General features: G+C 43.9%; 60 protein-coding genes, 1 tRNA gene, 1 other RNA gene and 4 pseudogenes (1 of these 66 running past the window's edge). 27 read left to right on the top strand and 39 right to left on the bottom strand.

Annotated features, from left to right (window positions below; translation table 11 throughout):
* A protein-coding gene (gene dnaK, locus MiAbW_RS13130) for a molecular chaperone DnaK (protein WP_151696469.1) crosses the window boundary here: on the bottom strand, positions 1–681 show its start. Its footprint begins 1329 nt before the window's first position; the window shows 681 of its 2010 coding nt (coding positions 1–681); the start codon lies at positions 679–681; its stop codon lies beyond the left edge, outside the window.
* A gap of 109 nt (positions 682–790) precedes the next feature.
* Positions 791–1267, bottom strand: a pseudogene (locus MiAbW_RS20135) (transposase); the annotation flags it as partial.
* Positions 1268–1425: 158 nt separating this feature from the next.
* Between MiAbW_RS20135 and ahr the strand changes: the two are divergent.
* On the top strand, positions 1426–2430 hold the full coding sequence (gene ahr / locus MiAbW_RS13125) for an NADPH-dependent aldehyde reductase Ahr (RefSeq protein WP_151696468.1): 1005 nt from the start codon (positions 1426–1428) through the stop codon (positions 2428–2430).
* Positions 2431–2458: 28 nt separating this feature from the next.
* Entirely contained in the window at positions 2459–3214 is a 756-nt protein-coding gene (locus MiAbW_RS13120; protein WP_151696467.1) for a Uma2 family endonuclease, read from the top strand.
* A 125-nt stretch (positions 3215–3339) separates the two neighbouring features.
* Here the strand turns inward: MiAbW_RS13120 and MiAbW_RS13115 are convergent, their stop codons facing one another.
* From MiAbW_RS13115 to clpS, 4 genes are all read right to left on the bottom strand, one after another.
* A complete protein-coding gene (locus MiAbW_RS13115) occupies positions 3340–3540 on the bottom strand; it encodes a hypothetical protein (RefSeq protein ID WP_151696466.1) in 201 nt (66 codons plus the stop codon).
* A gap of 210 nt (positions 3541–3750) precedes the next feature.
* Positions 3751–4338, bottom strand: a complete 588-nt coding sequence (locus MiAbW_RS13110; RefSeq protein ID WP_151696465.1) for a hypothetical protein — start codon at positions 4336–4338, stop codon at positions 3751–3753.
* A 176-nt stretch (positions 4339–4514) separates the two neighbouring features.
* On the bottom strand, positions 4515–5351 hold the full coding sequence (locus MiAbW_RS13105; RefSeq protein ID WP_151696464.1) for a CPBP family intramembrane glutamic endopeptidase: 837 nt from the start codon (positions 5349–5351) through the stop codon (positions 4515–4517).
* Positions 5344–5631 carry an ATP-dependent Clp protease adapter ClpS gene (gene clpS / locus MiAbW_RS13100; protein ID WP_002738526.1) on the bottom strand — a complete coding sequence of 96 codons (288 nt, stop codon included), beginning with the start codon at positions 5629–5631 and terminating at the stop codon, positions 5344–5346. Before clpS ends, MiAbW_RS13105 begins: the two co-directional genes overlap by 8 nt.
* Before the next feature lie 198 nt (positions 5632–5829).
* Between clpS and MiAbW_RS20130 the strand changes: the two genes are divergently transcribed.
* On the top strand, positions 5830–6249 hold the full coding sequence (locus MiAbW_RS20130) for a hypothetical protein (RefSeq protein ID WP_238707281.1): 420 nt from the start codon (positions 5830–5832) through the stop codon (positions 6247–6249).
* A gap of 571 nt (positions 6250–6820) precedes the next feature.
* Entirely contained in the window at positions 6821–7411 is a 591-nt protein-coding gene (locus tag MiAbW_RS13090) for a hypothetical protein (protein ID WP_151696463.1), read from the top strand.
* A gap of 171 nt (positions 7412–7582) precedes the next feature.
* Here MiAbW_RS13090 and rpmE read toward each other — a convergent pair whose 3' ends face one another.
* From rpmE to MiAbW_RS13035, 11 genes are all read right to left on the bottom strand, one after another.
* The gene (rpmE, locus tag MiAbW_RS13085) at positions 7583–7816 is read right to left on the bottom strand and encodes a 50S ribosomal protein L31 (RefSeq protein ID WP_151696462.1); all 234 of its coding nucleotides are present in this window, start codon (positions 7814–7816) and stop codon (positions 7583–7585) included.
* A gap of 19 nt (positions 7817–7835) precedes the next feature.
* A complete protein-coding gene (rpsI, locus tag MiAbW_RS13080) occupies positions 7836–8249 on the bottom strand; it encodes a 30S ribosomal protein S9 (protein ID WP_002737094.1) in 414 nt (137 codons plus the stop codon).
* Between the two features lie 4 nt (positions 8250–8253).
* Positions 8254–8709, bottom strand: coding sequence for a 50S ribosomal protein L13 (gene rplM, locus MiAbW_RS13075; protein ID WP_002735375.1), 456 nt, complete (start codon positions 8707–8709; stop codon positions 8254–8256).
* 132 nt (positions 8710–8841) lie between these two features.
* A complete protein-coding gene (truA, locus tag MiAbW_RS13070) occupies positions 8842–9657 on the bottom strand; it encodes a tRNA pseudouridine(38-40) synthase TruA (protein ID WP_151696461.1) in 816 nt (271 codons plus the stop codon).
* 2 nt (positions 9658–9659) lie between these two features.
* Positions 9660–10010 carry a 50S ribosomal protein L17 gene (rplQ, locus tag MiAbW_RS13065; RefSeq protein WP_150976241.1) on the bottom strand — a complete coding sequence of 117 codons (351 nt, stop codon included), beginning with the start codon at positions 10008–10010 and terminating at the stop codon, positions 9660–9662.
* 21 nt (positions 10011–10031) lie between these two features.
* Positions 10032–10973 carry a DNA-directed RNA polymerase subunit alpha gene (locus tag MiAbW_RS13060; RefSeq protein ID WP_151696460.1) on the bottom strand — a complete coding sequence of 314 codons (942 nt, stop codon included), beginning with the start codon at positions 10971–10973 and terminating at the stop codon, positions 10032–10034.
* 194 nt (positions 10974–11167) lie between these two features.
* Positions 11168–11560 carry a 30S ribosomal protein S11 gene (gene rpsK, locus MiAbW_RS13055; RefSeq protein ID WP_002735413.1) on the bottom strand — a complete coding sequence of 131 codons (393 nt, stop codon included), beginning with the start codon at positions 11558–11560 and terminating at the stop codon, positions 11168–11170.
* A 39-nt stretch (positions 11561–11599) separates the two neighbouring features.
* On the bottom strand, positions 11600–11983 hold the full coding sequence (rpsM, locus tag MiAbW_RS13050; RefSeq protein ID WP_002735415.1) for a 30S ribosomal protein S13: 384 nt from the start codon (positions 11981–11983) through the stop codon (positions 11600–11602).
* Between the two features lie 93 nt (positions 11984–12076).
* The gene (rpmJ, locus tag MiAbW_RS13045) at positions 12077–12190 is read right to left on the bottom strand and encodes a 50S ribosomal protein L36 (RefSeq protein ID WP_012593611.1); all 114 of its coding nucleotides are present in this window, start codon (positions 12188–12190) and stop codon (positions 12077–12079) included.
* A 127-nt stretch (positions 12191–12317) separates the two neighbouring features.
* On the bottom strand, positions 12318–12548 hold the full coding sequence (gene infA / locus MiAbW_RS13040; RefSeq protein ID WP_002737109.1) for a translation initiation factor IF-1: 231 nt from the start codon (positions 12546–12548) through the stop codon (positions 12318–12320).
* A gap of 251 nt (positions 12549–12799) precedes the next feature.
* Positions 12800–13066 carry a YciI family protein gene (locus tag MiAbW_RS13035; RefSeq protein WP_151696459.1) on the bottom strand — a complete coding sequence of 89 codons (267 nt, stop codon included), beginning with the start codon at positions 13064–13066 and terminating at the stop codon, positions 12800–12802.
* A gap of 161 nt (positions 13067–13227) precedes the next feature.
* On the opposite strand from MiAbW_RS13035, the gene MiAbW_RS13030 reads away from it, so the two are divergent.
* Together MiAbW_RS13030 and glcD are read left to right on the top strand one after the other, a co-directional pair.
* Complete coding sequence (locus MiAbW_RS13030) at positions 13228–13779, top strand: 2'-5' RNA ligase family protein (protein ID WP_151696458.1); 552 nt, start codon at positions 13228–13230, stop codon at positions 13777–13779.
* Positions 13780–13926: 147 nt separating this feature from the next.
* Complete coding sequence (gene glcD, locus MiAbW_RS13025; RefSeq protein ID WP_151696457.1) at positions 13927–15393, top strand: glycolate oxidase subunit GlcD; 1467 nt, start codon at positions 13927–13929, stop codon at positions 15391–15393.
* Between the two features lie 29 nt (positions 15394–15422).
* Here the strand turns inward: glcD and MiAbW_RS13020 are convergent, their stop codons facing one another.
* Positions 15423–16187: a hypothetical protein gene (locus MiAbW_RS13020; RefSeq protein WP_151696456.1), complete on the bottom strand. Its 765-nt coding sequence runs from the start codon at positions 16185–16187 to the stop codon at positions 15423–15425.
* A gap of 79 nt (positions 16188–16266) precedes the next feature.
* Positions 16267–17022, bottom strand: a complete 756-nt coding sequence (locus MiAbW_RS13015) for a creatininase family protein (protein ID WP_151696455.1) — start codon at positions 17020–17022, stop codon at positions 16267–16269.
* Between the two features lie 74 nt (positions 17023–17096).
* Here MiAbW_RS13015 and MiAbW_RS13010 point away from each other — a divergent pair, with 74 nt between their 5' ends.
* The 3 genes from MiAbW_RS13010 (at position 17097) to phoU (ending at position 19986) form a co-directional block, all read left to right on the top strand.
* Positions 17097–17849 carry a response regulator transcription factor gene (locus MiAbW_RS13010; RefSeq protein ID WP_151696454.1) on the top strand — a complete coding sequence of 251 codons (753 nt, stop codon included), beginning with the start codon at positions 17097–17099 and terminating at the stop codon, positions 17847–17849.
* Between the two features lie 47 nt (positions 17850–17896).
* Positions 17897–19189 carry a sensor histidine kinase gene (locus tag MiAbW_RS13005; RefSeq protein WP_151696453.1) on the top strand — a complete coding sequence of 431 codons (1293 nt, stop codon included), beginning with the start codon at positions 17897–17899 and terminating at the stop codon, positions 19187–19189.
* 128 nt (positions 19190–19317) lie between these two features.
* Positions 19318–19986: a phosphate signaling complex protein PhoU gene (gene phoU, locus MiAbW_RS13000; protein ID WP_012267636.1), complete on the top strand. Its 669-nt coding sequence runs from the start codon at positions 19318–19320 to the stop codon at positions 19984–19986.
* Positions 19987–20033: 47 nt separating this feature from the next.
* Here the strand turns inward: phoU and MiAbW_RS12995 are convergent, their stop codons facing one another.
* A complete protein-coding gene (locus MiAbW_RS12995) occupies positions 20034–20903 on the bottom strand; it encodes an ABC transporter permease (RefSeq protein ID WP_151696452.1) in 870 nt (289 codons plus the stop codon).
* Between the two features lie 314 nt (positions 20904–21217).
* Between MiAbW_RS12995 and MiAbW_RS12990 the strand changes: the two genes are divergently transcribed.
* The 6 genes and pseudogenes from MiAbW_RS12990 (at position 21218) to MiAbW_RS12970 (ending at position 27198) form a co-directional block, all read left to right on the top strand.
* On the top strand, positions 21218–21694 hold the full coding sequence (locus MiAbW_RS12990; protein WP_110578922.1) for an NAD(P)H-quinone oxidoreductase subunit N: 477 nt from the start codon (positions 21218–21220) through the stop codon (positions 21692–21694).
* 203 nt (positions 21695–21897) lie between these two features.
* Positions 21898–23340: a glutamate--tRNA ligase gene (gene gltX / locus MiAbW_RS12985; protein WP_151696451.1), complete on the top strand. Its 1443-nt coding sequence runs from the start codon at positions 21898–21900 to the stop codon at positions 23338–23340.
* 261 nt (positions 23341–23601) lie between these two features.
* Positions 23602–24684 (top strand): ATP-dependent 6-phosphofructokinase, encoded by a 1083-nt coding sequence (locus MiAbW_RS12980; protein WP_151696450.1) that lies wholly within the window; start codon positions 23602–23604, stop codon positions 24682–24684.
* A 130-nt stretch (positions 24685–24814) separates the two neighbouring features.
* Entirely contained in the window at positions 24815–25906 is a 1092-nt protein-coding gene (locus MiAbW_RS12975; protein ID WP_238707280.1) for a site-specific DNA-methyltransferase, read from the top strand.
* Between the two features lie 123 nt (positions 25907–26029).
* Positions 26030–26227, top strand: a complete 198-nt coding sequence (locus MiAbW_RS20125) for a hypothetical protein (RefSeq protein ID WP_238707279.1) — start codon at positions 26030–26032, stop codon at positions 26225–26227.
* Positions 26200–27198 (top strand): annotated as a pseudogene (locus MiAbW_RS12970) (AvaI/BsoBI family type II restriction endonuclease). The gene MiAbW_RS20125 and the pseudogene MiAbW_RS12970 overlap by 28 nt, the downstream one beginning before the upstream one ends.
* A gap of 20 nt (positions 27199–27218) precedes the next feature.
* On the opposite strand, the gene ruvB reads toward MiAbW_RS12970, so the two are convergent.
* The gene (ruvB, locus tag MiAbW_RS12965) at positions 27219–28295 is read right to left on the bottom strand and encodes a Holliday junction branch migration DNA helicase RuvB (protein WP_151696449.1); all 1077 of its coding nucleotides are present in this window, start codon (positions 28293–28295) and stop codon (positions 27219–27221) included.
* 23 nt (positions 28296–28318) lie between these two features.
* On the opposite strand from ruvB, the gene hisF reads away from it, so the two are divergent.
* From hisF to MiAbW_RS12945, 4 genes are all read left to right on the top strand, one after another.
* Positions 28319–29083: an imidazole glycerol phosphate synthase subunit HisF gene (hisF, locus tag MiAbW_RS12960; RefSeq protein WP_151696448.1), complete on the top strand. Its 765-nt coding sequence runs from the start codon at positions 28319–28321 to the stop codon at positions 29081–29083.
* Positions 29084–29329: 246 nt separating this feature from the next.
* The gene (locus MiAbW_RS12955; protein WP_151696447.1) at positions 29330–29530 is read left to right on the top strand and encodes a hypothetical protein; all 201 of its coding nucleotides are present in this window, start codon (positions 29330–29332) and stop codon (positions 29528–29530) included.
* Positions 29531–29649: 119 nt separating this feature from the next.
* Positions 29650–29722, top strand: a tRNA-Ala gene (locus tag MiAbW_RS12950).
* A gap of 131 nt (positions 29723–29853) precedes the next feature.
* Positions 29854–30951, top strand: coding sequence for an AI-2E family transporter (locus tag MiAbW_RS12945; protein ID WP_151696446.1), 1098 nt, complete (start codon positions 29854–29856; stop codon positions 30949–30951).
* Between the two features lie 116 nt (positions 30952–31067).
* On the opposite strand, the gene MiAbW_RS12940 is transcribed toward MiAbW_RS12945, so the two are convergent.
* Positions 31068–31907: an ACT domain-containing protein gene (locus tag MiAbW_RS12940; RefSeq protein WP_151696445.1), complete on the bottom strand. Its 840-nt coding sequence runs from the start codon at positions 31905–31907 to the stop codon at positions 31068–31070.
* Positions 31908–32127: 220 nt separating this feature from the next.
* Here MiAbW_RS12940 and MiAbW_RS12935 point away from each other — a divergent pair, with 220 nt between their 5' ends.
* From MiAbW_RS12935 to MiAbW_RS12925, 3 genes are all read left to right on the top strand, one after another.
* Positions 32128–32370, top strand: coding sequence for an Asr1405/Asl0597 family protein (locus tag MiAbW_RS12935; RefSeq protein ID WP_151696444.1), 243 nt, complete (start codon positions 32128–32130; stop codon positions 32368–32370).
* Positions 32371–32414: 44 nt separating this feature from the next.
* On the top strand, positions 32415–32990 hold the full coding sequence (locus MiAbW_RS12930) for a (2Fe-2S) ferredoxin domain-containing protein (protein WP_151696443.1): 576 nt from the start codon (positions 32415–32417) through the stop codon (positions 32988–32990).
* Positions 32991–33215: 225 nt separating this feature from the next.
* Positions 33216–33761, top strand: coding sequence for a DUF3782 domain-containing protein (locus MiAbW_RS12925; RefSeq protein ID WP_151696442.1), 546 nt, complete (start codon positions 33216–33218; stop codon positions 33759–33761).
* A gap of 36 nt (positions 33762–33797) precedes the next feature.
* Here MiAbW_RS12925 and MiAbW_RS12920 read toward each other — a convergent pair whose 3' ends face one another.
* The 16 genes and pseudogenes from MiAbW_RS12920 to MiAbW_RS12845 all read right to left on the bottom strand — a co-directional run bounded on the left by MiAbW_RS12920 (position 33798) and on the right by MiAbW_RS12845 (position 51075).
* Positions 33798–35069 carry an MFS transporter gene (locus tag MiAbW_RS12920; protein ID WP_151696441.1) on the bottom strand — a complete coding sequence of 424 codons (1272 nt, stop codon included), beginning with the start codon at positions 35067–35069 and terminating at the stop codon, positions 33798–33800.
* A gap of 9 nt (positions 35070–35078) precedes the next feature.
* Positions 35079–35175, bottom strand: an RNA gene (gene ffs, locus MiAbW_RS12915) — signal recognition particle sRNA small type.
* An 86-nt stretch (positions 35176–35261) separates the two neighbouring features.
* The gene (locus MiAbW_RS12910) at positions 35262–36398 is read right to left on the bottom strand and encodes a DUF58 domain-containing protein (RefSeq protein ID WP_151696440.1); all 1137 of its coding nucleotides are present in this window, start codon (positions 36396–36398) and stop codon (positions 35262–35264) included.
* 658 nt (positions 36399–37056) lie between these two features.
* Positions 37057–39102 carry a hypothetical protein gene (locus tag MiAbW_RS12905; RefSeq protein ID WP_151696439.1) on the bottom strand — a complete coding sequence of 682 codons (2046 nt, stop codon included), beginning with the start codon at positions 39100–39102 and terminating at the stop codon, positions 37057–37059.
* Positions 39103–39264: 162 nt separating this feature from the next.
* Complete coding sequence (locus tag MiAbW_RS12900) at positions 39265–39519, bottom strand: hypothetical protein (protein ID WP_151696438.1); 255 nt, start codon at positions 39517–39519, stop codon at positions 39265–39267.
* Between the two features lie 129 nt (positions 39520–39648).
* Positions 39649–40776, bottom strand: a complete 1128-nt coding sequence (locus MiAbW_RS12895) for a hypothetical protein (protein WP_151696437.1) — start codon at positions 40774–40776, stop codon at positions 39649–39651.
* 381 nt (positions 40777–41157) lie between these two features.
* Positions 41158–43590, bottom strand: a complete 2433-nt coding sequence (locus MiAbW_RS12890) for a glycosyltransferase (protein WP_202981356.1) — start codon at positions 43588–43590, stop codon at positions 41158–41160.
* Positions 43591–43707: 117 nt separating this feature from the next.
* Positions 43708–44748, bottom strand: coding sequence for an FkbM family methyltransferase (locus MiAbW_RS12885; protein ID WP_151696436.1), 1041 nt, complete (start codon positions 44746–44748; stop codon positions 43708–43710).
* Between the two features lie 189 nt (positions 44749–44937).
* Positions 44938–45355 (bottom strand): annotated as a pseudogene (locus tag MiAbW_RS12880) (ISKra4 family transposase); the annotation flags it as partial.
* 20 nt (positions 45356–45375) lie between these two features.
* Positions 45376–45705, bottom strand: coding sequence for a hypothetical protein (locus MiAbW_RS12875; protein ID WP_238707278.1), 330 nt, complete (start codon positions 45703–45705; stop codon positions 45376–45378).
* 427 nt (positions 45706–46132) lie between these two features.
* Positions 46133–47152, bottom strand: coding sequence for a long-chain acyl-[acyl-carrier-protein] reductase (locus MiAbW_RS12870; protein ID WP_151696435.1), 1020 nt, complete (start codon positions 47150–47152; stop codon positions 46133–46135).
* 146 nt (positions 47153–47298) lie between these two features.
* Entirely contained in the window at positions 47299–47994 is a 696-nt protein-coding gene (locus MiAbW_RS12865; protein ID WP_151696434.1) for an aldehyde oxygenase (deformylating), read from the bottom strand.
* A 410-nt stretch (positions 47995–48404) separates the two neighbouring features.
* A pseudogene (locus tag MiAbW_RS12860) lies at positions 48405–48710 on the bottom strand (LysR family transcriptional regulator); the annotation flags it as partial.
* Between the two features lie 32 nt (positions 48711–48742).
* Positions 48743–50506: a formylglycine-generating enzyme family protein gene (locus tag MiAbW_RS12855; protein ID WP_151696433.1), complete on the bottom strand. Its 1764-nt coding sequence runs from the start codon at positions 50504–50506 to the stop codon at positions 48743–48745.
* Between the two features lie 97 nt (positions 50507–50603).
* Complete coding sequence (locus MiAbW_RS12850) at positions 50604–50846, bottom strand: type II toxin-antitoxin system HicA family toxin (RefSeq protein WP_002735126.1); 243 nt, start codon at positions 50844–50846, stop codon at positions 50604–50606.
* The gene (locus tag MiAbW_RS12845) at positions 50839–51075 is read right to left on the bottom strand and encodes a type II toxin-antitoxin system HicB family antitoxin (RefSeq protein WP_002753114.1); all 237 of its coding nucleotides are present in this window, start codon (positions 51073–51075) and stop codon (positions 50839–50841) included. Before MiAbW_RS12845 ends, MiAbW_RS12850 begins: the two co-directional genes overlap by 8 nt.
* A 187-nt stretch (positions 51076–51262) precedes the next feature.
* On the opposite strand from MiAbW_RS12845, the gene MiAbW_RS12840 reads away from it, so the two are divergent.
* From MiAbW_RS12840 to MiAbW_RS12830, 3 genes are all read left to right on the top strand, one after another.
* Entirely contained in the window at positions 51263–51910 is a 648-nt protein-coding gene (locus tag MiAbW_RS12840) for a DUF3386 domain-containing protein (RefSeq protein WP_151696432.1), read from the top strand.
* 73 nt (positions 51911–51983) lie between these two features.
* Positions 51984–52220 (top strand): NifU family protein, encoded by a 237-nt coding sequence (locus MiAbW_RS12835; protein WP_002783516.1) that lies wholly within the window; start codon positions 51984–51986, stop codon positions 52218–52220.
* Between the two features lie 202 nt (positions 52221–52422).
* Positions 52423–53511 carry an isocitrate/isopropylmalate family dehydrogenase gene (locus MiAbW_RS12830; RefSeq protein ID WP_151696431.1) on the top strand — a complete coding sequence of 363 codons (1089 nt, stop codon included), beginning with the start codon at positions 52423–52425 and terminating at the stop codon, positions 53509–53511.
* A 123-nt stretch (positions 53512–53634) separates the two neighbouring features.
* On the opposite strand, the gene MiAbW_RS12825 is transcribed toward MiAbW_RS12830, so the two are convergent.
* A complete protein-coding gene (locus MiAbW_RS12825; RefSeq protein WP_151696430.1) occupies positions 53635–54138 on the bottom strand; it encodes a hypothetical protein in 504 nt (167 codons plus the stop codon).
* 269 nt (positions 54139–54407) lie between these two features.
* Here MiAbW_RS12825 and MiAbW_RS12820 point away from each other — a divergent pair, with 269 nt between their 5' ends.
* The gene (locus MiAbW_RS12820; protein WP_151696429.1) at positions 54408–54722 is read left to right on the top strand and encodes a hypothetical protein; all 315 of its coding nucleotides are present in this window, start codon (positions 54408–54410) and stop codon (positions 54720–54722) included.
* 272 nt (positions 54723–54994) lie between these two features.
* Positions 54995–55390 (top strand): hypothetical protein, encoded by a 396-nt coding sequence (locus MiAbW_RS12815; protein WP_151696428.1) that lies wholly within the window; start codon positions 54995–54997, stop codon positions 55388–55390.
* Positions 55391–56003: the final 613 nt, after the last annotated feature.

Genomic DNA, 56003 nt, shown 5'->3' with positions numbered 1-56003 from the left:
GTTATCAAAATCGTCCCCCCCAAGATGGTTATTGCCAGCCGTGGCTTTCACTTCAAAGACTCCATTCCCCAGTTGCAGGATGGAAACGTCGAAGGTTCCTCCCCCTAGGTCAAAAACGAGGATATGTTGATCTTCGTTTTGTTTATCTAAACCGTAGGCCAGGGCGGCGGCCGTCGGTTCGTTAATAATTCTTAATACTTCTAGCCCTGCGATCGCCCCTGCGTCTTTAGTGGCTTGACGTTGGGCATCGGTAAAATAGGCGGGAACTGTAATCACAGCTTCTTTGATCGTTTCTCCCAGATAGTCCTCGGCATCGGCCTTTAATTTTTGCAGAATCATCGCCGAGATTTCTTGGGGGGTAAATTCCCGATCGCGAATTTTAATATTGACGGTATCATCGCGACCGCGTTGGCAGTGATAAGCAACTCGCCCCCTTTCCGCCTCGGTCTCTTGCCAACGTCTACCGATAAAGCGTTTGATGCTATAGACGGTATTCTCGGCATTAGTTACCCCTTGACGTTTGGCCAGTTGTCCCACTAGGCGCTGGCTTTTGCCGAATCCCACAATACTAGGAGTTGTCCTTCCCCCTTCCGAGTTGGGGACTATAATCGGCTGACCCCCTTCGAGTGCAGCAACACAACTGTTGGTTGTCCCTAAGTCGATGCCGATGACTTTTCCCATGACAATCTGGTAATAATGGTAGTTAATAGAATAGGATTGCCGACAAGAATTATCTCAAAGTTGGGCATGGGCTTTTCGCCTTGTTTGACTTCTCCGCACCATGGCTAATTCAAGTCTTAATTGCATCACTACCTGAATCTACTTTCATAGAATACCTCATTTGGGGTCTGATAGTCAAGACATTTTCGCAGCCGATTGTTAATTAAGTTTACGGATCTTTTCACCTTCTCCAGTTTGACAATTTGAAAATTCGTTCCCTCAGCCAAAAATTGTTCTAATAGTCCATTTTGCCGGTTTAATCCCCTTTACCACCAATGATTCAATAATCAGTAAACAGTAAACAGGCAGGTTCGAGTTTGTCGCTTGATATTATTGACTGAAAACTGATTTTTCGGAGGGCATCTCCCGAAAAAGTTCTTCGGTGACTCGATTGATTTGCCTAGCGGTTTTTTTTCCGCCAATCCTGCCACTAGCAATTTCGAGGCTTTGTTTATTTACATGAGTGATGATTTCCTCCAATCATCCTGTCACTTTCCCAGTCACCCCTCTCGATTTTTTCGTCGGCGATTACTGGTCGCTTCTCGATGCCTGCGGACTTTACCGACAAGTTTTGTTAGGAGCAGATGAAAATTACCAGTGGAATTAATTATCCGCTATTAGGGAACAGGCAATAGACCATAGTCAGCCATACTCAGATCAATCTAGAATAAAATAACCAATAAACCCATTCTAGAGAACTTAATCATGATTAGAGCCTATGCTGCCCAAGAAAAAGGGGGGAAACTAGAGCCTTTTGACTACGATCCGGGTATATTAGCGGATGAAGATGTAGAAATCGAGGTGGAATATTGCGGCATCTGCCACAGTGATCTAAGTATGCTCGATAACGATTGGGGACTGACCACCTATCCCTTTGTCCCCGGTCATGAAGTAGTCGGTACGATCGCCGCTCTCGGTGCTAAAGTCAAAGAGTTAAAATTAGGGCAAAGAGTCGGTCTTGGTTGGTTTTCCCGTTCCTGTTTGACCTGTGAAACTTGTATGTCAGGGGATCAAAACCTTTGTGCCACTGCCGAAGGAACTATCGTCGGTCGCCATGGCGGTTTTGCCGAAAGAGTCCGGGCCCATCATAGTTGGTTAGTTCCCTTGCCGGACCAGTTAGATGCTGCCAAAGCTGGCCCGCTTTTTTGTGGTGGTATAACCGTCTTTAATCCGATTGTCCAATTTGATATTAAACCCACGGCCCGAGTTGGTGTCATTGGTATTGGTGGATTGGGCCATATAGCCTTAAAATTCCTCAAAGCTTGGGGCTGCGAAGTAACCGCTTTTTCTAGTAGTCCCGACAAAGAAACAGAAGCAAAAGAACTAGGCGCGACTCATTTTATCAATTCCAGAGACCCCGAAGCCTTGCAATCAGTACAAAATTACTTTGATTTCATCATCTCTACCGTTAACGTTAATCTCGATTGGGGTCTTTATATCGCCTGTTTACGTCCCAAAGGTCGTCTGCATATTGTTGGGGCTGTTCTTGAACCCATGGCTACCTACGCTTTTCCCTTGATTATGGGTCAAAAATCGATTTCCGGCAGTCCTTTGGGTAGTCCCAGTACCATCAGTAAAATGATTGAATTTGCCTCTCGTCATGGCATTGAACCCGTTACAGAAACCTATCCTATCTCCCGGGTGAATGAAGCTATGGAAAAATTGAGAACTGGACAACCTAAATATCGCCTTGTCTTGCAAATAAAATAAAACCATCTCTATCCCGGACGTAACCCCGATGACTCAACCCCTCACTCCTCCAGTTATCGATTGGGAAGAACCCCCGATTCCCCCAGAAGACTTGATTTTTGATGATGGAGAACCTTTGGAAACGCACCGTCACCGCAAGGCTATGAATGTCTTAATCGATTCTATCGAACAAGCCTATCAGGATCGAGAGGACTTTTTTGTTGGCGGTAATATGTTTATTTACTTTAGCCGTGAGCGGGTTTTTAATAAAGATTTTCGTGGCCCCGATTTTTTCGTTGTCCTCGATATCGATGGTAGTTATAAACGACAAGGATGGGTGGTTTGGGACGAAAAAGGACGTTATCCCGATGTGATCGTGGAATTAATGTCAGAAAGCACCGCAAAAATCGATTTAACTACCAAAAAAGACCTCTATGAGCGGACTTTTCGCTGTTCCCAATACTTCGTTTATAATCCCTTTGATGCCACTTCCCTGCAAGGTTGGGCTTTAGACCCAAATCAATGCTATCAAGAAATTATTCCCGACCACCGCGGTTGGTTATGGTGTCAACGTTTGGGATTATGGTTAGGAGTCTGGAGGGGAAGCATTCAGCGAGAAGAAGCCCCTTGGCTGCGTTTTTATGACCTAGACGGCAATTTAATCCTTCTACCTGCGGAATTAGCCGAAATCGAACGTCAACGCACCCAGGCAGCCTATCAACAGGCCGAAAGCGAACGTCAACGGGCGGAACGTTTAGCGGCGCAATTACGGCAATTAGGCATAAATCCCGATGAAACCCCGTAATCGGCCCAGGACTGACCCCTATCTCTAAAAACCGAAAACCCACACCTACCAATCTCGGTTTGTGTGGGCCGATTGTTCACTTAATTCTAAGATCGAAAGCTGATACTTTGGCGAAATCTAAGAGCCTAACTCAGAGTAGCACCAGAGCGATCATAAGTTTGTGAAGAAAAGTCGGCCGAGAAGCGACGTTGAACGGTTTCTCCGGAGCCATTGTCATTGTCAATACCGATTTCAGAAGCACTTCTGTCTAACATCGATTGTTGACGATTTTTGACGGCGTGGTGGTGACGCATCATTAAGGCGCGAGCTTGTTGTTCTGTGGACATAATCATTTCCTCCGAGCTGCAAATCGTGTTTTGAACTTTTTTAATCACCCACTAATATATATAACATACAATTCTGTATCTATTTTTACAAAATGCCCTAATCCCAGAAAAATTAACAAAACTTTACAATAGGAGACAGGGGGCAGCTTTTATTTATTATCCCCACTTCCCCACTTCCCCACACTCCACACCCCAAGACATCAATCGTCCTCATACCTTAATCGAACTAGGTTCATCGACGGCGGCGATAATGCGATGACAACCGGAAAAGGGTTGCGCCCATTGATACTGGTGTTCTAAAGGATTACCCCAACAGAGACCGAGATATAATTCCGTGCGCGCCACATCTAATTCCGCCCATTCGGAATGGGCGACTAATTCGGCTAGAGAATCGGCAGAAATGGGACGACGGGAGTTAAGCGCCCACCAGAAATTCATATTAGGGGTGATACTGTTCCAAAAATCTAAAACCGAGGCTTTGGCAGCCATGAGAATTTCCTTGTCACCCGCGACGGCAACTAATTGATTATGAATTTCGGGATAACGGAGAGTGCGATCGTCCCATTGACAAACACGCCAGATAATACCCGAAACCTGATATTTTTGTTGATAATCGTGAACTTGGCGGCGAAAATCTTGATAGGCGAAGACTTTGCCCACCTTTTCTAGATTGATCGCCTTGGCAATCACCGGATTATCAATGCGCTCCGCCGGAGAGAGTAACAGACGTTCCCCTTTGCAAGTGGCGTGCATTTCTCGCTCGAGAATTTCAATTAACTGCTGTGTCGAGTAAGCCATACTACCGCTCTTACCTGAGAGAGGATTTCTCTTTATGATAAACTCGAATTTCGGTAGTGGAAAGGCTCGATCGCTAGAAAATTGTCATTCATCGGAAATATCGGCAGCATAAACCTTGAATACTTATGGGCGAAAAACCCCTCAAAAGACCGAAATTGACAGCGAGAGAAAACAGTCTAACTGTCCAGTTTTACATCGGTTACTTTTTTTCTTGTCCAGATAGCGAGAATTGTCAGAAAAAGTAAACCCATCACTCCCGCTAAAGGATTTTTATCGATTCCAGTTAGCCAATCGGGAACAGTACCAGTGTATTTAATTAACTGACCCACATTTAACATATAGTATGCCCAGACTAAACCTGCGTGCAGACCGATACTTTTACCCAAACTACCACCACAGGCGCGTTTTGCCCAACCGAGAATTAATCCTAGCAAGACTAAAGCAGGAAATTGGGGAAAAGTGCGGATAATTTCGGCTAAAGGTTTAATAAAGTGGGCAAGAGCGAAAATGAAGGCACTAATCACTAGAGCGATAGCGGGACGATAATCCTTTTCTAATTCTCCCAGTAACCAGCCCCGAAATAGTAATTCTTCGGCAAAACCCACCGCTAAAGCTACTAAAAACCCCTCCAGGATGATTTTGCTGATTTGGGGATTTGCGGGTAAGAAATTTAACCAACCTAGGAACGCTTGGGATAGAAAAAGCGAGAAAGTGAAAAATAAACCAATCGCCAAGCCGTTAATTAACTCGATCAGCGTTTTTATTCGCCAAATCAACCCATAATCAGCTAATCCCTCATCGCCATAAATTGTCCGTCCCCACCAATGGGATAACCCCAAAAATTCCAGATAGAGAACAGAAAGGGTCAAAATTGAAACCAGATTAGCATTAGTGGCAAAAAAGTGATAGAGGGGAAGTGCGATCGGCAACCAGAGAAAAAGTAGGAGCAAAATAAAAATCCCCAGTCGCAGGGGGACTGGGTAAGTGACAATTACCTGTAATCTTTTATTCATCGGGTTCGATGCTGCTGGTTAAACCTTTATTTTTCAAGGTTTCACAGTAAAATTCCGCGTGTTCTTGGATGCAGGTAATCACCAAGGCTGTACCATTAGTGTGTGCTTCCATCATGATATCGACTGCTTGGGGTTGCGTCATACCGGCGATCGTTTGCATTAAACTCTGAACCACATACTCCATCGAATTAAAGTCGTCATTGTGGAGTAAAACGCGATAACGCGGTGCTGGTTTACGGATTGTCGCTGTGGAACGCTTTTCGATCACTTCTGTGGACACCGTGTCTCTCCTTTGAATCTATATCACAAATACAGGTCAATCACTTAATGATCATAATCAAAATTTTCAGATTGAGCTAGGCTTTTTCAGTGATCCGTGAGGGGTTGGGTGTTGGGGTTTTGGTGTTGGGGAGTGTGGGCAGCTAAAGGAATGACATATCATAATTGAATTAATTGGCTAATTTAAGCTTATTTTCCCGTGGCTACTGACGAATTACAAAACCTCGAACACAATATTCAACGCTTAAAACAACAATTAGCGGGAAAGCGAAACACTTTAGTGACAATTGCACCGGAAGAACAAGTGAGGATCAAGCAGCAAATCGAAGATTTACGCCGACAAATTTGGGATTTTGAACGAGAAAAATGGGATTTAATCGCCAGCGACAGTCAAGAAGCGTCTTTTTCTGATGCCGAGGTAATGGTACTGGAAGCGGAACCCCTTGCGATCGCCAATGAAAGTGCAGGGGTTTTGAGTCCCTATTTCGATTTCTCAACGTTTGTTTCTTGCACTTTTTTGGCAAAAAAAGCCCCAAAACTGTTTTATAGCAAGGCTTCCAGTAATATTCAGCAAACCCTATATGGATTTGCTATTTTGGAACGTGATCTCGGTCACTGAATATTTATATATAGTGAATATCAGGGTGAGAGCATCTCAAAGGCTATTGACAATTGGCCAATTTTGTGATCCGCATGGGCATTTCAGGTGATACCAGTCAATCAGAATAGTTGCGAAATCTTAATATTTGGTCGATTTTTGCTTAACAATTGAGACGGCAAATTCTCCTCAAATATGCCTAAATCGCTCTCTGAGTAAGCAACTCACACAAAGTTAATTTTGTCAAGAATTGTTAAGATGCGCTTACCCTGTAGTGAATATGATTATCATAGAAATAATTAAATTCTATTATTCCTATTTGCATTTGCTTGTTAACTATGAGTACAAAGTTTACGGTTGAAAAAATAGTTCAATCTTTCGCTATTTTTTTTCTCACCTCTTGTTCCTTTGAATCATCTAGTAATAGTAATACCCAAGCGACACCTTCCTTTGTGGGGGTACAGAATCAAGTAAATACTAACTCTAAAAACTCGAATAATCTTCCTTCAAAAACACTACCTTTAAAAACGCATTCAGTTGTTAACTATAAATCTGTGTTCGACGACGCAATGACGCAATAATGAAAGCTAACATGGCATCAACATTAGATGCCAAGCACGAAAATGATAGAAAATTAATTATAGATTTGTACAAGGAATCTATAAATTCTCTAAAAAAAATCCCTTCAGAAGACCAGTTCTATAAAATCGCTCAAACTAAAATTGAAGAGTATCAAAGAAAAAAGGAGAACGCTCTAAAAAATAAGGTTGTAAAGAATAGTATTGTACAATCAAAACCTAAAGTGATAGTCTCAAAGGCTCCTCCAGAAGAGCATCAACTGAATATGCAACAGAAACTCACGAATTTTTTAAAAGATACTTTGGATACAATAGTAAATAAAAACCATAGCTTTGAACTATACTGGTGTGACCAAACGAAAGATCTAGCTAGTACCCTTTTTAACCCTTTCCGCTATGAAATTCTGGACTTAATGGCTTATCCTCCTCCTTATAACGATAAACAGATGGTTGGTTCAGCTAGGGTGCGTATTCAATCGACTAATAGAGGCAGTCAGGCAATTATCAACGTTTGGCGTATAACCCTAGGTAGAGAAAAACGAAATACTGATATACGGAAAAAAGGAGACTACTGTATTGTCAATTTATATGATGGTTCACCTTAAAAACTAGAAGAGCCGGCGAATTACTTCGCCCCTTCAAAAGCCCCGTGCCATCAGTAAAACAATCATGGTATTCACCCAGACATTTTTACATAATGACCCTACCAGCCTAAAAATAGCAAAAAACCCGGCGGGAAAATCTCCCCACCGGGTCAAAAAGGCAAAAGTAAAGAATTATTTCTGATCGGCCTTTTTGCTTGACTTATCGCCCATTTTGTACTTACGCAAGAAGCGATCAACCCGGCCTTCCGTATCGATCATCTTCTGGGTTCCCGTATAAAAAGGATGATTACCCGACCAAACCTCCACATGAATTTCCGGTTTTGTCGAACCCACCGTCATTACCACTTCACCATTACAGATCACCTTAGCGTCCGGATACCAAGTAGGATGAATTTTTTTCGGCATAATAAACCTCTCTATTAACCTAACGTTTCGAGTATTGAGGCGCTTTACGCGCTTTGTGAAGACCGTATTTTTTCCGTTCCTTCGCCCGGGGATCCCGAGTCAGATAACCTTCACTCTTGAGGGGAGGACGATTTTCTGGGGCCAATTGACATAAAGCTCTAGCAACACCCAATTTCACCGCGTCCGCTTGACCGGTCAAACCACCGCCCTCGGCCTTAACGATGATATCATACTCGTTTTCCAGTCCCAAAGTCTCCAGAGGAGCTTTAATCGTCTGGATATAGGTGGGAATGCGGTTAAAATGGGTTTCCCCATCGCGACCGTTAACGGTAATTGCCCCCGTCCCCGGCACCAGACGCACGGAAGCGACCGCCGATTTGCGTCGTCCTGTTCCCCAATAAACTACCTTATTTTTACTGTCTGTGGCTTGCATTGACTTAATTTCCTCCTGCGGGAATCGTATTAATCGCTAAAACTTCCGGTTGTTGTGCCTGATGGGGATGTTCCGCACCGGCATAAACTTTCAGTTTCGTGAACAATTTCCGACCTAAGCTATTTTTCGGGAGCATTCCCTTAACAGCGTGTTCGATAATCCGTTCGGGAATGCGTTTTTGCAGTTTATCGAAGCTTTCTACCTTCATACCACCCGGTCTGCCGGAGTCGCGGCGATAAACTTTCTGTTGGCGTTTTTTGCCCGTCACCGTCACTTTTTCGGCGTTAATAACAATGACAAAATCCCCCGTATCCAGATGGGGGGTGAAGGTGGCTTTATTTTTGCCCCGTAGAATCATAGCGATTTCGGTAGCCAGACGACCTAGACGCTGATCGGCCGCATCGATGACGTACCATTTCTGCTCTAGAGTCTCTAAATTTGGTAGAGGTGTTTTGTTCATGGTGAGTTTGCCTTGGTTTACAAAAATTAATTTTTTTTATTGCCCACCTGGGTGTTGGGGGGTTAGGGTTTTAGGGTTTTAGTTGAAATTCCCCTATTTCCCTATTTCCCTATCTCCCTATTCCCCTATCCCCTATGCTCGGAAATAATAAAGAGGCTGAGTCTCGCACCAGACGCTATCGGCAAAGGGAAAATCGGCGTAACCCACCCGCAGTAAACATAGTCCTTTAGCTGGTGCGGCGTATTTGACCAATTCTCGGCGCTGATTGACCCAGATGTCGGTAAAGTTTTCTAGCGATCGCTCACCGGTTCCCACCTCCACCAACATTCCCACCAATAGCCGCACCATCCCGTACAAAAAGCCATTAGCTTGAATTTCCATCTGTATAAACGGCCCTTGACGGTAGCATTCCACCCCCTGCACTTCTACCCAGGAATGGTCACGACTAGAGTTGGCACGGTGAAAGGCGGCCAGATGGTGCTTACCCAATAAGGGAGCGAGTGCCCATGCCATCAAATCGGCATCGAGGGGACGATGGTAGTAGTGCCAACTAAAGGGGCTAACAAAGAGATTGGGGATGGGGTCGGTATAGAGGGTGTAACGATAACGTCGCCAGAGGGCCGAGAAACGGGCGTGCCAGTGATCGGGAACTTGGGCTGAAGCCCGAATGACGATATCGTCATCTAGCCGAGCATTGAGAACCTTGGCCCAATGGGCAGGTGGAATCGGACTCTGCTGCTGGAAATGGGCAACTTGGGCGGCGGCGTGAACACCGCTATCGGTACGTCCGGCCCCGTGCAGAGTGACGGCATGACCGAGAATATCGGCCAGAGCCTTCTCGATTTCTTCCTGCACGCTCCTGTGATGGGGTTGCCGTTGCCAGCCGTGGAAATTAGTTCCCACATACTGGATAACTAGGGCGATCCGCGACTGGGGGCAAGCTGTCATCGTTACATCAGTTCGATAATCGCCATGGGGGCATTATCCCCGCGACGGCGCAGGGTACGCACGACCCTGGTATAACCGCCGTTACGGTTGCCATAACGGGACTGGGCGCCTTCAAAGAGGGCGTGAACCAGTTGTTTATCGTAGATGTAGCCCATAGCTTGGCGACGAGCGCTCAGGGAACCGTCTTTAGCTAGGGTGATAATGTGGTCTACCTCTGCTCGCACCGCTTTCGCTTTCGCTAGGGTGGTGGTGATCTGACCGTGGCGAATTAGCTGGGTAGCCAAGCTGCGCAGCAGTGCCTTTCTTTGGTCAGCCGGCAGACCCAATTGAGGCACTTTACACCGATGTCTCATGGTATTTTCCTGGAATTGGGTTTACTTGCTTTTTTCTTGGGGTAGGGTGATTCCTAACCGTTTTTGTAGGGCTTCAATGACTTCTTCGGCCGATTTCTGCCCAAAGTTTTTGATTTCTAAGAGATCTTCTTGGCTGTAATCGAGGAGGTCGGCTACGGTGTTGATCTGCGCTCGCTTCAGGCAATTGTAGGCGCGCACGGATAATTGTAGTTCCTCGATCGGAATTTGGTTTTCTTGGTTGATCTCTTGGTCGTCAAAGTTACCAGAGGCTTCGAGGGCGTTGAGGTCCTTGAGCGGGTTAAAGAGATTGACCAGCATATCGGCCGCTTGGGAAAGGGCTTCTTTGGGGTTAATGCTCCCGTTTGTCCAAATTTCCAAGAGCAGACGATCTCTAGCTTGACCGCTTTCGGAACGGATATCTTCGACGCTGTAGTTGACTTTGGTTACGGGCATAAAAATCGAGTCGATTTGCAGAAAGTCTAGCGAAGTAGCTTCGTCTTTACTGCGATCAATTGCCCGATAGCCTTTGCCTTTTTCCACGCGAAATTCCATCTCTAGCTTGGCCCCTTCGGCCAGGGTAGCGACGTACTGATTGCGATCGACTATCTCTACTTCTGAGGGTAAATCAAATTGTGCCGCCACTACCGTCGCCGGTCCAGTTGCCACTAAACGCCCGATCTGGGTTTGATTGGTGTAGCTTTTGAGGGTGATTTCTTTCATGTTGAGCATGAGTTCCATCACGTCCTCGCGTACTCCCTCGACGGTGGCAAACTCGTGATTGACCCCCGCGATCCGCAGGGCCGTCACGGCCGCCCCTTCCAGATTGGAAATGAGAATCCGTCTCAGGGCATTACCTACGGTTGTACCCTGGCCTCTTTCTAGAGGCTCTAGTACAAACTTACTGTACTGACTCTGATTCTTGTAAGTTTTTGCTTCTACACACTCGATTTGAAATTGCGCCACCGATTGACCTCCCTTGTTGCTGTTATCAGTTTTCAGTTATCAGTTATCAGTTTTCTTTAGCGTTGGGCCTTTAGCGTTCGGCGTTCGGCTTTTTGAACAGATGGTCTTTGACGACCCGATTCTGCTGCTGATGCGCTCAAAGCTAACGGCTGCTGGCCACAAGATCCCTGTCACCTGAAAAAGCTGTTCACTGTTTACACTCTCCGGCGTTTGGGAGGACGACAACCATTGTGGGGGATGGGAGTCACGTCCCGGATCAGGGTGATTTCTAATCCTGCTCCTTGCAGGGCCCGGATTGCGGTTTCCCGTCCTGCCCCAGGGCCACTAACCATCACTTCTAGTTGACGCATTCCCTGTTCGATCGCTCGGCGGGCGGCGTTATCGGCGGCGGTTTGGGCTGCGAAGGGGGTTCCTTTTTTGGCTCCTTTAAAACCACTCGATCCCGCCGATGCCCAAGAGATCACATCGCCTTTGGTATCGGCGATCGTGACAATGGTATTGTTGAAGGTCGATTGAATGTGAGCGACTCCGGTAGGAATATTTTTCTTCTGTTTTTTCGGTCCGGTTTTTTTGGTTGGTCGCGCCATAGTTTTTCTTGATTGGGGGATATCGCAATGAATAAAAAATTATTTCTTGGAGGGGGCTTTTTTCTTCCCTGCCACTGTCACCCGACGACCGCGACGTGTCCGCGCATTGGTTCGCGTCCGTTGCCCGCGCACGGGTAATCCTAGCCGATGACGACGACCTCGATAGGTGCCGATATCGGCGAGGCGTTTGATGTTCATCGCCTCCCAGCGTCTCAAATCCCCCTCGATTTGATAATTTGTTTCGATATAAGTCCGTAGCGCCGCCACGTCTTCATCGCTGAGATCCTTGACCCGAGTGTCAGGGTTAACACCCGTCGCAGATAAGACTTCTTGGGAACGCGATAGACCCACTCCGTAGAGGTAGGTCAGGGCGATTTCCACACGCTTATCGCGAGGTAGGTCTACACCAGCTATCCTTGCCACGCTTTTTCTTTCTCCCTATGAACGATTTTTTTTCCAAAAACGACTACAATTAACGGTAACGATTCTCTGCCCCAAGACAGTGACTTTGGTGGATTAACCTTGTCTCTGCTTGTGTTTGGGGTTAGAACAAATTACCATGACTCGACCGCGCCGACGGATGACGCGGCACTTTTCGCACATTTTTTTGACAGACGCTCTAACTTTCATGCCTAAGTATTCTGGCAACACTGCAAGCTTATTATTATATCAGATTTCTTTTACCTGTGTCACCTATTTTTTTTAAATAAATTTGGCTGCTTATTAGGCTTTTTGGCTTCTCTGCCCGTCTTTATCGCTATTTTTTCTGATTTTTCAGGCGATAGGTAATTCTTCCTTTTGTTAGGTCGTAGGGGGTGAGTTCTACTTTGACTCGATCGCCGGGGAGGATTTTGATATAATTACGGCGGATTTTGCCGGATATATGGGCTAAGACGTTGAAACCGTTATCTAAATCCACCCTAAACATGGCGTTAGGCAAAGATTCGGTGACGGTTCCTTCCATTTCGATGAGATCTTGTTTAGACAAAGTTAATTCCTCAATTTCACTGGGGACAATTTAATGAGCGGCAGCAGCAACCGTGCTGTTAGCACAATTCCCCCAGTATAGCTTATCAGTGATCAGTGCTCAGCGATCAGTTCGCAGTAAAAAAGCTCCCTTCTCTGGTTCCCCCCACTCCCAAGCAGTATTAACGAGTAATATTTAGATAATCAACAGCTTAACCTTGCTGTCTTTTCACTGATGACTGATTACTGTTCACTGTTCCCTGAAAAGCTAGATTATTCTACGACAATTCGCCATTCATGGAGTTCATATTCCACACAACCATTCTCGATTAAAGGATCGCAAACTATAATTGCTTGGGCTTCCTCAAGAGAATCGGCCTTAAATAATAACATTCCGCCGCCTCTTTCTGCCCAATAACCGGTTTTTGCTTCTCGTCCTTGGCTAATTAAATCACGCACATAGTCCTTATGGGCGCTGACATAGCGATCAAAGATATCTTTATCAACAATGCCTTTTTCTATCTTGACAAACCAGGGCATAAATTCTCAGGAGGCTAGGACTGATCAACAATCCTATAATTATACCGATTAATCTTGGCCGTCGAGGGTGCAATGTAACAGAGATATACAATTAGCTTAGAGTTGTGGAAGACTGCTAGAATCGATGTGACAGCTTCATTTCTGTAGCTTTGCTTGTTTCCATGAATCAACTCCAGGGATCTCTATTTTTTATTGCACTTTTGCCGCCGCCAGAAGTACAGGAAATTGCCACAAAAATCAAGTTAGAGTTTGCAGAAATTTACAATAGTCGCGCTGCCCTGAAATCGCCTCCCCACGTCACTCTCCAACCTCCTTTCTGGTGGAATTTAGGACAATTACCGGATTTAAAAAGATGTTTAGAGGAATTTGCCTGCTTGCACTCTCCTATTCCCCTGATTCTCCAGAATTTTGCCGCCTTTAAACCGCGAGTCATTTATATTAATGTCCAGAAAACCCCAGAATTATTAACCCTACAAAAACGGCTTTTACAGCAGCTAGAATCTTCCTTGAATATCAGCGATAATGCCTCAAAAAGCCGAGCTTTTGCGCCTCATTTAACCGTTGGCTTCCGAGATTTAACTAAAGATAATTTCTGGAAAGCTTGGTCAAAATATGCTAATCAAGAGCTATTTTTTGAGGTGATGATCGATCAAATTACCCTCCTAATTCATAACGGTAAGCGATGGGAAATTTATCGGCAATTTCCTCTATAATCCTGACCCTTGCAGGTTTCTATCTACAGAGGAAGGGGTTATAGTGCTAAAATAGGAGAGAGCAGTTTTTAAAGCTTCATTTCTGGCTTTTTGGCGATATTTTAACCTATAGAGCGATTTTATGGCCACTCCGCCGCCCTGAAACCTATGTTACTCAAAAATCCCCCGAAAATCTCCCCCAATCTGATCAAACAGCTAGAAGCGATCCTTGGCAAAGATGGAGTCATCCGTCGTAAGGATGAATTATTAACCTATGAGTGCGATGGTATCACGGGATACAGACAAAGACCCGCTCTTGTGGTACTGCCTCGCAGCACAGCAGAAATTGCGGCGGTGGTGAAACTCTGTCACGATAACGAGATTGCCTGGGTAGCGAGGGGGGCAGGAACAGGCTTATCGGGGGGGGCGTTACCCTTAGAAGAGGGGATTCTCATCGTTACGGCGCGGATGAATCAGATTCTCAGCGTTGATTTAGATAATCAAAGGGTAGTGGTACAGCCCGGGGTGATTAACAATTGGGTGACGCAAGCAGTAAGCGGGGCGGGATTTTATTATGCACCGGATCCCTCTAGTCAAATTATCTGCTCGATCGGTGGTAATGTGGCGGAAAATTCCGGCGGGGTTCACTGTTTAAAATACGGTGTCACTACCAATCACGTTATGGGCTTAAAAATCGTCCTTCCCGATGGTTCAATTATCGATGTGGGGGGGGCAGTACCAGAACAACCGGGCTACGATTTAACTGGTTTATTTGTGGGTTCCGAGGGAACTTTAGGCATTGCCACGGAAATCACCTTAAGAATCCTGAAAACTCCGGAATCTATCTGTGTTTTACTGGCTGATTTTACCAGTATCGAGGCGGCGGGCCGAGCGGTGGCGGATATTATTAAATCGGGAATGATTCCGGCGGGGATGGAGATTATGGATAATCTCAGTATTAACGCCGTGGAAGACGTGGTGGCTACGGGCTGTTATCCCCGGGATGCCGAGTCAGTTTTATTAGTGGAATTGGATGGTTTAGGGGTAGAAGTCGCCAGTAATAAACATCGGGTTGCCGAGATTTGCCGTCAAAATGGGGCGAGAAATATCACCACGGCTAATGATGCCGAAACCCGCTTGAAACTATGGAAGGGCAGAAAAGCGGCTTTTGCGGCGGCGGGGAAAATTAGCCCTAATTATTTTGTGCAAGATGGGGTGATACCGCGCACTCAATTGGTGTCTGTTCTTCAGGAAATTAAGGCTTTAAGTGAAAAATACGGTTATAAAATCGCCAATGTTTTTCACGCCGGGGATGGCAATTTACACCCGTTGATTCTCTACGATAACAAGGTAGAGGGGGCTTGGGCAGAAGTGGAGGAATTAGGCGGTGAAATTCTCCAGCTTTGTGTGCGGGTTGGGGGCAGTTTATCGGGGGAACATGGTATCGGCATCGATAAAAATTGTTATATGCCCGCTATGTTCAACGAGATTGACTTAGAAACTATGGGCTATGTGCGGGATTGCTTTAATCCCAAAGGTTTAGCTAACCCGGGGAAATTATTCCCCACCCCGCGCAGCTGTGGGGAAGCCGCTAATGCCAAAATACAAGGGTTTGCGGGGGTGGATGTGTTTTAGGTTATCGGCAAGTATTGACTGATGACTGATTACAGTCCATCTTGGGGTCCTAGGGGTAGATTGATATTAGAGGGGAAAATTGGGACTTGTCTTTCCAGAAAGCGTTGAGTGATTAATTCTCGGAAAATCTCTAGGTCTTTTTGCCATTGTCCCAGATATTGTTTGAGCAGATTTAATCGATCGCTGCCCTCGGCCAGATTATAGTTAAAGTTGCCGGCAAATAATAGCGCCCCTAAAATTTTGCCATCGGGTAATTGCAATTTTGCCTCGTTAATCGCCACGGATAGCTGAGAGGTTTCTAACTGATAAAGTAGATTGATGCCCGCTTGTAGGGGGGCTGTACCGAAATTGTGCCAGGAACCAGGGGCGAGAAGAGTTTCGGTGATATATTTTTTAGCGGCATCGGGGCTACTAGGGAGAGGAACAATGCTTTTCGGGGCGATACTCAGGGCTTGATATTCGGCTAAAGGGAGTTTATCTAGATATAAACCAACAATTTCTGGCAGTTTCAGGTTCAGGCTATCGGGAGAGTTAATTATCTCCACAAAGGTAATTTTCCGGGGTTGGGCGACGATGCTGATGCCATTTTGAAAATTAACTTGAGCGTAATTAGGATTGAGTACCGGCTGGCCATTTAATTCCCAGTCGGGAGGAACTATTCCCGAATATTTGAGGAAATCAACCGTTAGCATGGCGGGATTGAGGCTTTTGGCTGTAATTGCGATGGCGATCTCTTGTATTTCCCGCAAACTAGCCAGAGCTTGATTGGAGTTATTGTCAGTGGTGGTAATCATCAATTTTCTACTTGGATATTTAAGTTTTGTCTCTAGGGTTACAGTTAAATTATTCCTGGTCTTGGTGGCCTGGTCACTATCACTCCGACACAGTGCAAGAGAGCCATTCCAGATAAGTATTACTCAATTCTTTCACGGCTAATTCATAGAACCTCTGACCGTGTTCGGGAGTCGCTAAAGCAGGATTGGAACCCATACGACCATCGGGGTAATTTTGGCGAAAATTAGCCGCACCGTAAATACCATGACCAGAAGCCACTTTTTCTGATAAAAAGGCATTTTTAAGACTCTCAGGGTAAAGATATTGAGTTAACGCCACTTCGCTCGGTGTAGCGTGGGAACCCTCCTGATCTCCATACAATTCTTTGGCTAAAAGATAAACTTCTCGCACCATAAACCAATTGGCCACTTGACATTTAACCTCATTTGTGTTAGGCAAATTGAGGGAATCCAAATGATAATAGGTTTCCGCAAAAGCGGCCTTTAGGGTGGCAATATTGCCCCCGTGACCATTAATAAAGAAAAATTGACGAAAACCGGCTCTAGCTAAACAAGTCACATAGTCGAGGATGACTTGAATCAAAGTGCTAGGACGAAGACTAATTGTACCGGGGAAAGCCGTGTGATGTAGGGCCATACCGACATTTAAGGTCGGCGCTACCATTGCTCGTACCTGTGTCCCTACTCCTTTAGCGATCGCCTCCGCACACAGAGCATCTGTACCAATTAGTCCCGTTGGCCCGTGTTGTTCCGTGGAACCGATAGGAATAATAATTCCCTGAGATTGTTCTAGATAGGATTCCACCTCTAACCAGGTAGATAACTGTAATAACATTCGGCTCTAGCCTTCCAAAACGAATGCGGGTTGACAAATTGAGATAAAATTAGGACGAATAATCAAGTATTTTTATGTTAACCCTTGACAACCCCCCCTTGTCGGCGAGTACGAATTTCGTTCCCAATCATCGGATTTTAATCGTTGAAGACGAAGAAGTGATTCGGGATATGATTATTTTAGCTTTGGAAGAAGAAGGTTACGAGGCACTCGGTGTGAGTGATGGTCGCGCTGCTCTAGAATTACTGCAAAGTCAAGAATCTCATCACGGTGAGTCTCGGTTTGATTTGGTCGTTTTGGATTTAATGCTACCCCAAATCAACGGTCTTGATATCTGCCGTCTGTTGCGCTATCACGGCAATATTATCCCGATTTTAATCTTAAGTGCTAAGGCTGGCGAAACCGATCGAGTTTTGGGTTTAGAAGTGGGTGCTGATGATTATCTGACTAAACCTTTTAGTATGCGCGAATTAGTCGCTCGTTGTCGCGCTCTGATTCGTCGTCAAGGATTTACTTCCCTAGCTGCCGCTCCCGTGCGAAAATTCCGGGATGTTTTTCTCTATACCCAGGAATGTCGGGTGACAGTGCGAGATGAAGAAATTAACCTTTCTCCTAAAGAATTCCGTCTCCTCGACCTGTTTATGAGTTATCCGCGCCGAGTTTGGTCAAGAGAGCAGTTAATTGAACAAATTTGGGGACCAGATTTTTTAGGAGACACCAAAACCGTCGATGTTCACATTCGCTGGTTACGGGAAAAACTGGAAATCGATCCCAGTCAACCGGAATACCTGATTACTGTACGCGGTTTCGGTTATCGTTTTGGCTAGGTGAGCGATTATATTTTCAAATTTAGCGATCGCCGCTTTCTGGGATAATGACTATTTTCGCTTTTATTTTCGGGGTAGTTTTAGGTTTGAGTATTTGTTATTGGCAAGTCTCACGCTTAAACAGAGAGTTAAAGCGAACCCTGAGCGCTCTCTCGGATTCGGCGGATTTGTCGGCTTCTTTTCCCGTTACCTCCCTAGTGCGTCGAGAATTACAGTTTCTCTCCCAAAGTCTGCAAGAGCGAGAAAAGAGCTTAGAAATTCAGAAATCCTTGCTAGAACTAGCCCCGATCGCCTATCTTCATATAGATGCCGATAATCAACTACTCTGGTGTAATCAACAGGCAATAACCCTCTTAAAACTCGATCGCTGGCAGCCAGATCAGGTGCGTCTGCTGCTGGAATTGGTGCGCTCCTACGAATTAGATCAATTAATTCAAGAAACTCGCCAAAAACAGAGTCCACAGGTGCAAACTTGGACTTTTTACCCGACTAATTATCCTGTCAACCCTGTCAGCGATCGCCAAGTAATTGCTCCTAAATCGATTGCCTTGAAGGGTTACGGTTATCCCTTGCCAGAAGGTGAAATCGCTGTATTTATCGAAAATAGACAGCCTTTAGTGGAATTATCGCAAAATCGCGAGCGAGCTTTCTCTGACTTAACTCACGAGTTACGCACTCCCTTAACCTCCATCTCTCTGCTTACCGAAGCTTTACAAAAACGCCTCCAAGAGCCAGAAAGACGCTGGTTAGAACAAATGGCTAAAGAAGTGGAGCGTTTGAGCCAATTAGTGCGCGATTGGCTAGAAATCAGTGAATTACAAGCGGATGCGGGGCGATCTTTACAATACCAGATGATTAATCTAGAGGACTTAATCACCGCTGCTTGGCAGACTGTCACCCCAATAGCCGCCCAAAAACAGATTAGCTTAGATTATTCCTCTCCGGTGGATTGGACGGTAGAAGTGGATCACTCTCGTCTGCTGCAGGTTTTCCTGAATCTCTTTGATAATGCCATTAAGTATAGTCCTGAACGAGGGAAAATACGCCTAGAAATTCGAGAAATATCCGACACTATCGGGGAAAAATGGCTGATAATTGAAGTTATCGACAACGGCAAAGGATTTAACGAAGCGGATCTACCCTACGTTTTTGATCGCCTCTTTCGCGGTGATCCTTCCCGCACCCGTCAAAAACAAGGCACAAAGGATTATAGTACCGGTTTAGGTTTATCGATTACCAAAGAGATTATTCAAGCCCATGGCGGTTCGATCGTCGCTCAAAATGATCCTAACACCGGGGGCGCTCGCCTACAAGTCACTCTCCCCCGTCAAAAAAATTAGGTGGGGTGATGGGTGTGGGGTGTGGGGAGAAAAAAATCTGTCAAGTTCTCTAGACAACTGTACAAAATCGAAAATTTTCTTGTTATGACTGTAGAGAAAGAGTAGTTTTATGTTAAGCGAATCTGACCGTGAGCCTATCCAAAGAAACCAATCATCCCGATCGCACCTATTTCGCTCGTTCTCTCCAGCGATTGGAACAGGATGTGCTGAGAATGGGAACCTTGGTCGAAGAATCCTTTCGTCTTAGCCATCAATCCCTCTTTGCTAGGGATTTGGAAATGGCGAAAAAAATCGCCCCCCTTGACAAGGAAATCGATCGCTACTACCGTCAAATCGAGTTAGATTGTGCCACTCTCATGACTCTACAGGCTCCCGTAGCCCAAGATTTGCGGCTTTTAAGTGCTTTTATGCAATTAGTGCGCGATTTGGAACGTATCGGCGATTATGCCAAGGATTTGGCCGAAATAGCTCTCAAATTATTCGCCTATACTCCCCACGATTGTATGAGTGAGATCGAGGCTATGTCCCACCATGCTCAGTATATGTTAGCCACGAGCCTTGTTGCCTTGGCTGACCTCGATCAAGAAGCAGGTCCAAAGGTCAAAGAACTAGATAATACGGTCGATCAAGCCTATGATTATCTCTATCACACTCTCGCCCATCAAAGAGATATCAAGGGTGTGGTGGAACCAATCCTGCTGATGGCTTTACTAATCCGTCATCTGGAACGCATGGCCGATCACGCCACCAATATCGCCCAAAGGGTATCTTACATTGTTACTGGACAGAGAGGCTGAGGGTGCGGGGTCCTGAGTTGATTTCCCCCGAACTCTAGCCCGCACTTTTAGCGTTTACGACTCAGGGGGTTTACAATTTCACTTAACCCCTCTCCCAAGAGGGATAAACCCACCACCATCGTGGTCATTGCTAATCCGGGGAATAAAGTAGTCCACCAGATACCTGTAGATAAATCCGCCAAAGCTTCCTTGAGATCATGACCCCATTCCGGCACTTCTTCTGGTAATCCTAAGCCTAAAAAGCCTAAACCGCCTAAAACCAGAATCGCATCTGCTGCGTTGAGGGTAAACAGAACTGGGACACTCTGGACGACATTAAAGAAAAGATATTTTGATAATATACGACCCGGTGTAGCCCCGATCGCTCGGGCCGCTTCGATAAATAACTCATTTTTTACGCTGGCGGTTTGATTTCTGACCACGCGAAAATATTGGGGAATATAGGCAATGCTAACAGCGATCGCTACATTGAGGATACCACGACCCAAAACGAAGGCCAGAGCCACCGATAATAATAACCCCGGCAAGGTGTAGAGGGTATCCATGAGAAAGAGGAGAACTCGATCGATTTTACCTCCCAAATAACCGCTAATTAGTCCTAAAGGAACCCCGATGACTAAAGATAATCCTGTGGCCAAAAATACCACGGACAAGGCCGCTCGCGCCCCGAATAGGGTGCGGGAAAAGACATCATAACCGCGCACATTTGTCCCGAACCAATGCCTGGAACTGGGGGCTTGTAGGGGATAATTGCTTAAAATGTCGGTTGGATCCTGAATCAGTCCGATCGCTTGCAGAAGGGGCGAAAACAGGGCAATCAGGATAAAAATAATTGTCAACACCAACCCAACCCCTAGTAGCTTAGTGGTTAGGTTGGGTTTCAGAAAAGGATTGATCGGCAATCTAACAGGAGTCATCGACAAAATTTAGCCATTGCATAGAACGCTAATTGTAGAAGACAAGGCTAACCTGCGACAAGAGCAGTGTTTTTTTCAGACAGCCGGGGCCGAAACGACCATAAACCAGAGCAAGACTGCTAAAGCTAAAATAGTTAGTTTAATCAGGATGTAAAGCAGTCCGTTGGGATAAAGGAGATCGTGAAACATATTGCCTCCTCGGGAGAGAGTAGCGATTGTCCCTCTCTATCTTTGATCCTAAGTCTTTTTCTGTTCACCTGACGCACAACTTAACAAAACGTGCGATTATAGGGAAAAAGATTTTTTTACTAGCTATGGCACTACTGACCACAGGAAAACCATTTATTCGCGATCTGGAACAATACGGTGCTTTAGGTGTTTACGCACCCTTAGAAGGAGGTTACGAGGGACGCTATCAAAGACGTTTGCGGGCTACTGGTTACAATGTCCTGCATATCACCGCTAGAGGTCTAGGCGATTTAAGTGCCTATCTTACCGGCATTCATGGAGTCCGCCCCCCCCATTTGGGTAAAAAAAATATCGGTCGGGAAGCAGCCGTTGGACCGGTTTATTTTATTCCTCCCATTGCTACCTATCAATTGGAAAATTTACCTCCCAAATCTAAAGGTTTAGTGATTTGGATTATTGAAAGTTTTGTTTTATCCTCGCAAGAAAAACAATACTTAATTAATCTTAGTCAACAGGAACCCCGGTTAAAATTTGTCCTCGAATTGGGTGGGGAAAGATATTTCCGTTGGCAACCTTTGAGCAAATCTTTAATCGCTGCCTAGAATTATCGAAATAACAGGGTTATTGAAATATCTCTGCCTCAAACCCTCTCCCCAGAGAGGGAAACTTCAATTCTTGAGAGTTTGTTGTTCCTTTCTCACCTTTTGGTAGCTATCCATTTAATTTTCTTAATTTCGCGAGTTTGCCTAGGTGAATTTGCCATAATATGGGATATCGTTGCCGCAAAAAACCTAGGAGTTAAATCGTGACAGTTAGAGTTCGTATTGCCCCCAGTCCCACGGGAAATTTACACATTGGAACCGCACGCACAGCCGTGTTTAACTGGCTTTTTGCCCATCATCACCGGGGTAAATTTATCTTGCGCGTGGAAGATACAGATTTAGAACGTTCTCGACCAGAATATACGGAAAATATTCAAGCGGGCTTACAATGGTTAGGACTGAATTGGGATGAAGGTCCTTTTTTTCAAACTCAACGCCTTAATTATTATCGTCAGGCTATTCAAACCCTGCTCGATCGAGGTTTAGCCTATCGTTGTTATTGTACCCCAGAAGAATTGGAAAAAATGCGGGAAGAACAAAAAGCCCGCAATCTTGCCCCCCGTTACGATAATCGTCATCGTTATCTCACCCCCGAACAACAAGCGCAATTCGAGCAAGGGGGGAGAAAAGCAGTAATTCGTTTTATTATTGATGACGATCAAGAAATTATTTGGCAGGATTTAATCCGGGAAAAAGTTATCTGGAAAGGTAGTGATTTAGGGGGGGATATGGTGATCGCTCGTACCTCGGAAAATGCCGAGGAAAACTTCGGTCAGCCTCTCTATAATTTAGCGGTAGTTGTTGATGATATTGATATGGAAATTACCCATGTTATTCGTGGGGAAGATCACATCGCTAATACTGCTAAACAAATTCTTTTATACGAAGCTTTGGGGGCAAAAGTGCCAGAGTTTGCCCACACTCCTTTGATCTTAAATCAAGAGGGTCGTAAGTTATCTAAACGGGATGGAGTCACTTCGATCGATGATTTCCGAAAACTGGGTTTTTTGCCGCAAGCTTTGGTTAATTACATGACTCTCCTCGGTTGGACTCCTCCCGATTCCACTGAAGAAATTTTTACCCTTGAAGCGGCCGCAGAAGTGTTTAGTTTAGAACGGGTAAATAAAGCGGGGGCAAAATTTGACTGGACGAAATTGGATTGGATTAATAGTCAATATCTCCATCGTTTAACCGGTGAGGAATTAGTGCCTTTACTTCTCCCCTACTGGCAAGAAGCGGGGTATAATTTTGATGCTGAAACCGATCGAGCTTGGTTGCTCGGTTTGGCTACTCTCATCGGTCCGAGTTTAACTCGTTTAAGCGATGCTGTCGCCGAAAGTCGCTTACTTTTAACCCCTCTGGCTAATTATAATCAGGAGGCTTTGAGTCAATTACAATTAGAGGGAGTTAAGGATATTATCAAGGATATTCTCGCCGCTATTAGTCCCGATTTGACTGGAGAAGTGGCTAAGGGAATTGTGGAGACAACAACTAAAGCCCATGGAGTGAAAAAAGGTCTGGTGATGAAGTCTCTCCGGGCCGCTTTGATGGGGGAGTTACACGGTCCGGATTTAATGCAGTCTTGGCTACTTCTCAATCAAAAAGGTTGGGATATATCCCGTCTTCAGCAAGCAGTAAATAGTTAAATTGACTGGCTATCAGTTATCAGAAAATTTCTCGCATATTAGGGTTGACAAATGCCCTAATATTGCTATATAATTTCTAGTATAATGGGAATCCGTGTCGCCCTGCATACCCTGCTCGTGATCGATTACTGAGGGGACGAGGGCGGATGTTTCGGTTTTTTCCCCTAACTGTCAGGGACGATCTAGAAACTTTCTTAATTTTTAGGCATTATCCGCAACTTTTCCCTAAATATAGATTTGTTAATCTCCTGACAAAAAGCTATGGGTGAAAAAAAACGAATTGGAATTCTCACCAGTGGTGGCGACTGTGCGGGTTTAAATGCCGCCATTCGTGCCGTTGTCCACCATGCCAGTGGCAATTATGGCTGGGAAGTGGTGGGTATTCGAGAAGCAACGAACGGATTAGTTAGCCGTCCCCCCAAAACCACGATCTTTGATATTGAAGGAGTCGACCGCCTGTTAGTGATGGGGGGAACGATTCTCGGTACTACCAATAAGGGGGATCCCTTCGCTTTCCCGATGCCGGATGGAACCCTGATCGATCGCTCTCAGGACATCATCGACGGCTATCATAGTCTGGGACTGGATGCCCTGATTGGCATCGGTGGCGATGGTAGTCTGGCGATTTTGCGCCGTATTGCCCAACAGGGAGGCATTAATCTGATTGGTATCCCCAAAACCATCGATAATGATGTGGGAGCTACAGAAGTCTCCATCGGCTTCGATACAGCTACTAATATCGCCACAGAAGCCCTCGATCGCCTCCATTTTACCGCCGCTAGTCATAACCGGGTGATGATTCTAGAAGTTATGGGTAGAGATGCCGGCCATATCGCCCTGGCTGCCGGTATTGCGGGGGGGGCCGATATCATTCTCATTCCCGAAATTCCCTACCGATTAGAGAAGGTCTGCGAGAAGATCCGGCAACGGCAGCGTATGGATAAACAGTTTTCTCTGATTATTGTCTCCGAGGCTGTGCGTACCGAAACTGGCAATCGCCTAGTGCAGAAGGAAGCCCTAGGGGAAGATCGTCTCGGGGGTATCGGTCGCTATTTAGCCGAAGAAGTTGCCAGGGAAACCGGGGCCGAAACGAGAGTGACTTTCCTGGGCCACATTCAACGGGGGGGCATTCCTTCTCCGATGGATCGCTTACTGGGGGCGGCTTTTGGTGTGGCGGCCGTAGATTTGATCGCCAGGAGGGAATTCGATCGTATGGTGGCTTGGCAAAATCGGCAAGTGGTCAGTGTTCCCATTGAGGAGGCGATTAAAACCTATCGCGTTGTCGATCCCGAAGAAACTTTAGTCAAAACCGCCAGGGGTTTGGGGATTTGTCTAGGGGATTGAGATTAAATCTAGGGGAATCGGTGCGAGAATTAACCCTTAAGTATCGCCCCTTCCCCACCGATTAAAATTACCAATCAAATAAAGATAAACTCTGATAATTATTTTTCGGCAATTTCGCCAGTAAACCTAAATGATTAATAGTTCAGTTAATGTAGCAGCAAGATTGTTAGAAATCAACAATCTCGATCGAGAATTATTTAATTATTTTCAAGACAAATTACTTGATTCTGAGCAATTATCTCGTACCCTAGTGAGTTTTCAAGGTAATAAGAACCAACCGGTTTATCGCTGGTATAAATATAAAGAGGGTTTTTCCGTTGATCTGATAGTTTATCTTCTAGAAAAATATGGTATCAAACAAGGAAAAATACTAGACCCTTTTGGTGGCAGCGGAACAACTTTGTTTGCGGCGGCAGCCAGGGGTTTATCAGCAGATGGAATAGAACTATTGCCGATTGGACAGGAATTAATTATGACTAGACAAATTTTAGAAAATGGCTTAAATAGTGATGATATACATCGTCTAGAGTACTGGTCTAACCATAGCCTTTGGCAACAGGTAGATGACAAAGTTAAGTTATTAGAATTACCAATTACTCAAGGAGCATATCCCCAAGAAAATCAGGCTTGTATAGAAAGTTACTTAGGGTTGATTGCCCAAGAGAATGAGCGAGTGCAAGCGATCTTAAAATTTGCCTTACTTTCTATTCTCGAATCAATTAGCTATACTAGAAAAGATGGTCAATACCTCCGTTGGGATTATCGTTCTGGTAAACAACAGGGCAAAAATATATTTGACAAAGGAAAAATTTTAGACTTTAAAATTGCCCTACATAGCAAGTTACGAGAAATTCTCGCAGATTTAGAGCCTAGTCAGCAACAATTGGAACTTTTTTCTAGAGATTATCCTCGGGGAAAAATTCAACTATATCAAGGTTCTTGTCTTGAGATTTTGCCAGAGATTTCGTCAGAAAAATACGATTCTATTATTACTTCTCCTCCTTATTGTAATCGCTATGATTATACTCGTATCTACGCTTTGGAATTGGCTCTGTTGGGAATAGATCAACTACAATTAAAACAATTACGTCAACAAATGCTTAGTTGCACTGTTGAAAATAAACCCAAAGAGTTACTAAAAATCAATGAACATTGGTCGCCAGCCATTGCCATAACTGATCGTCAAAAATTATTAGAGAGTATCCTGGATTATTTAGAGTAATTAAAATCAAGCAAGTCCTTAAATAACCATGGTATTCCTCGGATGATTAGGGGGTATTTTCTGGAAATGTCTTGTCTAATTTATGAATGCTTTCGGGTTATGAAATCCTCTGGTATTTTTTGTATGATTAATGATAACGTTCGTTATGCGGGAGCTAGTATTTCTGTAGATTTAATTTTGTCAAAAATTGCTGAAGAAATTGGATTTAAAGTAGAAAATATTTTAGTAGTTCCTCAGGGAAAAGGTAATAGTAGTCAGCAAATGGGATGTCATGGTAGAGAATCTTTAAGAAAATGTATTTATGTGTGGAGAAAGCCTTAATGGAAAAACCCTATCTCTTGCATTTAAACCAAAGTGGTGATTTGGAGACTACCTATGAAGCTATCCGTTCAGGATTTATTGCTCTAGCCTTAGAAAAAAATCAGAGAGCTACTCCTTTAATTGCAGAAGCAAGAACCTTAAAAATTATTGCCCAAACCGTAAACAATCCTAGAGATTTACTAAATATCCCAGATATTCAAGCGGCTTTATTAACTGCATCGGGAATTTCTGATAAGGCTAAAAATTATTTACATCCCCAAGACAAGGTAGAAGCAATTCAAGAATTAATTGTCAATTTTCTGGAACCTGCGGGGACTAATTTTGTCGAGGAGTTAGTCTATAGATTTCTATTGATTCGGGGTGACACTTTAGGAGGAATCATGAGAAACGCAGGTGGCTCCTTAGCTCAAAGTAAATTTACTCGTTCTCTATTAGCAACTTTAAGAGTAGGAGGAATTGCTTATGATTGGCTCAATTCTAGTAATAATCAATGGAGAGAAGCTGAAGAAATGACACCTAATCTAGAAATCTTGGTTAGAGGTGTTAGCTGGTTAAATAACAGCCAACCAAGAACAATAATTTATAATGTCAATGTTCCCATTGTTAATAACAACAATATTGATTTGTGCCTTTAAAAATGTGATTCGACGCAATTAGCTAATAAAAAAATCAAAAAACAAACCTTACAATCTGCTGATTTATACATTGCTTTGGGAGAATTGAAAGGTGGGATTGATCCCGCAGGAGCAGATGAACATTGGAAAACTGCTCGTACTGCTTTGCAGAGAATTGATAATGCTTTTAGAAAAATCTCTAAGCATCCTTATACTTTTTTTATCGGCGCTGCTATTGAAACAAAAATGGCCAGGGAAATTTATCAGCAATTAGAGACGAAAAAACTCACCAATGCCGCTAACTTAACCAATGATAATCAACTGGTTTCAATTATGCGTTGGCTATGCCATCTTTAACCTAGTTAACATCTAGAAAACTACAACTCAAACAAAGGCAAACTTTGATCATTATTTTTCGGCAATTTTGCCAGTAAACCTAAATGTTCGTAGGCGGCTGCCGTCACCATGCGACCCCGGGGAGTACGATTGAGATAACCTATTTGTAATAAATAAGGCTCATACACCTCCTCGATCGTCTTGGCATCTTCTCCCGTGGCTGCCGCTACTGCTTCCAATCCCACGGGTCTGCCTTGAAACTGTTCGATCATCGTTTTTAATACTAATCGATCGGTCCAATCTAAACCCATAGAATCCACATTTAATTGATTTAATCCCTCAGCGGCTAATTGGGGGGTGATAATAGCTTCTCCCTTCACCTGCACATAGTCGCGTACCCGTTTTAATAAACGATTGGCAATGCGTGGAGTTCCCCGACTGCGACGGGAAATTTCGATCGCACCCGCTTCGGTCATGGGAATATTAAAAATAGTGGCACTTCGGAGAAGAATTGTGGTCAATTCCTCAACTGTATAGAAACGCAGACGTTGAATCATGCCAAAACGATCGCGCAAAGGCGAAGTTAAAGAGCCAACTTTGGTAGTAGCACCGATTAAAGTAAACGGAGGTAAAGAAATACTGCGAATTTTCGCCGCTTGACCCTTGCCAATCGTCACATCCAGCCGATAATCCTCCATCGCGGGGTATAATAACTCCTCCGTCACCCGATTGAGTCGATGAATTTCGTCGATAAAAAGAATATCCCGGGGTTTAAGATTGATCAGGATGCCGGTAATGTCCCGGGGACGCTCTAAAGCGGGGGCGGCGGTAATGCGGCAATTTACTCCCATCTCGGCCGCTAAAATTAAAGCCATGGTGGTTTTTCCCAATCCTGGCGGCCCGTAGAAGAGCAAATGATCGATCGCTTCTTGTCTAGCTTTGGCCGCGGCGATGGTGACTTTTAGATTAGCCTTTAAGTCCTGTTGACCGATATAATCCTCTAGGGATTGGGGACGGATCTGCGCTTCTGCTTTTTCCGTTTCTTCTATAGTGGGATTGGGAGTGAGCAGATTTTCCTCGGCAGCCGGGGGGGAATTGTGCGATCGTTTGATGGCCATTGTTACAATCAAGAGTCTAGGATATGTTAGCGAAGCGGATTTTGCCTTGTTTGGATGTCAATAAAGGTCGGGTAGTTAAAGGGGTTAATTTTGTCAATCTTCAGGATGCTGGCGACCCCGTGGAGTTAGCTCGCTTGTATAATCAGGCAGGGGCCGATGAGTTGGTTTTTCTTGATATTACTGCTACCCATGAAGATCGCGACACGATTATTGATGTAGTCTATCGCACGGCGGAACAGGTTTTTATTCCTCTGACTGTGGGGGGTGGCATCCAATCCTTAGAAAATATTAAAAATTTGTTAAGAGCCGGGGCCGATAAAGTCAGCATTAACTCGGCTGCCGTGCGCGATCCAGAATTGCTCGATCGAGCCAGCGATCGCTTTGGTAAACAGTGTATTGTGGTGGCGATCGATGCTAGACGACGTAAGGATGAGCATAACCCTGGTTGGGAGGTTTATGTTCGGGGTGGACGCGAAAATACGGGTATTGATGCTTTATTATGGGCGCAAGAAGTGGAAAAACGCGGGGCGGGTGAGTTGTTAGTTACCAGTATGGATGCCGACGGCACGCAAGCGGGTTACGATCTGGCATTGACAAAAGCGATCGCAGAAAGGGTGGAGATTCCTGTGATTGCCTCTGGAGGAGCGGGTAATTGTCAGCATATTTACGAAGCATTGACGGAAGGGCGGGCAGAAGCGGCTTTATTGGCTTCTTTGCTCCATTATGGTCAATTAACCATCGCTGAGGTCAAAAATTATCTGCAAAATCAACAAGTACCCGTGCGTTAGCTGGGGAAAATGAGAGCAAGATTTGCAGAACTTAATCTAGTGATTGAGTCGGTTTTTAGGGAAAAGGATTTCTTCAGGCTGCAACCCCAGAAGAGCAAGCTTTACACCTATTACTGAAAGCCAATGGCTGACGGCTGACAACCTCGATCGAGCAACCGGCAAAAAATCCCTGTTTTTAACTTCCGTCCGATTATCCCTCGGGAAAATTATGTATTAGAATAGAGGAAAGTTAACAAAATTTAAAATATGTTAGTTCCGATTCTCATCTTTGACCTCGGTCTTGTGGCTTGGTCATTGCATCTGATGCAGCAAGCGTTCAACAAGCAAGAGTTTTCCTTGATGCTGGCAGGAACCTTAGTGGCAGCAGCGGCAGCGGCTATGTTAGTAGTTTATTTCCTCATGGGTCACTGTTTAACCTATTTAACCCAAATTCCGGCTCCCGTCTAAATGGGGGCGATTGTTCTACCCTTGTCTTATGAGCGATCGCCTTGGGACTGACAAATTTTTTTCTCGTCACCCCTTGACAAAATGATTCTATTTAAGCTATATTCAAAAATGGTCTTCAAGGGGTTATAGCTCAGTTGGTAGAGCACCTCAATGGCATTGAGGGGGTCAGCGGTTCGAATCCGCTTAGCTCCATACAGTTAGGATAAGAGTTTCAGGTTTACTGGAGACTAGAAAAGTAGCGAGGAGATGGTAGATTAAAAGAGGATTTCTGGTTAGAAAAGTCTCTTTTTACCTCGATACTCTCTCAGGACAAAATTAGTTATATGATAGAGCTTTTTAAGCAACTACCTCGTTGGTTGCGGCTAAGTCTAGTTTTTCCGCTCTTATTTCTCAATGGCTGGTTATTATTCCAATTATTTAGCTACCTAGAACCCTTAGTCAGTATTTTTGTCACTGCCAGTTTACTAGCTTTTGTCTTAGATGTTCCCATCAAACTGCTGCAAAGACGCGGGGTTAATCGTAGTAGTTCGATCGCTATTGTATTTTTAATTGCCCTATTAATTTTTATTGTTTTAGGTTTAATTTTAATTCCGCAGATTATCGAACAATTAAGCAGTTTAATCAATAGTTTACCCCAGTGGATCGAGTCGGGAACCGAACAGATACAAAATTTAGAAAAGTGGGATAAAACTCAGAAATATGCGATTTATATCGAGCAATCAATCACCCAGTTATCGGAACGACTAACCAATGTTTTACAAACTCTTAGCACTCAATTACTTAGCTTTGTGCTGGGAACTATCAACAGTATCCTAAATATTCTATTTGTACTGGTTCTCACCGTCTTTCTTGTTCTCTATGGCGAACAAATTTGGGAGGGAATTTTAAGTTGGATTCCTGCTCCCTGGAATCTCAAATTAAGAACGATTATTCGCCAAACTTTTGAAACCTATTTTGCTGGTCAAACCATTTTAGCGGGAATTCTCAGCCTTGCTCAAATTTTTGTTTTTGTGATTCTCAAGGTTGATTATGCCCTATTATTCGGTGTGGCGATCGGTCTAACTACATTAATTCCTTTTGCCAGTGCCTTTACCATTATTGGCATTAGTACCCTACTGATGTTTCAAGATTTTTGGTTAGGATTAAAAGTTTTGACCCTGACCATTATTGTGGGTCAAATTAATGATAATGTCATCGCCCCTCGGTTAATGGGAGGTATGATCGGACTTAATCCCGTCTGGATTATTCTATCTCTTTTTATCGGGGGCAAAGTGGCAGGAATTCTCGGTTTATTGATAGCAGTTCCCATCGCTAGTGTGCTGAAAAGTACCATCGATATCATCCGCTCGCAGCAGCGGGAAAAAGAACCGGTAGTTTTCCTAGAAGAAACGGTGAAAAATTCCTCAGAGGAGACCAAATAATAATAAATCTTGTTTCAAGGGAGGTGGAAAGTGGGGAAGTGGGGAAGTGGGGGATGGGGAGAGGGGAGAAGGGAGAATAAATAAAAACAATCTCCTGACGACTGGCTCGGCTACTATTAGGAGCGGCTAATTTCTTCGAGAATAGCCATCGCTTCTGTCACCCTATCCCTAGGGATAAATAAATGATCGTGATAATAACCAGAAATGACATTGACGCTAATTGCCGCTTCGGCCAGTTTCTCACTAATCACCGCTAAAAATCCCACCGCCGCTAAACTAGAATGCACAGAAAGAGTAATTTGTCTATAAATATATTTGTACTGTAAACTCGCGCGATCAGCTTGCTGACGGGGAATAATCACCGTTAGGCCTTCCTCTTCCTGAAATTGGCAGATAGGGGTTAATTGCAGCTGTTCTACTCCTGTTGCTGTTAGGGAAGAGAAAACGAATTCTTCAGTATTTAGGATTGTTTTCAGGGATTGGAGCGGGATATCGAGATTAGTTTCACCTTCCTTCGGTTTTTCTGGGGATTTTTTCGCCGCATCCAGACAATGATTGGCAGCAGCGTCAGCCACACTATTTTTAGCTCGTTCAATCCAGCACCAGCTAATGCGATCGAATCGGGCGACTAATTGACAAGCACGCTGATAAAAGGGACGTAAACTATCGCTTTTTACCTTCCAGTCTCCCTTAACTTGATTGATGACTAATTGACTGTCTCCGCGAATTTCTAGGCTTTTTAAGCCTAATTCTTGGGCTTTTTCCAATCCAATAATCAATCCCGTGTATTCAGCTTCGTTATTAGTGGCTCTCTCCATATATCTAGTCGTGGTTAAGGAATTGCCCTCGGCTAAAACTATTACCGCTGCACCGGCTGCTCTTCCCGGATTGCCGCGAGAACCACCATCAAAATAGAGAATTGCTGAATTATCGGTTTTTTGAGCTTTTTTATCCATAATTTTCGTCAATAAATCTTTTTATCTCCATTTTTATCCCTTTGACAATTGTAGGCGGTAGCGATTCCTGTCGGCAAAGCGGACAAGCAAAATTTTAGCCGATCGCCGCTACCGGGTAACTTTTTTTTCTTCAAGTTATTGATAATTATTTGCAGTTGTCGGCTATACTGAGAACATCAGCCTAGAGTTATATTGCTAATAGTTCTCAATTAAAAGCCCCATGAGTATAGAGAAATGGCCATCGGAAAGTGAGAAAATCTTCAATCTTAGTGCTTGGGATCGCTGGCAGGTTTACCTCCAGCTGCAGGCCTTAGACATTGAATGTAAATCCTCGCTCCATAAGCCTTTGCAGGTTCGCATCGATGGACCGACTCAACTTGTACAGCTGTGGACTGTCCTGCGACAGGTAGAGGCTTCCCCAGGCTGTTTAATCGGTTGGCTGGAAACCTGTTGGCAGGTATAATCCTTAAGAAAAATTAGCAATCTGAGAGTAAAAAGTGAGAAAGTATGTCAAAATCTACAACTACGATGATTCCCTTCCAAGTGGTCGGTCAATTCCTCGGTTTTGTCCTCAAAGACGGATATAAGGTAAAATATCTGAGAATCAGTGTTGATAAACGGGAATATTGGTTTAAGCCCGAAAAAACACTGCGAGACCACATACCTCTCAATATTGCTCTCCACTCATGGCTAAAAGTGACGGGAGAAAGTAGTCTGTGTTCAAAAAAGGGAAAATTAAAACTGAGGGTACTAGGGATTGAGCATTTATCTGGCGAAAAAACCCCAGAAGTCGCCCCAACAAAAGCGAAAAAAGCCACCGTCTTAATCTGTCAGAAGTCCGATTGTTGGAAAAATGGCGGTGCGAGAGTTTGCCAAAGGTTAGAGAGTGGTTTAGAGGAAAAAGGACTGGGAGAAGCGGTGAATATTAAATTAACCGGCTGTTTGAAACAGTGCAAAAAAGGCCCGAATCTGGTGGTTATGCCCGATAAAAAGCATTATAATCAGGTGGTTCCCCAAGATGTCCCCTCCCTAATCGAGCGGCATTTTGCCACTTCTGAGCAAGGGAATAGCCTATCAGTTTAGCTGGACATTTAATCCGCGATCGCTATTGACAAGTGCTCTTTTTTGTGTATCAAAGAGACGAAGTGCCTAAAATTGTCATCAATTAGGGATAGAAAAGGTCAATTCTTGCTGCCGATAATTGATTATCAGGGTAAGCTCATCTAAAATCCTATGGTTAAAAATTAGGAAGTATCGGCGCGATTGGCTAAAATGGCAATAGACCAGAGCAGAAGGAAAAAATCATCTATGGCAACCACATCCGAAGATGTATGGCGACTCTTAGCCGAATTAACTGCCGCTCAAAAAGAAACTGACCGACAACTCAAGGAAACTGACAAACAACTCAAAGAACTGGGCAAACAAATTGGGGGACTCGCTGCCAAATTCGGCAGTTTTACCGAAGGACTTGCCCTTCCCTCAATGGAAACGATTCTCAGACAACAATTTGGTATGGAAGTTATCAGTCCTAGTGTGCGAGTCAGTAAAGAAGGACAACACATAGAAATTGATGTCCTTGCCTATAGTAATGGTGATCTAAATACTGCTTATATCGTCGAGGTTAAAAGTCATGCCAAAGAGGAGTCTATTACACAATTAAAAAATATTTTGCAACGGTTTCGCCGTTTTTTTCCTGAACACAAAGATAAAAAACTCTATGGCATATTAGCGGCCGTTGATTTATCCCCGGAATTACGGGAAAAAATTCTGCAAGAGGGGCTTTATGTGGCTCGGATTCATGACCAAGTATTTGAATTAGATATTCCCGATAATTTTCAACCTCAAACCTATTAAATAACCCTGTCCTGGGAAAAACTTTTTCAGTAAACCCTATTGTACTTGTCGGCGCAGAGCATAGAGATCTTTTTCTAAACCGAAAGCGAAGAGAAAAGAATGGCGTATGGTGGGGTTAGAGAGAGTAAAAAAGAGAAAGAGAGCAATAACAGCTAATCCTGAGGATAAACTAAACATAGTTTCGTAGGAAATTGCTAAAACCCCCAGAATTGGACCAGCTAAGGCTGTTCCCACAAAAAAACCGCCGATACAGATAGAATAGGCCCGGCCGCGTTCTTGGGGCCCAGAGCGATCGGAGATTAAAGCCAGTAACATAGGGAATAAAATCCCCCCTCCCGTACCTTCGAGGATAGCGGCTAAAATTAAATCGGAAGGAGATCGAGCAGAAGATAGAACCAACATGGATAAACCATAGCAAAGAACGCTAATAGTGATGAATAAACCCCGCCCATAGCGATCGCTGGCTCCTCCTGACAAAATCCGTCCGATTACGCCCGACACTGCCGCACAACTGTAGAATAGACCAGCACTGAAAGGGAGCTGATTTTCGAGGAGAAACAGGGGTAAAAAAGCGACTAAACCGCCGAATAAAGTACCAACCAGCAGAAAAACTAAGGTGGGAACTAAAAAAGCCCGTTCTTGACATAATTCCCAGAAACTGCGCTCAATTGTCGGATTTTCTGCCTTCATTTCGGCTAATTTTTTCTTGAAGTCTGGTTCTTGAATGGAGAAACCCAAGAGAAAGGCGATCGCTCCTGAAGTGGCGGAAACTAGAAATAAACCGTCATAACCGATCGATTCGTAGAGATAACTGCCTAAAGCTGGACCGATTCCCATGCCTATGGGTGCAGTTAAGCTCATATAACCAATTATCTCCCCCCGTTGACGAACGGGGGAAAAATCCACCACTAGGGTACTGTAACCGGTGGTAAAAGCGGCGATACTGAGACCATGGTAGGCGCGGACGGCGAATAAAGAGGAAAGATCCCGAAAAAATAGATAACCGAGGGGTGCGGTAGCGGCGACAATAGTTCCAAATAAAACCACTAATTTGCGACTGCGGCGATCAACTAGATTGCCTAACCAACTGCGCGATAAAATTAAACCGATGGCAAAAGCCCCCATGACAAAACCGATATGTTGCTTGCCACCGCCTAGGGAGTTAATATAGGTGGGGAGAGTGGGGACGAGAGTGGTGATACTTATCCAGAAAAACAGCGCCGTGACGAAGAGGAAGATTAGTTGACGACGAGTTTCAGCAGTAAGCGATCGAAAAGTTTTGAAAGCGTTCACAACAGCGACCGTCACAGGCAACAAAAAGACCCGGAGATCACGCCAGTCACAAGCATCCCGTATTGCTGCTACCTTCCGGTCCTGACAAGGTTAAGGCGTTGCGATCGCATGAGTCCGAGTCTTTTCTATCATAACATCTTTTTCGGGGATACCAGTATTTTTTTCTGGAGAATTTCCTCTCAATCTAGACTGGGAACAGAAATTTTCTCAACGAGGGGGTTTTTGTAATTGTTGTTGTAGAGAAGTTTCTGGTTCGATCGCCAATCCGCTACACTGTCGGATTAAGACGGAAGGACTCTCCCTAGAATCGGCAGCGAGGAAAAATAACCAACGGCTGCCGGGGGTGAGTTGTTCGATGGAATTGAAGTTACTTGTCAACCAAATTAGCGGTAAATTAGGCAGATTAGCCTTTTTTTGACTAGCTTTTGCATCTATACTGGCTAAAGTTTCTAAAATGACCCTTTCTCCCTGAATTAAACCCGTTTCACCGGTCCAGAGTTTCACATTTAATTGCCGACGATGGGCATAAAAATAGAGGGAAGCAGCGGCAATAATCGCCCGTTCAAACCTGTCTTCTGGCCAATCACAGAGGGTATCGAGACAGATAATCACTTCTTGTCCCCCCGTTAACACTTCTAATTCCCGAATTTGAAATTCTCCCAAACGGGCGCTAGTTTTCCAGTGAATTAAACGGGTAGAATCACCGTAGCGATATTGTCTCAGGTTACGGGTAAGTCCTTGACTAGCCCTTTGATAATAGCGATTATTTTCTAATTTTTGTTCCATCTCTTGACCGAGGGAATCGATCAGGGGACATTGTTGTAAGGGTAAAACTTGGGGATAAACTAAAGCTTTAGCCGCTGCTTGCTGACAACGACGACACCAAAATAAACCCAGAGGGGCTGCTGTTCTTAATTGTACTTCTTGCCATTGATAAACACCCCGTTTACTGGTGGGTAAATAATAGGTCCAACGATGGCAACTTTTGGGGGCAATCGCTTCTATTGGGGTTATTTTTGGCTGATCGAGGACAATTGGCAGCATATCTGTCACTTCTAACAGATTTATCGTCTGATTGCTCGTATTTTCTATCTCTAGGCTAATACTAAGATCGTCTCCCGCACTCACGGGTACAATGGCAAGACGACGCACTTTCAGGGGAAGAAGGGAACGACGGGGTAAAATTATCGATAAAATTAAAAGAGCGATCATCGTACCAGAGATAGCATACAACCATCCCGCCATGGTATTGGTCGCAGCTCCGAAAAAACAGAGGGTAATGCCAATGATTACCCCCCCACCGTAAGCGGGTAAGATACCGCGATCTTCTAACCAAGTTTTCATAGGGTTTAGTGGTTTTGTCGTCTTTGCTAGAACGCTTAAATTCAGTCCCACACTTCTAGAATTACCCCAAAAGCCCTGAGAAACTATCAAGGAGATCAGACTGATCTGTTAAGGGAGTTCTCTTCCTTGCCACTCTTAGGATTTTTCTTAACAAAATTTAACAATTGATGGCAAAATTTTGCTTGCTTTTGTCGGGAGATTTTGGGATAATTTTTTTAAAAGAGTTTATTTATAATATCTATCTAAGCGCTTATAGATAGACATAAACATCCGATTATAAGACTATCATAACCCAAGCCGCCAGCAAAGTCAAGCACTCACTCCTATTTATAGCTCTTCTGGAACTTTCGGAAATCCCTGACCGAATCCAGATTCTGAAACCCTCGGTTGACAAGCGAACGCTAACCTTTTTTCTAATAAAAACTCAAATTTCGGGTTTCTGTTAGTTAGCGATAGCTTGAAGGCTTACCCCATAAGAGAGCTAGAGTTTAGAGCCTGTAAGACTTTTGCCAGAGTCCCAGAAGAGCGATAACTTGAAACTGAGCAGTTTTTCTCAGGTATTTATCATACTAAATCCTGTTTAAAAGGTATAGTAGAGTTGGGAGTACTGGAGCAGGGAGAAACAATCCCTAACTTGGTTTTTAAAGTTTGATTCAGATTACCCTACCACTTCAAAGGCTTCTCCTTCTAAACGGAAGTTGGGGAAGTTAGCGAGAATATTATCCTTCTCTGTTGGCCCAGCAAATAGATAAGTTCCCGGTACACTACTGTTTTGAAAGCGATACATTTGCGTTCCCAAGTTTCGGCTCGAATCTAAGGCGTAAAATGCCACACCTTCTTCTTTAAAACCAGGAAAGTTCTGGCGGATGTTGGCGGCTTCTTCTGGCCCGGCAAACAGGTAAGTCCCTGGTCTTTGAGTGTTTTGAAAGCGGGTGAATTGCAACAAATCGTCATTCGGTTCAACACCTACCTGAAAAGCCAACCCTTCTTCGTTGAACCCTGGAAAGTTTTGGCGAATATTTGCTGTTTCTGATGGACCAGCGAACAGGTAAGTCCCTGGCACGCCAATGTTTTGGAAGCGGTTAAATGGAGTATTAAGCAAGTTTAATAGATCTGAAGAGTTAGGGTTGGGGTTGGGGTTGAGAGGAACATCGAAAGTGTATACATAATCTGTGCCGTAAGACCCAGTTATTGGATCGAAGCCTGCATTGTTGTAAGTGACATACCCTTTTGTCCAGGATGGATCAATCGCAACATCTCCCGGATACAAAGTCAAATTCCCCGACACAGAATTCTCTGTCAAGAGCGTTTCTTCATAAACGACTTTGCCAGCATTAGCAGGGAGGATCAATACTTTCTTAACAATTCCAATGTCTGCATCCACATAAAAGTTTCCAGCACTATCAGATGTCATCCCAAAGCTTTCAAGGGGACTATAGGGCACAACTCCCGGTTTGATGCCACCTGAAGGGTTAAAATCGCTTGGAAACGTTATTAAACGAGTAAGGGCATTTCCACCAGATTCGCGTGTAGGTAACGCTGTGAGGACTGTTCCCTGGAAGTTGACCGCAATGCCTGGAGCAGGAAAATTAGCTCGACCACTAGGAGGGTATAAATTAATTCCTATTCCCGACATTATTACTTTTGCTTGAGGTGATTTGTTCGGCTCAATACGAACTTTCATAACGAACGGAGCAAGACCAGAGAGACTATCACCCGTGATAAATAGGTCAAGAAAGTTGCTTCCCCGCTGAATTGCTATGTCATTGTAAAGTGCGTTTTGTGGCTGAATTTCTCCAGGATTTTTAAGAGGTAATGTCGTCACAAGATCATAGACCGAACTGGTATCTATATTCAGTGTTTTGACATTAAATAAAGAGTCAACTGCTAATGTGTTTAAGTCGAGGGAAAATAATTGTCCATCTCTGCCTAATCCTAAAGCTATATTGCTGTCAGGAATAGAAGCCAACTTCACGCCAAGAGAAATCGAATTAGTAGTAGTACCAATTTGTTTACCGCCAGAAGAAAATTTTGCAATAAGTGGACCTCCCAATTGGACAAAATTATTTATATCAATTAAGATATTGTCTTGGTTATCGACAACAACACCTGAAGGTTCCAAGAGAGGATATTGGAGGAACACGTTAGTAGCTTGCTCTAGCTCAACAACTTGCCCATCAATTGTGACAACACCCCTATCATCTTCTGTTTTTAGCCGTTGTAATTCGGATTCACTTAACGCCACTCCCCGCACCAAAGCAGAAAACAATTCCCCTTCATCACCAGGAGTATCTAAACCAGGATGCAATTTCCAGTCAACACTGTGTCCCAATTCCTCTAGGATGACAGGGATAATTGCGCCTTGATTGTTACTATTTTGTTCGAGGAACTCCCGTGACAGATATATCGTATAGTTACTGCCAGAGAAGGCTCCCCTCGCGCCACTAATCTCCGCAGAAGAGCGAATCTCGATTTTAGGTAAGACATCAGGCTCTCTTCGTGCCAATTGCCCAATAAGCAGTTTAGCCTCATTCCCATCCACTGTGTCGCCAAAAGCTAATTGAATTTTCGGGATAAAATCATCACGACTTAGAAATCCCTTTAGCCAAGAAGCAGCGGTAGTTAGGGATTGTTCTAGAGGAATATACGGGTCGCTGTATTGTTCGAGTCCCGCAAAGTTGGTGTTTTGTAATAACATATTCATATATAGCGTTTCTGATTCACAAGAGGTACATTCCCGATCCTGAACAACTTAATCAGCAAAGGTTTAAGTGTGCCGCACAGATACGAGAACCGCTATAATCTTCTCCCATCTCAAACTCGAGGGTGCTATAGCGTTTCCTTTGAGATGTGAAACTCAATAACCCTACTCCAGTAGCGAGTCAGAAATCGAGCGCAACCGGTAGCGAGTAAAAACCCCGTCCAGCCAGTTTCGGGGACCGAGGGGGGGAGCTTCTAGACTGATGTTGACAGCGACTGGTTCGCTGGCGATTGCGTGAATGTCCAAAGAAGGAAATGATGTAGCGCACATGGAGGAAATCACCTCCTGAGTTTGAAGATATTTGCTACATTCCCAGTGTAACAACCCTGTCCAACCAAAAGCCCCTACCACAATAAACATTTAATATTTATGCAACACGGCTGAGTTTTAGATAGTAAATCGCCACTATCTATACTACGGAGTAGGGGCAGTAACTTTGCCCCCACTGAGATTTGAATCTGACGCGATTTAGCAATTTATCTCGGATGTTTACAAAATGTTCACCTCGTAAGCTATGCCGTCGTAACGAAACTGAGGATAGTTCGCCAGGACGTTTTGGTATTCCGCCTGACTAGCGGTATAGAAATGGGTTCCGGGGACGGTCTGATTCGAGAAACGATGTACATCGGTTCCGAGATTAGCAGTCGTGTCGAAGACGTAATAGGCGATGCCATCGTAGCGAAATTCCGGGTAGTTGGCGACGACATTTTGTCTTTCCACCTCGCTGGCAGTGTAGAAGTGAGTTCCAGGGACGTTTTGATTGGCAAAGCGATGAACAGGTAAGAGATTGTCTCCCGGTTGGATGCCAACGAGGAAAGCAATGCCATCTAATTGAAATTCTGGATAGTTCAATACAACATTCGTAACCTCATCGGCACTAGCACTATAGAAATGAGTTCCAGGAACGTTTTGATTAGAGAAACGGACAACCGGATTGTTCAATAATTGGTCTTGTTCCATAAATCTCACCGAGGCAAACAAAGCGTTCACCGCAGAACTAACCAGTTGTTGATCGACAACAACTGTTTGTCCGCCAATAGTAATAGTTCTAGGTGGAGAAATCGTAATCGGTTGAGTTACTGGTGGCAAAACTGGAGTAAAGGGCACTGTCACCGGGATCGCAGCTGGCGGCAAAACTGGAGTAAAGGGCACTGCCACCGGGATTGTGGCCGCCACGGCGGTATCCACCCTCATGACACTAGCTTCCTGAGCCTCCATCAGAGAAGAGTCATCCTGATTGTCGAAGGCCATCAATACTGGCGACGCAGTGATCCCACCACCATCAAAAACTTCTTGAGCAGAGTGATCAGGCTGAACTTGTTTATCATCCCCCCCTCTGATCGACTGGTCATCCAATGAGTTTATCGTCAGAGGAAATTGAATCGGGTTTTGAAAGGTCGCGGCAACGCTAACCAGTTTTTCTGACCCTTGGATTAGTCCGCTGTCAGATTCTACTGACGGGACGGGAGTTACCCCATCCTCGGGCTGACCAATATCTTGTCCGCTGAAATCATCGATCACCTGGTAAGGGGTTAACCCGTTAATGTTTACGAGGTCGGGAACCTCCTCTTGAACCTCAAGGTTAGGTATTAGTAATACAGCATTAGAAATCCTCATGGCGATCCTCCCCGACTTATCGATTCGGACTTTAATTGTTATAAACCGTTGTAAAGATTTACAAAAACCCGCCTGACTTTGGGTTGTGTTCGCTCGAAGATACCTCCGCAGTTTAAGCCCTTTAACAATCCCAGCGAATCTCGTAAATCACCTTTCATCCTCACTCTCATTCTAGCATTTTTAATTCTTGTTTAGTTGTAAGAAATTGGAGAAGATTATGGTTCTCCTAAGACTCCCGGAAGAGCGATACAAGAGCTAGAGATGTTGGTGATCGGTTCAGACACAAGCCTGAGTTAGCCATCGAATTTTAGGCCAACTTCTCAGAATTTCAGAACTCAATCAACGTGCGGTTACCCTGAACAAAAAGGTTATCGATAGCGTCTAAAGAACACCGATTTTTCGGAGGCGATCGAGATAGCGTTGACCGACCAGATCAGGAGAATAGGTACTTTGAATTTTGTGTCTTCCTGCGAGGGCGATTCTGCCAGTATCGGGTTCATCTTCAATAACTCTCCGCATCAGCCAGGCCGCATGGTCGAGATCGGGGTCAGCCCATTTCTGTCCCTCCCCAAAAGGGTAGTCATCCCTTTCGAGGGATTTCAATCTATACTTGACTGGAAACGCAGTGGTTTGATCGACAAAGTCTCTCGTTCCAGAATAATCGGTGGCGATCACTGGTTTGCCGAGTAGCATGGCTTCCGCCAAAGTGTAACCGAATCCTTCCGAGCGATGTAGCGAGACATAACAATCGCAGCAATTCATTAGACTAAGGACTTCGCTGTAAGTCATTTGCTCGTTAATAATAATGATGTCTGATTCTTCCTCGGTCATTTTTAAGAGTAGTTCTAAATTCTTTCCGTCCGCATCCCGTCCCATTGTTTTGATCGCCAGAGCAGTGGCAACTTTGAGGGGACGACGACGAAAAGCGAGGCGGTAAGCCTCGATCACGGCCAGGGGGTTTTTGCGTGTTGAGTAGGAGGAAAAATCGAAGTTGAACAGGAACAGAAAAGCCTCCGCAGGAAGGTTAAATTGACTTCGATCGACCGACTCGAAATCCGTTAAGGCAACGGCAGGCGGCATCCAAACAACTGGCAGGTCTAAAGTTCCCTGTACACTCGCTTGGATAAAGCGCGTGGGAGCCCAAACCTCGTCGAAGTCTCCATAGGAAGCGATCCAATCACTGGGAAACCGACTGATTTCCCAAAAAGGCATATTAATTCGATACTGGGGCGATCGTTGGCATAACGGGGCAACTGCCTCGGAAACGACGGCGAGTTGATCGGCATTAACCGAGTAAATCTGTACGCGGGCATCGGGTATGGACGAGAGAAGCGACGCAACAGAGCGATCGGATTGACGGGCGGTCACATTGACGGATACGTTAAAGCCCTGGACTTTCGCCCCAGTCGTCGCCAAACTTTTCAAAACCGATCGTCCCGCTTGTCCCACTCCCATCTCTGCTTTAAGGTAGCCGATAACACAAACATCACATTCGCTTGGATCGATGGGACGGCGAGATGAAGACGAGCGGGGTAAGCTAAATTGTTCGGCAAAGCGATCGAGAATGGGAGACACAAAATATTCATCAATGCGGTGCTCGGTGGCGTTTTGAATAAACCATTTAGCGTAATTTTTTCGTCCATCGGGATCGTCTAGATCGAATAGCTTCTGTAGATTGGACTCTTTCGCCCAAAAATAGTACATTAAATTAGTCAAAGGATATAGGCCTTTTGCAGCACCTTGCCAGTAGGGTTCATTGAGAAATTTATGGAAAGTTTGAAAGGGATTATCTACCCAAGTCTCCTCGATTTCTCTATAGCACCATCGCATCAGATTAGTGATCGGAACTTGATTGCTAAAACTACCGTAACCGTAATCCAGCATTTGAATTTCCTTAATGCCAAATTGTTTTAACTGAGCGATATAGTAGGAGATTAAATTTTGTAGAACAGGTTCTAAATTCTCTTTATACCTAGAGGTGTGCTTGGAAAGACGGGCATGACTTTTAACGTCGATTCCACTAAAATGGAAGAAGATTAAAGGTTCTCCGTTAACTCGCCATCCTTCTGGAGTTTTTTCTAAATTACGTTGCCATAAATTCCAATAGGCGACATTAAGATTAGGATGGCGTAAAATTTTCACCCGCTCGCAGAAACTCGGTAGTAGGTCGATAAATTTTTGATCGACAAAAATCCCCCTGTCAATTTGATTTAAGCAGTAAAATCTTAGTCGTCTCCCCCACCAATGAAGAAAAATTAGAGTAGACTCACTGTTACTAACGGCCAAAAAGCCGAGATTATAAATTCCAGACCTCATCATTGCGATATCGTCTGGATAGTAATCCGTTTCGGCTGGTGCAGTGATGTGGGGAGTTAAAACAAAATCCGCACCTTTTGCGAGTGCTTCAATAACAACGGTCATCGGGGCAAATAACTCGATATCAGGATCCAGATAAATGACTCGCCCAAAATCCCATTTTTCCAACAGTAGTCGTATTACAAATGGTTTAACTGCTGTGTTAAACTCCATTATATCGTACCGAAAAGCAAAATCAAAAAAATTAGGTATATCTAAATCTTGTACCTCAATAATTTTGACCCCTTCGATACCTAATTCTAGGTTTGATTTATTGTCGGCTCGGCATAAAAATAGGGCTGCTTCTGGATGATAGCGACGCAAAGAGGAAAATAAAACTCTAGCGTAAGGGAAATAGTTATTAGAACAAATTGTGATAATTGCCAATGTTTTTTGATTTTGACCGCTGGCAAATGAAGATAAATTGGACTCGACCTTCATCTCTAGTTCTTGACTCATTTGTAGTTTCCTTGTGCAAAAAATTAATTGGTTTGTTATTATTTCTTGACTCTGTCAATTCAAAATTTCATATATTGCTAAATTTTTTTCTGTCGCAATCAAGTTTTGTTATATTATTTAATCCCCAGAGATTCCCAGTCGTTTTCTCAAGCGGAACCAAAAAGATCTAAGTTTCCAAAATTTACTACTTTCCATGGCTAAAATTTTCTCTTGGGCTTGGTATAAATCAGTTTTTAAGGCTTCTAAATCTAGAATCTTGTGGTTCAGTTGAGATATTAGTATTTGTAGTTCACTTTCTTTGATTTGATAGTATTTGACCTGCTCATCTTTAAACAATTTTAGTTTTTTTAGCGCTCGAGATAGACGTTGAGATTCAAATCGTTCGTCTTCCAAACATTGGTTTAATATGGTTATTTCTCTATCCCGTTCTTGTATACTTTTATTTAGAAGAATCGTTTGATCGGTTAAATCTTTAATTCTAAAAAGACTAAAATTATCGAAGACGTTAGGAGGAGTTTGAAAATGAAATCTAAATTGACTAGATTCTTTCGCTAGGTAATAATCATTTAATCCGTCAAAATAAACTAAATCATAGCTTTTTTCCTCTAAAAAACTGGCAATATTAGTCTCACGACGAACGGTAGAATTAGGAATAGTCGCTTCAATAATAATTACGGTAGGTCTGAAAGTGTCCCAATCGTTTCCCGCTATTACTTGCTCTTCCCATCCTTCTACGTCGATCTTAAGAAAATCAATGGCAATAGAGCCATATTTCTGGCAAATTTCGGCGAGGGTAGTAACGCTTACCTCGTAACAAGATAGAGCTAATTGCCTCTCGGCAGCTAGTTTGATGGCGATATTCCTATCGAGTGTTGAAAAACCACTACCCTGTAACTCGAAAAATTCAAGTGTTGTTTTTTGCTCGCCAACCGCTAAGTTTAAATTAACATCTTGGGGTCTATCTCGCTGTAAGAGTTCAAAAAAATCCCGTACGGGTTCTACATTTATACCCCGCCAACCTCGGTCGTAAAAAGCTTTTGTAACTGAATCGTAAACGGGATGGTGCGCTCCGATATCGATATAGAAACCCGATTCTTTATCTTTAAAAATTCGATTGAGAATTACATCTTCAAAGTTCTGAGCGTATGAAGTAAACATCTATAGTTTTTGATTATAAATATTAAAAGGCTGCCACAAGTCGCAGTATACCACAATTCAGAAATGTTGAGCTTCTACACAAAACTTTACATATAAGCCAGTGAGAACAGGTGTTCGTTTAGAGAGATTAAATTGGGAGCATCTCACCTTTGCAATAACTAGAAATGCTTAATGAGATCAATAAAAAAGTTAAAAAAGGCAACCATTTAGATAAGCACAGCGATGAAGAAGGACTTGCAGTACATTACCAGATTCCCAACTTGCACCAGTAATTTTAAGACGATGAGCAATTTGTTTAATTTTTGATGACCCGGAGCCAGAGCCAATGGAAATGCCCTCCGCCTGCAAATAACCATAATTGACAATTCGATGTTTATGCTTGTTCAAATAAGTAATAAAATTCTCCACTTGCGGCTCTGACCATCCTTCGCGCACAAGAGATAACCGCGTCCACTTCCCCCTTCCATAGAAAACATTTTACCTCCTCAATTCGCTGGAATGACCCGCCAACTTTATAGAGGTTTTCGATTAAATGATACCAATCCAATATTTCAATTCTTTCCTGTTTCTCTCCTATCTGACCAAATAAATTCTAGATACCATCATGTCAGGGTAAGAGCATCTCAATTAGGCTTGACAAAAGGCTTTCAGCACAGCCATCATATAGTTATTATCCATGGCCGCCCGTTTACTTTTTTGTGCCAGACTACGTCGGATAGCATTACCTATTTTTTGAGCATCAGCAGGGAGAGAACTGAGATAAAATTGGACTTCACAAGTGGTTTTATTCCAAAGATGACGAACTCGTTTAACCATGATAATACTTTGAAGTCCTAGCCATTGAGCTTGTTGATAAAGACCGCCGAAAGCTTCTAAGGGTACCAGCCCCGCACCAACGTTTTTCGAGGCGATGATGACCTTTTTCCAGACGGTAATCATAACTAAATTGAATACCATCAAATTGATGTGCTTGAGCTTGCTCAAACCAGTTTTTGATCTGAGTATAAAGAGTCGGATGATTCAGGGTGAGAGCATCTCAAACGCTATTGACAATTGACCAATTTTTTGATCCGTTTGCTGTGTGGGCATTTCAAGTGATACCAGTCAATCAGAATAGTTGCGAAATCGACCCATTTGGTCAATTTTTGCTTAACAATTGAGATGGCAAATTCTCCTCAAATATTCCTGAATCGCTCTCTGGGTAAGCAACTCACATAAAGTTCATTTTGTCAAGGATTTTTAAGATGCGCTTACCCTGCAAATAGACTTGATGGGTTGAAAACATAGAGAAAAGCGATGGATCCAAGGCCAATCGATGATTCTTTGATTGCTGAACTTAGCAGTGGGTTGTGGGATGAACCCAATGACATTCTAGATAAATTAATTAAAATAGCAAAGGTTGAAACCCGTGTTTGCGGGAAGCTGCGCCGATTTGTTCCATTTTAGGGACGGTAATTTGATTGCGTCCCCAAGAAAAATTAGTTTGCCAACCCTCCAACTCTAATAAAATCGCCTCAGCAAAACAGGCAAACATTTGACGAGAGGGAATATCCATATTAACGATTTTCATAATTTTCCAGTCAATATCGAGGGAATGCTCGACAATGCCGCCCTTAATCACCGAAATATCGGGGGCATTTAATACCATGCCTAAATTTTTCGGATAACCACCATCAATAATAATGCAGGGGCGTTTGAGTTTATCCACATCAATTTCCACTCCTTTAGGCATACTAGCCACCCAAACAATGATATCAGCTAGGGGTAAAGCCTCCTCTAGGGGAAGAATTTTACCGCGTCCTAACTCCTCTTGCAGAGATTGTAAACGCTCTTGATTGCGTGCCACATAGATTAGTTCTTTTGTATCGGTTTTTTCATTTAACCAACGACAAACGGCGCTGCCGATATCTCCGGTTGCCCCGCAAACCACAACGGTAGATTGAGCTAAATCGATGCCCATTTTTTCAGCGAGGGTTTCTACCTGAGTGGAGATGACGTAAGCGGTGTGGGTGTTACCGGTGGTAAAACGGCCAAAATCTAGCTCGATATTCCGCACCTGTCGATTATCTTTGAGATTAAATTCCTCGAAAATAATTGAAGAAAAACCGCCGAGTGCGGTGATGTTGATATCACTTTTTTGAGCGAGTGCCATGGCATTTAGCACCTTACGAATAGCCGACTTTACCCAACGATTCGACAACATCTCTGGTAAAAAACAGGATTCGATGTATTTACCCGTGATGGTTTGCCCCGTGATGCTGGTGACATGAAAATCATCGACAATTTGCGGGGGAGCAGCACACCAAAAATCTAATCCCTGGTTAGCATATTCAGGATAACCTAGATCGTCGGCGACCGATTGGGCGTGTTCTAAACTGGTAAGATGACCTATAAGACCAAACATTGATTGTTCTTTCGTTAAACTAGATGGCACTAGATAAAAATTAGGATATTGCTAAGAAATCGTTAAGACTCTTAAATATAATACACAAAAGAGCCGCTCTGTGTTGAGCGGCAGCAGGGGAAAAAAGAAATCTAGACGCTCAAGCTTTAGACAGCAGTTAATCCGTAGGCAGACATCCGCATGATATCACGGGTGCTGAAACCAATATTGCTTAAAGCTTCCCCGTAGCTAATCATGAAGTCTTCCACGAGGGCCTCTTTTTCCATCCCGAGGACGCGAGCATCATCCTCGACTTGATTGAGCATTCTCCAGACAATGGGCAGATTAGCGCGATTTGCCGCTTCTAATTCCTCTTTAGCAGTTTCAAAGTTCGCTTTTAGCCATTCTTCGCCAAAATTGAGATGTAAATATTCGTCTTTAACTACGCCTTCAGTAATTTTACGGGCAAAGGGATCAGCAACAGGAATATAAATATTATAGGCTGCGATCGCAAAAGCTTCGATAATCAAAGATTGGATTAATAAACAGGTGACAACCTTACCTTCTGCGTAGGCAATTTGGAAGTTATTGTGCAGAGAGGAAAAGAATTCTTTGGCATAATCCATGTCAGGAGTGATTTGCAAATTTTGGCCGCAAGCTTGAAAACCTTTCATGTGACGGTTTTCCATTTTTGCCAGACGGTGTAACTCCTCTTTGTTATCGGCGAGGATTTCTCCTAATTGAATATAATTGCTATTGGCCTCGTATTCGCCTTCAATAACGATGGCATTAATGCGACTATAGGCTGATTTATAGGTTTCGCTAGTGAAATCAAGCTCTAATGGTACAGCAAGCTCTGGCATAAACTCGATTGACTCCTATTTCTGACGAGATTTTTCCGACGTTCTTTCCAGTCTAGGGTAAGCCTTCTAGATGGAGTTATCTTTTTACGAGTCTAGCTTGATCGGTCTTTTTTGTATAGGTTGCCCTGAGAGGCTTGCTTGCCAAGTTAGCTAGGCAATTTTCATGGCCTTCATCACGTTGAACAGCGTTCCTCAAATCGTCTTCGACATCTTCACCACAGTTTCAACCCTCACACAGCAACCCCAAAGTAGTCTCTATTACTGGAATTTCCCGTTGACAAAAAGCCATAACCTGTGCTGTAGCAGGGATTAAGAGAATTTCTGCTGCCCCATTACTGGGTACAAATTCAAGAAACCCCTAATCAATCTAACGCTTTTTGTTGCCGAGAAGTCGGTCGAGTTATCTTAGAACCGTTAGCCCTACCCAGACAGATTTCTTCCGTATTAGCTAGGGTGCAGTTGATCTTAATTGCCGGATAGCGCTACTGAAAATCGCTAATTTTTGCTGGCAGCCAATAGTTACCAATAGTCAAACTCGATCCTAATTGTAGTTCTCCCCGTTGCAAGTCGTTAAATTCCGCCAGTCCCCTTTCTGTCAAAGTTATCTGAGTAAGAATGCGTTGCGCTTCTAATTGCAGTAAACGTCCTATTTCCGTGATCTCGATATGACGACCGACGCGATGGAATAATTTCACCCCGTATTCACTTTCTAGGGAGACAAAGGGCAAAAGAGCAAAAGAACAGAGGGTTAAAGTCCTAGGGAGACACACGCAACCCGAAAACCGCCGCTGCTGTAGCCGTCGTCGGGGATGTCCCGGTAGCGGGAAGCGGAACGGCAGACATTTGGATCGATGAACCAAGAACCGCCCCGCAGACACTTAGGAAACTGAGAACGATTATCATTATTGATAAACCAAGCCGATCCATCCTTTGGCGCTCCGATATAGTTATCGTGCCAATTGTCCTCGCACCACTCCCAAACATTGCCACTCATGTCATACAGTCCCCAAGCATTGGGCTTTTTCTGTCCCACAGGATGAGTTTTATCCTGAGAATTTCCTTTATGCCAAGCGTAATCTTCTAACTGATCGGCATCATCACCGAAATAATAGCGAGTAGTAGTCCCCGCACGACAAGCATATTCCCATTCCGCTTCCGTCGGTAGGCGATAGGTTTTCCCAGTTATTTGACTCAATTTCTTACAAAAGGCTTGAGCGTCATTCCAACTAACATTTTCTACTGGATTTTGCCGATTATTTTTAAACCGAGAGGGATTGGTTCCCATTACCGCTTCATATTGTGCCTGAGTCACCGGATATTTCCCGATCGCAAAACTGTTGACTTGAACTTGGTGTTGAGGCTTTTCTCTACTTTGAGCATGAGAATCACTGTCAGGAGATCCCATAAGAAATTCACCTGCTGGTAAGCTCACCATCTCCAGTGTTATCCCATTGGGTAGGTTTTCGGTAAATGAAGTTTGAGGAATAGGAGAATCACCGACGACGGAGGTGATAAAATTCCCAACTCTCTCGATTACATGGTTGTTGATGCGTTGAATGGCGGTTTCGAGTTCGATTTCCTCGTCGGGTATTTCCACTTCCGTCCATTGCCATCCTTCCTGCTCGGCTCGCTCTAATGCGATCGCTAAACGGCCGCGCTTTTCTTCGCTGGTGACGAGGAAATTGAGCAAACTAGCCGATAGATTCTCGTTTTTGCGGAAAGATACGGCCGATTCGGAACTAAGAATGTTCTGGACGAGGGATTCCACTTCGCTGACACTGCGGGAAAGTTCCCCGTCAATGGTCACTACTCGATCGATCAAGCCTTGAAACTGTCCGATAATTGGTTTTAGGTATTGTTCTAGATTAATGGCTACTTTGGCCATTTCGATCGCTTCTTGTTCCAGACTATCTAACTCCAGCTGCAACTGATACACTTGTTTGTACCCGTTCAACTCGCCGATCATTTTCGAGAAAACCTGTTTTTGTGTATCCTGATCTTCGGCTAATTTCTGGATACTTTCGCTGATTAGGTCGATTTTCTTGAGCATGAGCAAGCTGGCGCGACCAACGAGAATCACGGTGCGGAAAATCTGCTGTTTCTGTAGTCTCAGGGTATCTCGCAGGTCGGCCGAGCCGATGCTATTCTCCAAAGATTGGCGTTTTCGCTCTGTTTCTGCCAATTTCTGGCATTTAACCGCCACTGCCTCCTTGATTTCCTCGGTCAGTGACTGGAAAAACCGCCGGTATTCATCCTTATGGTCGGTGAGAAATCTGATTAACTGGTTATAGTCCCCGACTAATCTTTCTAATTCTTGAAAAGTTTCCTCGAAATTGAGGGGTTCTTCTTTTTTACTCAATCCTAACCATGTATTGCGAACCCGTTTTCCGGTTTTAATCAGTTGCTGTCTTTCTTGAATCTGATCCTGCAAAACTAATAAATCGGGGCGATTTAGTTGGGGAAGTTGATAGGTTTTCCGATAAAGCTTGATTTTCGCCGTTTCTTCTGCCATCGCCGTGGTCGCTGAGGGTGAGTTTTTTCTATTTTAGCCCGATTTTTTGATCATCAAATACTATCGGGATACGCCCCGATCAACTACCTAACTTTTTCTATAAGTCATAGAAGTAAGGATAAAGCTCTGATTCTGGAATATATTGACTTGCTTGCCTAAAAATAGCGTAACAGGTTCCGGGATCAAGTTGCCGATGATTGGGAATAGTTAAAGTCTCCTTTCTCTCCGAGATGACACGACGCAATTTTATGTGACTTCCTCGTTGACTGTGAATAGTAAAACCAAATCGATCAAGAATTTTGATAATGTCTTTGCCGGATAGTTGTTTCAGCTTAGGCATATTCTGGCTGTAACTCAAATATAATCTGTAGAGAAGGTTTGGCAACTAGACCGAACTCCCTGGGGTCTTCTCCCTCTAAATGCAGTAAAATGGCTTCTTGGAGATTATTAACCACCTCATCTAAGGTATTTCCCTGGGTGACAATCGAAATTTCCACGCATTCACCTACATATCCTTGTTGTTCACCAGAACGAATAATTGCGGTAACTTTTGGACTTAATTTTGTCATAATTGCTCATGTTTATTTTTTGCTTATTTAGATTTATGGCAATCGAGCAAGGTACGGGTCATTGATCGATTCTAACTGACTTTTCCCTAAGCTGTGGAATTCATCTAGTTTTCTAGAAATCTCGGCCAGAGGCAAAAAAATCAGCGACAATGATATAAATGGAGTTATCAACACAAGTAAAGCGATTATGACTGTAGCCACGACGAACGCCCGAGATATTTTCCGCTCCGCCTACGAAAACCGTTACACTTGGGATGAACGATTCCCCGGTTACACTGCTGATATTATCCTCACCCAAGGGGAGGAAGTCCATACGGGCAAAATTCAAGTTAATGCCGATTATAGTGTGGAAGTAAAGGGCATTGATGACGAGAAAGTGCAAGAAAGTATCTATAATCAAATGCGAGACATCGTTACTCACCGTAAAAGAGGCAATTTTGAGGCTTCCCACGGCAAAAACCAGTTTAATTTTGGGCAAGATGATCCCACCGGTGCGGTAGAAATTCTTGTCACCGGCGATGCTATGGGGTCTAATTATAAAGTACGCGGCCAGGAAATCTGTCAAGTCAGTCGAGTCATGGGACCGATGGCTTTTACTATTAATACCGAGGAAAGTCTCGATACGGGAGAAGGTTATATTTCTATTCGCTATAATGCCATTTTCCGTAATGCTAAAACCGATGAATTAAAGGGAAAACGGGACTTTAAGGAAACCTACGAAAAAATCGGTAATTATTATTTACCCTCCTGTCAAGTGATTAACGCAATCGATGCCGGGGGCGAAAAATCCACCACAGAATTTACTTTTATCAATCTACAGCTTTTAGAAGCTTAAGGGTTATCCTTGCCCAAAAAGCGTTAGGATTGAAGCAACTACACTCTAATAAATCTCTGACCAGAGGCTGATTATGTCTTTAACACTGACTCCCGATAACGTCGAAAAAGTCTTAGATGAAATGCGCCCCTACCTGATGTCCGATGGTGGTAACGTGGAATTAGTCGAAATCGACGGGCCAGTCGTCAAAGTGCGTCTTCAAGGCGCTTGCGGTTCCTGTCCCAGTTCCACCATGACCCTAAAAATGGGCATCGAACGCCGTCTCCGGGAAATGATTCCAGAAATTGCCGAAGTTGAACAAGCTTTCTAAATCTTGGCTTAATTAATTCTCACCACTGCCCGATTGACTAAGTTAAATTAGCGATCGGGCATAATATTAATTATATATTTTTTTTCTGCAAGATTGATAAAACTACAGAATTAATTAAGGTAAAAAGTATCTTTTTTAGCCGATTAACCAGCTAATTAAGCATTAACATATACTTGAAAATTTTTATTAAAACTCAAAAATTATGGCTGAAAATATCCCCACCATTGTGGTCATGCACGGCGACCAAACTGGAGAAGAACTATTACTAGAAGCCCTGAGAGTATTACAACCCTCGATAATTCGTCAACCGCTTAACTTTGCCGATTTTGATCTTAGTTTAGCCCAACGTCGCCAGAGTAACAATCAAGTGGTTCATGAGGCTGCCGAAGCGACTCTCAAAACCGGATTAGCCCTGAAAGCTGCCACTATTACCCCAGAAATTAAAGGAGATGTGGGCAGTCCTAACGCTATTTTAAGAGAAGCAATGAATTCTCAGGTAATTCTCCGCATCGGTCGCCGTATCCCCGGTATTCGTCCGATTGGGGGCGTTTATTCTCCCATTGCAATTGTCCGCATGGCCGTTGACGATGCCTACGGGGCCAAAGAATGGCGAGAAACCACTGCCACCAGCGATGAAATTGCCTATCGCACCTCGCGTATTTCTAGGGCTACCAGTCGCGCTGTGGCCGAGTTTACCTTTCAACAGGCCAAAAAAACCGGGGCGCGGGTATTTGGCGGCCCAAAATTCACCGTTAGTGCCACCTACGAAGGGATGTTTAAAGAGGAATTAGACGCAGCAGCCCAAAGACATCCAGAAGTGCGTTATCAACCCCTGTTAATTGATGCAACTTTTGCCTTACTTTTACAAACCGACGGCGAAGCTTTGGTGATTCCGTCCCTTAATCGCGATGGCGATTTATTATCCGATTTTGTCTTGCAACTCTATGGCAGTATTGCTGGGGCCGAAAGTTTAGTTTTGGGATTTGATGAGAAGACATTAGCAGTTAAAACTATTATGGCAGAAGCTCCCCACGGCACGGCCCCCGCTTTAGAGGGCAAAAATATCGCTAATCCCATGGCGATGATTTTAGCCTCGGCAGCTTTGTTAGGTTATATCGAAACCAGCGAAGCACGCAAGGCTTCTCGGGCAATTTATGAAAGTGTCTTTGAAACTATTCACGAGGGCAAAAAAACGCCCGATTTAGGGGGCCAAATGACCATGAGTGAGTTTACCGATGAGGTGATTCGTCGCGTGGTCAGTAAGTTAGAGGTTTGGTCTGCTTTGGGGTAAGCTGCCAGCACACCGGTTAAGACTGGACTAGGGAAGGGGGAAAAAGCCGTAAGATTGCCTATTCCCTAATACCGAAAGCTTCTTACCTCACTATTCAGATAACCGCAATATTGCCGCTAATAGTTAAGCTAACTTAAAGGCATCTCGCCAACACCAGCGCAACAGGGTAAAAGCTATCAAACCCTTAACCACTTCCAGAAACCAGTAACCAATCTGCAAAGACATCATTTCTCCCGACATTCCCGAAGCAGTAACGGGAGCCAGTAAACCCATAGCGCTCAGATTGGGAGTGAGAAAATAGGTGTAAATTAGGGTGATTACTAAGAGAACACCGGCGAATAGGAGCGATCGATGCTCGGGGAGATGGATTAAGGTATGATAGCGGTGGAAGACAACAAAGCTACACAGCACAATCGCCGCACAAACTAATTCCAGATGGTTAAAAACGCCAAATAGCAAGTAACCAGCACTGGCAAAGCCATTTTGTGTCATCATGCCAGCTACGGATAAGCTGGGGAGAATGATTAAATCGATGACGAAACTGGCACTTAACCAGAAACCGAGAACAACCATGGCTAGGGTTGTCCAATTAAACCAAGACCAATAACGCTCAACAAAAGTTTTCATTAGGCTTGCTCCTCCTTGCCTTTCTAACTTAATTGTAAAGAGCGTTCGCCAAAATTTTGGCCAGTTTTTTGCTAATTCTTAGCAATTCTTATCAATTCTTAGGAGAGCAACCAAAAAATACCGCTCTTATCTCTAGATTTGGCCACCCGCTCGGCGCAGAATTGTAAAGATTTATCAACAAGTGTTTATAAAAACCTTTAAATATTGACCAAGCTGACGATTCTAGACTTACCCTGAGACAATAACTGACTATCTACGGGTTTACTGTTATGGATAAGGATTTTCGTAACTATCGCATGGTTTGCACCCTCACCTTCGGGGATATTTACGGACAAATAATCGTTTGGTTAATCGTTATTTTTCTTACTCTGGCTTCCACTCTAGCTCTTTGGAGTAGCACTAGACAAATTTTTGCCCTCGCTACCGTGGGGTTAGTCGTCGTCCTCTCTTTGCCTTTTTTACTCTTTGCTTTTGTTACTACCCTCCTCAATCATATTGAATTCGTTCCCATCGAAACGGAAACCAATATTCGTCGTGGTCCTGTACCCGGAGTTAGCGGCAGCCGTGTACCCGCAGCCAGCTAAATCCCCAATAAATAATCTGGAGACGTTGTCAGCAACGTCTCCAGCAGTTTTTGCCATTGTTTGCGTCGGGGTTTCTCGTCCTTAATTTTTGTAAATTTTTGTAAATTTAACTTGTTTTTAAAACCTTTTTCTGGTAGTGATTATCCAAAGAAAAATAGATGAAGCAGAGAAATTGTCAAGACAATAATCTTGTTTGCTGCCTGATCCCGGTCAATGATAAATTTTTAAATACCTAGTCTTTTACATTTTCCCAACTCTCGGAGTGATCCCCGATGTTAAAAAATCTCTTTGGTGGCAAAAAATCTGACTTTTACCTAGAACTAAAAGAAACCGATGGTGAACAACAAGCAACAGTAACCACGGCAGCAGCCGCCCCTGTTGTGGATGCGCCCGCCCCTGCTGTGGAGTCTGCTGCCGCCCCTGTAGCCGAGAAAAAAACCCAAAAAACTTCTATTAAGAAAGAAAAGCAAGTAAAAGAAACTCCCGCCGCTCCTGTGAGCGCACCGGCACCCGTAGCCGCTACTAACGGCAAAGTAGAGCCGCAAGAAGTGGAATTTGCGACAAAATACTTGATTACTCCCACTATGTCTCGCCGTCGCCCTGGTCCGAGTTTGAATGGTTTCAAAGACATGGCGCGCAAGGCGAAACTACCTGCTAACCGCGGCTAAATCCCCCGGATTGCTTTCTCAACAAAAAAAAGGAGAGCTTTCTTTGACTCTCCTTTTTCATCAGGGTGCATCTACTGACTCAAGTGTAGCAGAGAGTTTTTTTGAGGTTGGTTATTTAGGTTACTCCCCAGAGTATTTTGGCGATAATTATTGCCTATCTTTTTGGGAAATTTTTAAAACCTAGAACTAGGTTGACTGGTGGACAGGTGCAAAATCAGCATTCATAAGTAGGGAGGCACAATTATTTGTAGTGGACTGTTTCAGCTAAAATAGGGCAATAGATTTCGGCTTAAAGTCTTAGATTATAGAATTTATAGCATTTTTCTAATACACCAAATTAGCTGAAACAAACCAGTAGGATGGGTTAGCGGTAGCCTAACATGATCGGTCGTTGGGTTTTATGCTTCAACCGTTCAGACCTCGGCGTGAGACTTCGACGTGAGCTTTTGTCGAACGCTCGGTCAAACGCTGAGCTCACGGCTTCAGCCCAACCTTGTATATTGAGAGAAGTGGCAGACCGTCCCAACCTTGGTCAGAAAAGACCGCTTCGTAGCAAGGGTCACCACCATAATCTCCCTGACAAAACTCGAACAGTCGCCGGGGTCGTGGCGAA

Source organism: Microcystis aeruginosa NIES-4325 (genome assembly GCF_008974145.1).
Taxonomy (GTDB): Bacteria; Cyanobacteriota; Cyanobacteriia; order Cyanobacteriales; family Microcystaceae; genus Microcystis; species Microcystis aeruginosa_G.
Note: the sequence above shows the minus strand (reverse complement) of the source record. Positions and strands in the feature narration are given on the sequence as shown.

What these genes read in the sequence shown, in the direction of transcription:
- ahr (WP_151696468.1), top strand. Translation starts at nt 1,426, where the DNA reads ATGATTAGAGCCTATGCTGCCCAAGAAAAAGGGGGGAAACTAGAGCCT.
- MiAbW_RS13120 (WP_151696467.1), top strand. Translation starts at nt 2,459, where the DNA reads ATGACTCAACCCCTCACTCCTCCAGTTATCGATTGGGAAGAACCCCCG.
- MiAbW_RS13115 (WP_151696466.1), bottom strand. Translation starts at nt 3,540, where the DNA reads ATGTCCACAGAACAACAAGCTCGCGCCTTAATGATGCGTCACCACCAC.
- MiAbW_RS13110 (WP_151696465.1), bottom strand. Translation starts at nt 4,338, where the DNA reads ATGGCTTACTCGACACAGCAGTTAATTGAAATTCTCGAGCGAGAAATG.
- MiAbW_RS13105 (WP_151696464.1), bottom strand. Translation starts at nt 5,351, where the DNA reads ATGAATAAAAGATTACAGGTAATTGTCACTTACCCAGTCCCCCTGCGA.
- MiAbW_RS13090 (WP_151696463.1), top strand. Translation starts at nt 6,821, where the DNA reads ATGGCATCAACATTAGATGCCAAGCACGAAAATGATAGAAAATTAATT.
- rpmE (WP_151696462.1), bottom strand. Translation starts at nt 7,816, where the DNA reads ATGCCGAAAAAAATTCATCCTACTTGGTATCCGGACGCTAAGGTGATC.
- rpsI (WP_002737094.1), bottom strand. Translation starts at nt 8,249, where the DNA reads ATGCAAGCCACAGACAGTAAAAATAAGGTAGTTTATTGGGGAACAGGA.
- rplM (WP_002735375.1), bottom strand. Translation starts at nt 8,709, where the DNA reads ATGAACAAAACACCTCTACCAAATTTAGAGACTCTAGAGCAGAAATGG.
- truA (WP_151696461.1), bottom strand. Translation starts at nt 9,657, where the DNA reads ATGACAGCTTGCCCCCAGTCGCGGATCGCCCTAGTTATCCAGTATGTG.
- rplQ (WP_150976241.1), bottom strand. Translation starts at nt 10,010, where the DNA reads ATGAGACATCGGTGTAAAGTGCCTCAATTGGGTCTGCCGGCTGACCAA.
- rpsK (WP_002735413.1), bottom strand. Translation starts at nt 11,560, where the DNA reads ATGGCGCGACCAACCAAAAAAACCGGACCGAAAAAACAGAAGAAAAAT.
- rpmJ (WP_012593611.1), bottom strand. Translation starts at nt 12,190, where the DNA reads ATGAAAGTTAGAGCGTCTGTCAAAAAAATGTGCGAAAAGTGCCGCGTC.
- MiAbW_RS13035 (WP_151696459.1), bottom strand. Translation starts at nt 13,066, where the DNA reads ATGCCCTGGTTTGTCAAGATAGAAAAAGGCATTGTTGATAAAGATATC.
- MiAbW_RS13030 (WP_151696458.1), top strand. Translation starts at nt 13,228, where the DNA reads ATGAATCAACTCCAGGGATCTCTATTTTTTATTGCACTTTTGCCGCCG.
- glcD (WP_151696457.1), top strand. Translation starts at nt 13,927, where the DNA reads ATGTTACTCAAAAATCCCCCGAAAATCTCCCCCAATCTGATCAAACAG.
- MiAbW_RS13020 (WP_151696456.1), bottom strand. Translation starts at nt 16,187, where the DNA reads ATGATTACCACCACTGACAATAACTCCAATCAAGCTCTGGCTAGTTTG.
- MiAbW_RS13015 (WP_151696455.1), bottom strand. Translation starts at nt 17,022, where the DNA reads ATGTTATTACAGTTATCTACCTGGTTAGAGGTGGAATCCTATCTAGAA.
- MiAbW_RS13010 (WP_151696454.1), top strand. Translation starts at nt 17,097, where the DNA reads ATGTTAACCCTTGACAACCCCCCCTTGTCGGCGAGTACGAATTTCGTT.
- MiAbW_RS13005 (WP_151696453.1), top strand. Translation starts at nt 17,897, where the DNA reads ATGACTATTTTCGCTTTTATTTTCGGGGTAGTTTTAGGTTTGAGTATT.
- MiAbW_RS12995 (WP_151696452.1), bottom strand. Translation starts at nt 20,903, where the DNA reads ATGACTCCTGTTAGATTGCCGATCAATCCTTTTCTGAAACCCAACCTA.
- MiAbW_RS12990 (WP_110578922.1), top strand. Translation starts at nt 21,218, where the DNA reads ATGGCACTACTGACCACAGGAAAACCATTTATTCGCGATCTGGAACAA.
- MiAbW_RS12980 (WP_151696450.1), top strand. Translation starts at nt 23,602, where the DNA reads ATGGGTGAAAAAAAACGAATTGGAATTCTCACCAGTGGTGGCGACTGT.
- MiAbW_RS12975 (WP_238707280.1), top strand. Translation starts at nt 24,815, where the DNA reads ATGATTAATAGTTCAGTTAATGTAGCAGCAAGATTGTTAGAAATCAAC.
- MiAbW_RS20125 (WP_238707279.1), top strand. Translation starts at nt 26,030, where the DNA reads ATGATTAATGATAACGTTCGTTATGCGGGAGCTAGTATTTCTGTAGAT.
- ruvB (WP_151696449.1), bottom strand. Translation starts at nt 28,295, where the DNA reads ATGGCCATCAAACGATCGCACAATTCCCCCCCGGCTGCCGAGGAAAAT.
- hisF (WP_151696448.1), top strand. Translation starts at nt 28,319, where the DNA reads ATGTTAGCGAAGCGGATTTTGCCTTGTTTGGATGTCAATAAAGGTCGG.
- MiAbW_RS12955 (WP_151696447.1), top strand. Translation starts at nt 29,330, where the DNA reads ATGTTAGTTCCGATTCTCATCTTTGACCTCGGTCTTGTGGCTTGGTCA.
- MiAbW_RS12945 (WP_151696446.1), top strand. Translation starts at nt 29,854, where the DNA reads ATGATAGAGCTTTTTAAGCAACTACCTCGTTGGTTGCGGCTAAGTCTA.
- MiAbW_RS12940 (WP_151696445.1), bottom strand. Translation starts at nt 31,907, where the DNA reads ATGGATAAAAAAGCTCAAAAAACCGATAATTCAGCAATTCTCTATTTT.
- MiAbW_RS12935 (WP_151696444.1), top strand. Translation starts at nt 32,128, where the DNA reads ATGAGTATAGAGAAATGGCCATCGGAAAGTGAGAAAATCTTCAATCTT.
- MiAbW_RS12930 (WP_151696443.1), top strand. Translation starts at nt 32,415, where the DNA reads ATGTCAAAATCTACAACTACGATGATTCCCTTCCAAGTGGTCGGTCAA.
- MiAbW_RS12925 (WP_151696442.1), top strand. Translation starts at nt 33,216, where the DNA reads ATGGCAACCACATCCGAAGATGTATGGCGACTCTTAGCCGAATTAACT.
- MiAbW_RS12910 (WP_151696440.1), bottom strand. Translation starts at nt 36,398, where the DNA reads ATGAAAACTTGGTTAGAAGATCGCGGTATCTTACCCGCTTACGGTGGG.
- MiAbW_RS12905 (WP_151696439.1), bottom strand. Translation starts at nt 39,102, where the DNA reads ATGAATATGTTATTACAAAACACCAACTTTGCGGGACTCGAACAATAC.
- MiAbW_RS12900 (WP_151696438.1), bottom strand. Translation starts at nt 39,519, where the DNA reads ATGTTTATTGTGGTAGGGGCTTTTGGTTGGACAGGGTTGTTACACTGG.
- MiAbW_RS12895 (WP_151696437.1), bottom strand. Translation starts at nt 40,776, where the DNA reads ATGAGGATTTCTAATGCTGTATTACTAATACCTAACCTTGAGGTTCAA.
- MiAbW_RS12890 (WP_202981356.1), bottom strand. Translation starts at nt 43,590, where the DNA reads ATGAGTCAAGAACTAGAGATGAAGGTCGAGTCCAATTTATCTTCATTT.
- MiAbW_RS12885 (WP_151696436.1), bottom strand. Translation starts at nt 44,748, where the DNA reads ATGTTTACTTCATACGCTCAGAACTTTGAAGATGTAATTCTCAATCGA.
- MiAbW_RS12875 (WP_238707278.1), bottom strand. Translation starts at nt 45,705, where the DNA reads ATGGTATTCAATTTAGTTATGATTACCGTCTGGAAAAAGGTCATCATC.
- MiAbW_RS12870 (WP_151696435.1), bottom strand. Translation starts at nt 47,152, where the DNA reads ATGTTTGGTCTTATAGGTCATCTTACCAGTTTAGAACACGCCCAATCG.
- MiAbW_RS12865 (WP_151696434.1), bottom strand. Translation starts at nt 47,994, where the DNA reads ATGCCAGAGCTTGCTGTACCATTAGAGCTTGATTTCACTAGCGAAACC.
- MiAbW_RS12855 (WP_151696433.1), bottom strand. Translation starts at nt 50,506, where the DNA reads ATGGCAGAAGAAACGGCGAAAATCAAGCTTTATCGGAAAACCTATCAA.
- MiAbW_RS12850 (WP_002735126.1), bottom strand. Translation starts at nt 50,846, where the DNA reads ATGCCTAAGCTGAAACAACTATCCGGCAAAGACATTATCAAAATTCTT.
- MiAbW_RS12845 (WP_002753114.1), bottom strand. Translation starts at nt 51,075, where the DNA reads ATGACAAAATTAAGTCCAAAAGTTACCGCAATTATTCGTTCTGGTGAA.
- MiAbW_RS12840 (WP_151696432.1), top strand. Translation starts at nt 51,263, where the DNA reads ATGACTGTAGCCACGACGAACGCCCGAGATATTTTCCGCTCCGCCTAC.
- MiAbW_RS12835 (WP_002783516.1), top strand. Translation starts at nt 51,984, where the DNA reads ATGTCTTTAACACTGACTCCCGATAACGTCGAAAAAGTCTTAGATGAA.
- MiAbW_RS12830 (WP_151696431.1), top strand. Translation starts at nt 52,423, where the DNA reads ATGGCTGAAAATATCCCCACCATTGTGGTCATGCACGGCGACCAAACT.
- MiAbW_RS12825 (WP_151696430.1), bottom strand. Translation starts at nt 54,138, where the DNA reads ATGAAAACTTTTGTTGAGCGTTATTGGTCTTGGTTTAATTGGACAACC.
- MiAbW_RS12820 (WP_151696429.1), top strand. Translation starts at nt 54,408, where the DNA reads ATGGATAAGGATTTTCGTAACTATCGCATGGTTTGCACCCTCACCTTC.
- MiAbW_RS12815 (WP_151696428.1), top strand. Translation starts at nt 54,995, where the DNA reads ATGTTAAAAAATCTCTTTGGTGGCAAAAAATCTGACTTTTACCTAGAA.